Consider the following 57,011-nt stretch of genomic DNA (forward strand, 5'->3'; position numbering starts at 1 on the left):
GCGTCGTCGGTATCCGCCGCTGACCCCAACAACCGATAGCAGTACCCCGTCAGTGGCCCACGTAGTTTCTCGAGTTCCTCGTCCCAAAACCTGACATCCCGAGACCTGACGTCGGCATTCACGTCGGCATCCACTCCGGCATCGTTGCACATTGCGTGCACTCGGCAGGTTGCATCCAGCGTGTGCGACTTTCCGACGTCCCCCGGCGCTGTCCAGATCCGGTTCATGCGGCGGGCGGCGAAACCGAGGGCCAGCAGCGGTAGTCAAACCAGTCGGGTTCGCGGATACGCACCCTGCCTGTGACGCTGCAGCTGATTCGACTTCGCCGTGTCAGCGTTCACTGGATTCCTCACGCCGCACTTCAGCGGATTGGGCAGTTGGTGGGTCCTGGGTGATGGTTCTAGCCGACGTCCTTCCGGCGTGTCTTGGGGTTCGGTGCGGGCACCAGGGCGTTTGTTGGGCCGGTAGGAGGGTCCGTTCATGAACACCTGGTGACAGGTGTAGATGGGAATGGCCACCGTCCGCGCGGCCTCGGCAGCGGCCCTGTCACGAGACGAGGCCGCATAAAGGAGCCTCCACACTTCGAGGGGATTGACAGTTCTCGCACCGTCAGGTGGCGCCGATGACGAGGTGCTGTGGGCGGTTTCGACGACGTCGACGGTGACGGTGTGGAGTTCGTTGATCTTCATGACGCGGTGGATCTGAGCGAAGAGTCGTTCGCCGAGCACGATACGTCGCGAAAGTCCTTGTGGGGCTTGGAGATCCAACTCCGCGGCAACTCCCTTCTGGTGCGGATGGGCGTACGGAATAGTACTGGGCGGTCCGCTCGTACCGCGAGCGTTCAGCGAGGCGTGTCCACAGGTTCGCGAGTTCTCATACAAAGACCTCGACGCCCGATCGCTTCTCGATGACCCGCTCGAGGGCCCGCAGGTCGGCCTCCAGCTTTCGGAAAAGCCAGTAGATGGCCACGAACGCGAGCCCGGTGATCACGCACAACCACAGCAACCAATCCATGATGCGCGCACGCTCGTCCTGCCCGAGGTAGCTCAATCCGGTAACCACGGCGATCAGGGGCACCGATGCCGCGATGCCGAGGTAGACCGTGCTTCTGCGGTGCAGTGCGCGCAGGTGGGCGGCATCGCGAGCCGTCGTGCGGCCATAGCGCAAATAGATCGGGTACACGCAACGGACGATGTAGAACGCCTGCACGAAGAAGTTGTAGGAGACTGCGAAGGCGGCACACACCAGCACGAACTCCACCGAATGGACCAGCAGCCGCGGCGGAAGGTGGACCACTGTGGCAAGCATGGCCACCCATACCCCCGCGCCGATCGTCCAGAACACGAGGCCGAAAACTGCGTCGAGGTCGGCCCAGAGCAGGGTGAACGACCGGACCCGGGCCAGCATCGCCTCGTCGTAACGTCTGCCCTTGCGCAGGCCGCGGGGCACCGCGATCAGATGCCGACATATGTAGAACCAGCTCACGACGGCCAGAGGCCAGGCGATCAGGTGGAAGATGTTCGTCAACCGTAAGAGCTCCGAGCGGGTAGGACCGGACAGGAGCTCGTTGCCGAACCGCAGGGTTTGCCCGTACAGGTAGCCCGCCGCCAGGCCGTCGGCGACCAACGCGATAAGCCACAGGATCGGGACGTAGTGGGGCGAAAGCCGTGCCCGCCAACTGTTCTCCGGTGGATAGACGAGGTCACGGGCCCGGGCGTCGAGGCACAGATCGAGCTGCAGAGCCAATTCCGATCCGCTGCCGTAGCGGTGCTCGCGGTCCGGCGACAGGCAGGTGAGCAGCACCTGCCGCAGCGCCGCAGGGCAATCGGGTGGAACGTCGGACAGGTATCGCGGATCGATGGGCCGGCGGCGCAGTTCGAGCATGCGGCCCAGCGACGTCTCCGACATGCCGGCGAACTCCTCGTCGGCGAACGGGATGCGTCCGGTGAGCAGCGCCCACAGCATCACGGCCAGCGCGTAGATGTCGCTGCGCGTGTCGAGGTCGCCGGCCGTCCTCGGTAGCTCCGGATGGCACGCTTCGAGCTGCTCGGGCGACATGTAGGCCAGCGATCCGCCGAAGTACGCCAGGGGGCTGGTGCCCCGGATGTGTCGACTGAAGCTGACATTGAAGTCGGCGAGCTTGGGTATGCCATCGGCGCTCAGCAGCACGTTCGCCGGTTTGATGTCGCGATGCAACACCCCGCGTCCGGCGGCGTGCCCGAGCGCGTCGGCGAGTCGACACCCCAGCCAGGCAACCGTTTCCGGCCACGTCATCGCGGCGATCCGAGCCCGCACCGCCGAATCGGTGGCACGAACCTCGCCCTTGTCTTTCAGTACCCCGTCGACGGCATCGAGCAGCACCTGCCCACTGCGGGCATCAACCGGGGTCGACCGCAGCCGATTCAGCACATCGAGCAGCGTGCCGCCCGGCAGGTACTGCATGTAGAGCAGCTTGAGCTCACCGTCGGCGATCAGTCGCTGGTCGAATATCCGCACGATGTATTCGTGGTCCAACTGGGCGAGGGTTTCCGGCTCGGTGCCGTGGTTGTGCGAGATCTTGACCGCGACCAGCCGCTGCATCGAGCGCTGCCGCGCGAGATACACACGGGCGAACGCGCCCTCCCCGATCATCGTCAGCAGGTCGAAGTCCCCGACCCGGTCACCCGGATTGATGGCCCCGAGGGCAACCTGCGCACTCGGGCGGGCAATCATCGTGCTGCGATATTCGGTGGTGTCCAGCTGAACAGGAGGCCGACCGATCTCCGTGGGCGCGGGCTCGGTCGCCCCGGGTTCGGTCGACTCCTCCCCCGCGACCGGTTGCGGGCTGCGACGCAGGGCGTGATATTCCTCGTAGACCAGGTCCGCAGGGGGTGGGCCGCTCCGCAGTTCGGCGTACTGCTCGCAATATTCGGCGAGACGCTTGGGAAAGTGGTGCCGAACCCAGCGGTTCTCGAGGTCGACCTTGATCAGTTCCACCAGCACCGCACGCCGGTCGGCATCGGCTTCGGGCAGGTACGCCGACAGGTCGGGAGGGCACCCGGACGCCGCCCACGCCTGCGAAAACCGGGCCACGGCCGCTGCCAGCGCCGTACGGCTCAGTTCGGCCGGATCGATGATCCGATCCGCTAGGGACTCGTACACCACATCGATTCCCCGAAACGTGCATCGTGTGGCCCCTGCGCGACGTTCGACGACCACACCGAAATATCCGACACAGCCTTGGTGCCATCCACCCTCACCGGCACCTCCAAAGCCTATCGCGCAACCATCGAGCACACACCGATATACGAGGCCCTCAAACCTTCAACCGCGGGAACAACGGGGACTGCTGCAAAGTGTCTCCCGGGCCGCGGCGACCAGTTCGTCGGCCTTGTCACCGGCTGGATCATGACCGATCCCGCCCACATCGATCTCGACGGGGTTCCGGTAGTAATGACGCAGAAAGCAACGAAGTTCGGGTAGCTGCTGGTCAGCGCCGTCGTTCTGCCCTGGGCCGAGCAAGGCTGGTGAGGTCGCGCATGGGCTGCGGCGATGGTTTGGAGTAGCGGCGCAGATCCTGGAAGTGGCCGAGTCTCATCGACGTGGGGCTCGTACTTGTCCGGCCGGGGTCTTAACACCAAAGTTGGCGCGGCTCAACGTGCTCCGGCCAGGTTCGCGCCCCTGATCGCTTGTTTCAGAGGCAAACAACCGAGGAGGCGTACATGACCGAGATCATGGAAGACCCCGAACTGTTCGTGCCGTTGGCGGAGCTGGGCGGGCAAGAGCCCGTCGAAACAGACGCAGAGTTGGCTGCGGCCAGTGCAGGACGCGATTGATTCTGCGGTTGCCGGCCCGGGAGAGCCGGTGGCGTTGCCGATCTCCGGAGGACGCGTCCAGGGGTGCGGTGCCGTTCCTGGACGCGAACCGGTCGCGGGTGGCGAACCGGTGGATGTCGCCGGTGTCGGCCAGAAGCCTTGCCGTGCTGGAGGGTCCGATGCCGTATAAATCCACGAGGGTGGAGCCGTGGTCGTGGTCGCAGGCAACTCATGGGCATAGCGCATGTTCGAGCATGGCTTGGACGTTCGCTGCTGTCCGCGGCGCCTGAGTCAGCGTGATCGTCACCGCACGCTTGTCCGTGGCGCCCGAGTTCGTGTAGTAGCCGGGGATACCGCCGCTGTGACCGATGAACCGGACCCCGCAGGACAGTTCGGTCGAGCCGACGCCGAGCCCGTACCCGAGTCCCTCCTCCTCGGTGGCCGCGATCTGCGGCGTCGTCATCTCGGCCAACTCCCGGGATGGAACCACTTTGCCGTCCACCAACGCACGCCAGAAGGTATTGAGGTCGTGCCCGGTGGAAACGAGCGCGCCGGCCGACCATGGTATCGACGGCTCGATCCGTGATACGTCGGTCACTCCTCCCGGACCGTCCTGGTATCCGTGGGGATGTTCGCCGCGGATATCCCGCTCTCCCGGCCCGGGAAGGTAGGTGTCATGGAGCCCGAGCGGCCGGACGATCCGTTCCTCGAGTTCGGTGGAATAGGTTCGTCCTGTGACCTTTTCGATGAGCATTCCGAGCACGATGTAGTTGGTATTGGTATAGGAGAACTGGGTACCGGGCGCGAATTTCGCCGGCTGTCGGAGTGCGATCGCCAGTGCCTCGGTGGGGGTGAGGACGGTGTTTTCGGAGGCAGCCACCAGTTCGTCCGCACCGGGTTGGCCCGAGAATTCGGGGATTCCACTGCGGTGCTGCATGATCTGGCGAACGGTGATCACTCGTCCGTCGATGCCATCGCCGGCCAAGGCGCCCGGCAGGTAGGTATCGATCGGCGCATCCAGCTTGATTCTTCCCTCCGCGACCAACTGCATCACGATAGCGGCGGTGAAAGTCTTTGTGACGCTGCCGATCCGAACCTGACCATGGTCGGGCATCGGTTCGTTTGTCGAGCGGTCGGCTACCCCGCTGGTGAGGACGATGGAGGTGTGGGGGGTGTCTATGGTCGCAATCGCGCCTGCCACACCCCCTGCGGTCAGCGCGTCGAGATCGCTCTGCACGGCTCCGGTCTGCCGGATGGTCGAGCAGCCAAGCAGGGTGAGACTGGCGCCAACTGCCAGTCCTGTGAGGAGAATTCGACAACCCATGCTCCGAACCTATTGACGGCGAGCGTGAATGTGTATCGGGAAAGGCCCGGATCTTGCCCCTGATGCGGTCGAGTAAGCGGGCACGGTTGCCGTCGGTTCACCACCAGATGCAGGCGATCCGAGTTCGTCATCTAGGACCGAATACTGCTTGCCCACTGCGGGTTTCGTCCGGACGCAGCCACAGCTCGCAGGAACGGGTCCGTGCCGTCGAAAACCTCGACTGCTGCGGCGAACACGTCGTATGCGCGATATTCCTTGGCATTCGAGTCGATGATCTGCTGAACGGTCGCGGCGGACACCTGGTGAATGTCTCCTCGGCCGCCGGATTGTCCGGCCTGCCGTGGCATGTCGCCTACAGCGCAAGCAAGTTCTGGCTTCCAGATCCCGCAGCACTCCCTGCGGCGCGACCGGGAACACCGTGGCGCGCGCCAGTTTGTCGCCCGCGTCGACCGTCGCCTCGGCCCACCTTGAACAGCAGGTTCTCCTTGCCGGTGACCCGCTTGAACTCCTTGATCAGCTCGTTGGTGACCCGCACCTCCGCGCGGGCGTTGATCCGGTGCACCGTGGAATTGAGCAACTCGACCAAGGTGTCGGTGATCGCCCGGCTCCAACAACACAGCAATGCTGCCAGCAGGGTCAATTGCGTTTCGAGTGGATGATCGCGCAGGTGGCTCGGCGATTCCACCGCCGCGCGCCCCCGCCAGCCGGTCACGATCTTCGGCCCGACGTCGGCGAACACATCACCCGGTACGCCGACCACACGGACCGTCTCCAGCTTGGCGATCTCGGTGAGCATCGTGTTCAGGCTGACATTGCCCGGATCCGACCGGATCGCCGCCAAGACCGCTCGCCCGTCCTCAGCGTCACCGTCCGGTGTTTCCCCGCCGCTGCCGAGCGGCGCGATCAGAGCCAGCAGCCGTGTTCTGATTGGCTCCGGCAGTTTGGCACGTGCCGAACCTTTAGCGCCGGATTTCGCTCCAGTGTGGATCAAATCATGTTGTCTTGCTGTCAGGTTTCGAAGTCGTCTTCAGTCCGAAGTCCTCTTCAGTGGCGAGAACTTCACGGGTCGGTGCGGGAGGCGGTGGCTGGCGGGGTTCGGTGCTCCGACGGCTAGGTAGGCGTTCGTGCGCCCAGGATCCGGTCAAGCAGCCAGGGGAGCCCGTCCCGATAACGTCATGGCGCCCGCTCGGGCATCTGAATCCCGGTCCGGTGCGGTGAGGACGGCCAGCACCGCCTGCGGCGGGTTGATGTCGATATCGCCCGACACCGTGCCTACGTCGTCGACCCCGACCTCGGCGCGCAGATCCGCGAGCAGTGCCTCCGTCAGTAGGCCATGCAGTTGGGCGAGGCGATCGTGTGTTTTGTCTCTGACGTGCGTGTTTGCTGATTCGGGTGTCCGTGGTTGTCGGTGTCGTACCCGACGGTGTCGGATTCGTCTGATCTTGGTTCCGGGTGGGGCAGCTGGGGGGATGATTGCGCAGATGCTGTGGCATCGCTTGGGCATAGCTGGATTCCGATGGAAGAAAGGGTGTGATCATGAGCAACTCCGAAAAGCTGGACTCGGGTGCGCTCGATGCCGACACCGTCGATATCGAGCTTCGGCGGGAGCCCATCTACGTGCTGCCCGCCGGCGACCATTCTGCTGGCCTGCTCGAAACCTGCGTTGGGGTGAACCCGACGTTGTATGAGGACATCGAGTACGAGGGTGCCGCGGTGGTCTTCACCGAACGTGGGGTGTTCAACCTCAGGGATTGCCCGTTCGGTGAGGACACGGCCTCCTCCTCGGTATGTGGTGGCGACTGGATGTGCACCTTGTATTCCGAGCGTGACGGTCAAGGCGAGTCCTGGGACGTCAGCGCCACGAACAGCCCCCACTCCAACCCCTGGAGCCACAGGGTCAAATCGGTGCGAATCGAATCCGTCCGGGCGTCGGCGGACACAGGGCCGCCCCGACAGGGCCGGATGAATTCACCTTCGGGCGGTCGCGGTAGCCGCCTGCTGAGGATCCCGATCGGGCTGGCCGGGCGGCTTCGCGGCTGCGAGAGGGGGCTGCTCGGTCGGCATGAGCCACAGATCGGGTCCGTCGGCACCGGGGGTGCTCGGTGACTTCGCCTGGTGAACACGCGATCTCGGCACACACACCCGTCTCCGGCCGAGGCCAGGGCTTGGGCCGCCACGCCCTGCGACCCCGACCGAGGTTGACCGGTCGACAGACGATCCGTGTCGCGTGGTGACCGTGCGTGCCCGGCACGCACGGTCACCTGGGTCAGGGTCGGATGCCGGTGCGCGTCGGCGGGCGGGGGTGCAGGAAGGGATCGCGGGCGCGGGGGTGGCGGGGGTCGGGTGAGCGGGGGGCCGCGGGGTCGGCGGGCATGGCCGGGCCCATGATCGTCTCCCACCAGCAACGTCGCGGGCTGGGTTCGGGCCAGTACACCACCATGGTGTCCGGGTCGGTGTCCGCATGCGGTGCCGGGGCGGGGGCGATGTCAGGGTTTGCGGTGCTCATGCAGGTTTTCCGGTCTGGTGGTCGTGGGGTGTCGTAGGGCGTGGAGCAGGCCGGTGGTGGCGGCGAGCAGGGCCAGTGAGTGCAGTGCGATCGGTGTGCACGCCAGCAGGCCGAGGAGCTGGTGGGGATGGTGCAGCGGCATCGGTGGCTGATCGGGTGGGTCGGTCGGTGGGGATCGTCGTCACGGGTGCCCGGCACCTGTGAGGGCCGGACACACCGGGGTAGGGGATGACGCGGGTGGCTTCGGGTCCGCGGCGGGTGTCGGTGGCGGTGTAGATGACCGGTTGTCCGGCGGTGAGGGTTTTGTAGCCGGGCACGTCGATGACGTGGTGGTCGACGAACACGGCCGGGCCGGTGTCGGGGGTGAGGAACCCGAACCCTTTCGCGGTGTCGACCCACTCGACCCGGGCGCGCTGCCAGCGAGGCAGGACCGCGTCCGGGTGGGCGGGGTCAGTAGGCGAGGCGGTAGTCGTCATCGCGGTAGTCGTCATCGTCGTCGCGGGGTCGGGGGGTGATCCAGTTCTGGTCGATGCGGTCGGCGATATCGGCGGCGTCGAACGCGGCGCGCACACGTTCGGCCAGCGGGTGCAGTGCGGTGGTGTCGGGGCCGAGGTCGCGATCACGGTCGTCGACGAGGGCGTGTTGTTCGGCGCGGTCGAGGTCGCTGCCGGCGGGAAACAGGGTGGTCATCGCGTGTCTCCTGTCTACGAACCCCGGCACAGGCGCGCGCCGGGGGTGGGGGACGGAGGGGTGGGTGAGCCCGCAAGCAAGAGGGCTGAGCGGGCCCACCCGGCGACGGAAGAGATCGAACTACGTTGTGCAAGAAGGTGTCTCGCTGTGGGGCGGGTATCGCAGTGCCTGCTGCTGCCACGTGCGGTGGCCGGGCACCGGTTTCGCGGACCAACCGGGGTCGGCGAGGATGTGGTGCGAGGGTGCAGGCTCGGGGGTCGATACGACGCGCCCCACGCGAGAACCATTGTGTCGCATTGTCTGACAGGCATCACCTCACTTTCACAAGCCGGTGTGACTATCGGGCGCGGGCGCCTGCGCAGGGCGGGCCCCGCCCGGCCGCACGGACGGGGGTCGGCCGACGGCCCGCCCGCCCGATGACCCGCCTCCCGCACAGGCGAGCGCCACGGCGCGGCCCTGGTGCGGGGACCTCGCGCCGCCGTGGCGGCCACCGACCGGCGGCCTCACACAAGACGGCGTCGACCTCGGCGAACAATTCCTCGACGTCGGGATCCAACCCCAGCAACCCCGGCTCGAGCCACCACGCCCGCCCGGCGGATCGGCTGGTTGTTTCACCGATGTGGCACATCATCACAGGACCTCCCGTGATGGCTGGGCGGATGTCAGGCGTTGATGGCCTGGCGTTCGGGTTCTGCGCGGGTGATCTCGATCTTGCGGGGTTTGGCCTTCTCCGCGACCGGGATCGACAGGCGCAGCACGCCGTCGCGGTAGTCGGCGCGGATCGCGTCGGTGTCGATGTGATCACCCAGGAACAGCTGACGGGAGAACACCCCGCGGGTGCGTTCGGCGGCGAGCATCGACCGGTCGGGGTCGAGCTCGGGGCGTGAGGCCCGCACGGTGACCACATTGCGTTCGACGTCCAGGTCGAGAGAGTCCGGGTCGATGCCGGGCAGATCGAATTCCACGAAGAACTCGTCGCCCTCACGCCAGGCGTCCATCGGCATCACCGCCGGACGCGCTGGGGTGCCGAACACCGCCTGCGTCAATCGATCCAGGTCACGGAAGGGATCGGTCTGCATCAGCATGGTCGCCACCTCCAACTCACTCCATTCTCGATCAAAGTAAGCCAGATAACCTCTGCCATCCGGCATAGATATTATTTAGCACTCTCGACAGGAGACTGCAAGGATTTTGTGGAGGTAATCTGAGGGCGGGCCACGATGGGCGAGTACAGGGAGATAGACACGATGCTGGGACACGAACCAGGCCATCTGCCACCGGCCGGGCAGGCGGTGTATGCGATCTCAGTGGCCGCCGAACTGTCCGGCATCGGCATACAGACCCTGCGCCTCTACGAGCAGCACGGACTGATCACCCCGGTCCGCAGCGGCGGAGGTACCCGCCGCTATAGCGGCGACGACCTCGCCCGCCTGGCACGCATCACCGCCCTGACCGGGCAGGGGATCAACCTGGCCGGAATCGCGCGCATCCTCGATCTCGAAGACGCCAACACCGCCCTCACCGCCGAACGCGACCAACTGCGCGGCCACCCGATGAAACCGACAGGGCCAGAACCCGACCGGGGATGACAGCACCACGCTGCCCGCGAGGACGACAGTTCAGGCTCAGCCACGACCGGCGTACCACCCTCCGAAACCAGGTGATGGCGATGAATCACCGAATCGATCCCCTCCACGTGGTGTCCGCCTCGGCCACGACCACTCTCGGCTATACCCGCGTCTGCACCGTCGGGGGTGAGATCGATATCCTGACCGCCCCCGCATTCCGCAAGGCGCTGTTGGGCAGTCTCAAGTTCGGTGAATCGACCCTGGTCGACATGAGCGCGGTGACCTTCTTCGGCGTGGCCGGCATCCGCGCCCTGATCGCGGCTCGTGAGCTCGCCGACCGGCGCCACTGCGCGATGTGTATCGAGGGCTCCTACTGCGTCACACGCGTCCTCGAAGTGGTCGGTCTGGCAACAGAATTCGACATCCGCAAGTCAACGCCGCCGGGCTGACCCCCGCCCGCACTCTCGGGCGTGACCGGCCAGTGAGGGCCAGTGACAAGAAAAGTTACTCTGAGCGCGGCTGATCTCCAGGAACGAAGTCTGCGCGCGGGATTGTCGCCGCGGTCAGTCCGAATTCGGCCGCAGTACCGCTGCGCCGTACCAGTGGCAGATCAGCAGCGCCAGCTCGACGTCGAGCCGGTCGTCGGTGATCGGCCGCCCGCGTCGCGAAACTGCCCGCCCGACCCGGTATTTCACCGAATTGGAATGGAGATCGAGCTCCGCGGCAGCCGCCTTGTAGCTGCATCCGGTGCGCAGGAAAACCCGCAGCGTCTCGCGTAGCCGGGCATCGTTGTCGTTGTCGGCGGCCAGTTCGCCGAGTACCTCGCTCACCCATTCGCCGACCTCGGCGCGGGCGCCCAGTAGCGCCGCGGTCGTCAGCCCCGGATCGCTCGCGGCGATGATCGTCGTTTCGACGTCGGTGCGGGTGAGTGCGACCGAGCGTGCGCTCAGCGCCTGCCGATGGGACCTGCGGAACCCTGATATCCCCTGGCCCATGATGCCGATCGCCAAACGCGGTGCGTCCGGCCGCTTGCTCGCGAAATCACGGACCTTGGCCACCGCATCGGGCTGTTCGGATCGATAGGGCAGCCAGGCCCATGCGCTCGTCCGGTCGGCGGCCCCGAACAGCGGCGCGGCCTCGGCGCCGACCGCCTCGGCCAGCTCACGGGCGAAGCGTTGCAGCCGGGTCAGCTCGTCGCTGCTGGCGCTGGTATCGGGATACCAGAGGATCAGCGCCAGATGATGCCAACTCAGCGGGTAGCGGATGGATTCGGTCGCGGCATCGATATCGATCGGCTTATTCCCGGACAGCACCTCGCGCATGAGCAGCGCGCGGGCGCTGTTGCGGCTCTGCAGCCACTGCTCGCGCTCGGTCTCGTACACCGCGACGACCTGCATGGTGATCCAGTCGATGTATTCGAACGTCGCGGTGGTGATCGCCTCCGCGACTGTGACACCGTCGGCGGGCGCGATAGCGCCGGCCCGCAATTCCGCGAAGACCAACTCGGTCATCCGCCGATGCCCGACCCGATAGGCACGCACCAGGGCCTTGACCGGAACTCCGTGCTGGGCAAGGCGTCTGGCATATTCGATGGCCGCGGTGGGAGCGTTGATCCGTGCAACTGGTATGTCGTGCTGCAGCGAGTGCAGGATGGTGTCGACATTGCCTTCGACGCTGGCGCCGAGCAGTTCGATGGTGCGGGGGTCACCCCGCAATTCGGGGATCTCGTCCTCGAGAGCGCGCCGCAGGATCGCGGCGATATCGCTCACCCGCTCGTTCATGCGGGCGGCGATCTCCGCGACATAGCGGCTCACTTCGACATCACCGCCGCGACGAGAAGTCGTCACTCCCCAACGGTAGTACTGCGCCATTGCCGCGCGCGAAATCGCGGGCTTGTCCTGCGGGGACAACACCGGCGGCGAACTTCATCGATCGCATCGACCGGCTTGCGTCCCGGCTCGCTGTCGTCGTACTCAGCGATCACCGTATCGACCGGCCATTTGCGGCCAGGTCCAGACGTCAGGGCCTCTCACCGGCCGCATTCCAACATGCGGCTCCGACCTTGCCGCGATACGGACGCCTGCGGGGCAGCGGTCCGAATCAGCTAGCTGGCCTGGCGGGAGTATTCCGGCGCTGTCCATCGTGCGGGTCACGGTGAGCGGCGTGCTCGTGCCGGAACTTCGGAGACATAGCCGTCGATGATCGGAATTCCGTAGCGGCGTTGGAATTCGGTCAGCAGTTCGGCGTCTGCCGGGGCCGCGCCGCAGATGGCGAACCGCACAGATGAGGTGTTCGGCCGGATGTGGGCGGGCAGGTCCGACAGCAGTGCATACGTGGCCGGGACAGCGCAGATGCATGTGGCACGGCTGCGCTCGATCCGGTCGAAGAAAGTCTTCGGGCTTGAGGCCACGGTGGCGCGCCCACCGGCGAGCAGCGGCGACACAGTGCCGACAACGATGCTGTTGACGTGGAACAACGGCAGATGCAGCAGGCTGTGGTCGGTTGCGGTGAGTTCGAATGCCTCGATCGCCACCGAGCATATGGCGTTGAGGTTGGCGTGGTCGACCGTCACGCTGTGGGATTTGCCCGTGCCGTGGGTGCGGAACAGCAGCGCCAGTGTGTCGTTGCGGGGCCGTGCGGGTTCGGCGACATCAGGGTCAGCGGCGGTGAGATCGTCGGCGGGAATGACGACGTGGACCGCCGCGTCGGAGGTGGGCCGCTGCGCGGTGATCAGGACCTTGGCGCCGGTATCGGTCAGCTGATAGTCGGCTTCTGCGGAGGTCAGCGACGGGTCGATAGGGCTGACCGTGGCACCAACACGCCAGGTAGCGAACAGGGATACGACATAAGCGGCAGTGTTGGGCAACATGATCGCAACCACGTCGCCGCTCGAGACTCCCGCGGCGCGCAGGGTAGCGGCGGCACGCCGCACAGCGTCGAGGAATCCTGCATTGTTCAGGTCAGTGCTGTCGTCGGCGACGGCGGCCGCGTCCGGTGCAGCAGCCGCACGACGGTCCGGCAGAGTCGAGAAAGGGTTCATCAGCGGTCCTCAGAACGGGTATAGGGAATGACGACAACGGTAGAAATCACGCCGCGCCTGGACACCGTCGTGCATCAACGAAATTCGCCGCGGGCATTGTCACCCGAGGACAATGCCGACCCCACATACGCCGCCGCGGTAACCGGGATGTAACTATCGCCTCCGGCATCTCGGAATGGTCCGGCTGAGGATGGCGCAGCACTATGAGCGGCATCGGTGACAACTTTCAACTTGACATTTTGTTGGCCGACCGCCTCGCCGGTCAGAATGGCGTGCTGCTTGTCGATGCCCGCGTTTGCCGCGGCGAGAATGGCGGATGCGGTCACGTTGAACGCTTCACCGTCACGGGACTTCGAGCGGCTAGATTCCGACTGTGTTTGTGAGGGTCTCTGAACCCTCTACCTCGGCCAGGACCGTAATGGCCCGGTCGACAAGGGTCGGCGTCCTCGATGCTCAAGCTGTCGAAATCCGTCGATATGGAGGCTTATTCAGCCGCTGGGAGAATGGGTTTCCGTGATTCGTTCTCGTTCTGCGGCTGCGCGTTCCCGGAAGGGGGAATGCCGGTGATGGGCGATCATCCGGCTATCGATCCGGGCCGCTGACGGTACCGAGCCTGTGGCGCGTCACGCCGGAAGCGGCGGTCCCACCGTCGCAAAATCGTTCTGCTACAAACAGTTTCAGCAGGACAGGACCGCCGCGCGTGTACCATACCACCGGTTTCGACAGGGACGAGATCATCGAGCTGACCGCGAGGGTAGAGGAAACCGCCGCCGAGCAGGGTCAACGGATCGGGTATCCGCCGTCGCTGGGGTTGTTCACCTGCGTGTGCGTCGCACTGGTCTACCTGCGCCGCAACTACCGCCAGGTCGAACTGGCCCAGTGGTACGACACCTCCCAGTCCACGATCTCGCGGGCGATCGGCGCGGTGACCGGATGGCTGGAAACCGCGTTGCGCGAGCACGTCCCGGTCGCCGAGGACCTGCCCGCCGACGAACAGTTGCTGCTCGACGGCACGCTGGTGCCGTGCTGGTCGTGGCACGACCGCAAGGACCTCTACTCCGGCAAGCACAAGACCACCGGCATAAACCTGCAGGTCGCCGCCGACCTGTCCGGGCGACTGCGATGGGTATCGGACCCGGTGCCGGGCTCGCGTCACGACGCCCGAGCGGTCCACGATTCGGGCGTGCTCGCCGGCGGCGGAGACTGGATCGGCGACAAGGGCTACATCGGCAAGGGAATGCTCACCCCGATCCGCAAACCGCCCGGCCGGGAGCTGCTGGACTGGGAAAAGCAGTTCAACGCCACCGTCAACACCGTCCGCGCCGCCGTCGAACGGGCCATCGCGAACCTGAAAACCTGGAGGATCCTGCACACCGATTACCGCCGCCCGATTGGCACATTCGAGGCAACCATCGCCGCCGTCGTCGCGCTCGAATTCTTCAGAACCCAAGCTGAATAAGGCTCATGGTGTTCGGAAAACGATGGTCGCGGTGGCGAATTCGGGCATACCGGGCGTTCGTGTCCCGCAGAATCTTGGGTCGCTGGTAATGCCACGACCATTCGCCCCCGGGTCGACTCAGCGGCAGACGATATCAGGCAGGTCGCGCAGCGGAAACTGGGACTGACGCGCGGGAGCCGGGATATCGCGAGGCAGGACCGAGGGCGGCGCGGGCTGGTGGCGTGCGGGGTGCTTTGTGCAGGTGAACTGCATGACGTCGAGGTAGCCGCTGCGGAAGTAGTCGGCGTACCCGGTCATGCAGTTGATGTAGGCGTTGTAGGTATCGCGCCCGGCGAGTTCGATCGCCCGGTCGCGGTGCTCATGCAGAGCGGAGGCCCAGCACTGCAGTGTGGTGGTGTAGTGCGGTCCTAGTTTCCCGATTCCGGTGATGGTGAATCCGGCATCTACCGCGTACTCGGTGACCCCCTTGGGGTTGCGGCCGGTCGGTGGCGGGAGCCGGTCGACCGGGAAGATGGTCTCCGGAGCAAAGACGGAATCGGTACCCGCGAGCCGCGCCGGGTGGGCATCGGGACGATCGCGGCCGGGTGCGACGACGGTCTGCACCAACAGCACCCCGTCCTCGGGCAGAATCCGGTAGGCGAAATCGAAGAAATCGGGGTAGCGCCGCGGGTGGAGGTGTTCCAGCATGCCGATACAGACGATCCGATCCGGTCGGCGGTCGAATTCCTCCCAGCCTTGCCGCCGCACCCCGCCGTAGGGGCGCCCGCGGATCAGCCGGTCGACGAGCCGGTCCCGCACATACCGGTGCTGGTGACGGTTGCCGGTCAACCCGATCGCGTTCACCCCGTAGGTGTCCATCGCCCGCAACATCGTCGAACCCCAACCGCAGCCGACATCCAGCAAAGTCATCCCCGGCCGCAGATCACACTGAGCCAACGCGAGGTCGATCTTCGCCGACTGGGCTCGTTCCAAAGTCTCATCCGCGCGAGTCCACAGCGCGCAACTGTAGGTGCGGGTCGGGTCGAGGAACAGGGCGAAGAACTCATCGGGGAGTTCATCGCGAGACCGGACCTCACCAAGCAAGGGTTGTACATCAAGAGTCACGATCGCGGATCCTTCTCACATATGAGAGCACGACCGTTGACAGGAGGTCCGGGTAGCCCGCTGGTTCATTTCCTGCACCCGGGAGGTCGAGCACCCTGCCGAGCCTAGGCGACCTCACATACCGGACTGAATGTCTGTGAGCAGGATTTCACCTGCGTGTAATAACCCCTACTGCGGGCACAACCGGCCGGGACTGCGCAAACAGTTACCCGGTCTGGCCTGGGGTCCCCGCTCGTGATGCTCCGTGCATGTTCGGAAAACGATCGCTGGATCTCCGCTGGCGACTGGATGCTGTGCAGGAATGCGTTGTCGGGGACTACCCGTTTTCGGCATTCCCGCCGGGAACCGGGATCGGCCACTCCACGGCGAGCCGCCGATGACCGTGCCGGGCGCGGGCCGCGTCGGCGGTCAGGCCCAGTGCCGCGCCGATCCGGGCCCGCTCCGGAGCGGCGATCGGCGATGACCGCGCAGGCCACCAGATCCTCGGCCAGGCCCGAGAAGCGCGCCACGTCCGTGCTGTGCAGCCCGTCGGTGCCGAGGTGGCCGATCTCGGTGAGATCGGCGATCAGTTCTTTCACCATCTCGATCTGCACGATCATGTCCCCGGCGATGAACGCCATCGCGACCTGCGGGTTGATCGCCGCGCACCGACCGGGCCTGCCGGTGGCGGGCCCGGTCGGCAGCTTGGCGGTGCGAGGACCTCGCCCGGCTGGCACGTGTGAGCGCCCTGGCCGGGCAAGGGATCAACCTGGCCGGGATCGCGCGCATCCTCGACCTCGAAGACGCCAACACCGCGCTGCGCGAAACCAACAACGCCCTCACCGCGCAGCGCGACCAGAACCGGCCCTGCCCCCTCCAGGGTCGAGACCTCGCGCAGGCCAGGCGGGTGCCGGACCGACATGGTGCGCGGTATCGGACACACCCGCGAACACGCACCGCGCTCCCGCGCCGAGAGCCGACGCCGGGTTAGCCTGGGGCTGGGCATTCCGGCCACGAGACCACGCGGGACCGCTCGAGTGGGACTCACCCTCTTGCCGAGGTCCTGACCTCGATGCCCGGCATCGGCGTCAGGACCGGCGCCCGCATCCTGCTCGAAGTCGGCGACGGGTCGGCCTTCAAATCCTCTGGGCATCTGGCGGCCTACGCGGGCATCGCACCGGGCCTGATCAGACGTCGCGGTCCTCGGCACCGCGAGCCTTCGCCGACGCGCCGCGCTGCCAGCACCGGACCGCGCACCGGTCCTATTCCTGGACAGCGAGGCCGACGACGAATGGGTATTCCCGGACGGCACCCGCCGAACCGCCAAGCGCGCTCGCGGTGACTTCGTCGGCTACCCCTACCCGATCGAACACCAAACCTTCAGCCGAGCCGGCTGCACGATCCTGTTCGTCCACGAACCACTGTGATGAATCGAGGCAAATCTCAGGCGATGTGTGCGATATTCAGCGGCGGGAAAGGATGTCAGGAAGGGGCCGACGCTGGATATCAGGCGAGATTGAATCGAGCACGAAGGCGACAACTTCATGACGAGCTCCACCTCAGTACCTGGGTCACGGTCGAGCAATGAGCCAGCGATCGGGCAGCGGCCCGACGCGACGCTCGGTGACTTCGACTCGCCGCACGCTCCCGGCTCGGACGGTGACCACCTGCGTGAATGCGCGGAGTTCTTCGCCCAATCCGAACTGGCGCACCTGCCATCGGAACGGGTGAAGACCGCGCTACGCGAATTCCGGCGCACCGGGACCTATCCGCACACCCCGGACGAACTCCGTATCGGTGCCCGGTTGGCCTGGCGCAACCACGATCGCTGCGTCGGTCGAAAGCATTGGCGCGCACTGGAAGTCCTCGACGCACGGACCGCGCGCACCGCGTCCGATATCGCGCAGGCCTGCTGGCAGCATCTGCGCCGCAGCACCAACGGTGGCGCGGTGCGGTGCTTCATCACCGTCGGCCCGCCCGCCGATCCCGAGGGACGGGCATTCCGAATCCTCAACTCTCAGCTCATCCGCTACGCGGGGTACCGGGTCCCCGGCGGCGTCCTGGGTGACCCGGCGAATGTCGAACTCACCGATCTGGCGATGGACAGAGGCTGGCGGCCTCGCACCCGAGGCCGGTTCGATGTGCTTCCGCTGCTGATCCAGGCGCCCGATCGACAAGTGCATCTGTTCCCGGTGCCCGCGGATCTGGTTCTCGAGGTGCCGCTGACCCATCCCGAGCATGCCTGGTTCGGCGACCTCGGCCTGAAATGGCATGCCGTGCCGGCCGTATCGAACATGGATCTCCAGATCGGCGGAATCAGCTATCCGTGTGCGCCGTTCAACGGTTGGTATGTCTCCTCCGAGATCGGTCGCAATCTGGGCGATTCCGACCGTTACGACATGCTCCCGGACATCGCCCAGCGCGCGGGACTGGACTGCTCGAATGAACGAACCCTGTGGCGCGACCGAGCGCTGGTCGAGCTCAGCCGCGCGATCCTGCACAGCTACAAACAGTCTCGCGTCCACTTGGTCGACCACCACACCGTCGCCAAACAGTTCATCGACCACGTCGAGCGCGAGAAGGACGCGGGCCGCGGCTGCCCCGCCGATTGGAGCTGGATCAACCCGCCGCTGTCCGCGAGCCTGACCCCGACCTTCCACCGCTACTACGATCCCCCGGACCCGCAACTGCGACCAGCCTTCCTGCGGCGGTCAGCACCGGAGCCGACATCACCGCCTACGCTGCCCCGATGCCCCGTCGCATCGAAGGAGCCGACATCGACTGCCGACCGGTCAGAGGAAGATCCGAAGCGCTCCTGGGTGCGGAAACTGTTGGCATTACCGAACTGAACGCTGCCCGGCCCTTGATACCGTGATCAAAACGGCCGTGGTGCAGCAGTGGCCGCTACGCAGGCTCAGTCGATCGACGCCGAACTCGCTGTCGTCCGTCGGCAGGTCGACAAACTCCTGGAGCGTTTCCCTGCATTGCAGGTCGGTTCGCCGACACTGATCAGCCAGTACGACAATCCAACTTCAGTTGCCCGCAACCATACTGACGCGAATAATCGACGGATAGATTCCGTCGGTCACAACCCCTGCCCGGTGCCATCGCGAATTCTCAAGGTGCATAGCCTCGTTCGCTCCGCTCGCGCTTCTGCGGTGTGCAAGACTGCCCGAATCGGATCACCGGGCGCCGGTTGACCGCGCCGCGGAAACCCGCGTCTCCGTCATCACCCTGCCATCCCCACGCGAGTTCATGGCCTGGCAACACTGAGATCGTCCCATCCGAACGATCGCTTATCGAACCAGCGTGTCTACCCAACGAACGTCCGGCCGATCCACCGCGCAAGCGGACCCTGCCGCCGCGGACTGTGCTCGAACCGTCCACACACCCAAAGGGAGACCACGACCCCCGCCAACTCGGGAACACCCATCGGGGAAGGGGCCGAGGTCTCCCTCCGTTCGGGTTTTCACGCCTCACTCACCTGCGCCCCGGCAATCATCGGGTCACTGGGGGCGCAGTCGGGGCAGGTGCCGAAGAGGTCGATGTGGTGGTCGAGACGGCCGATCCAGCACCGCACCTAAACGCTCACCTCCTGCTGCGAGAGAATCCACGCACCGTCGCCGGTGATCTCGAGTCGCTGGTTGTGATGGCGGTCCACCGTGCTGCGGTGTGCGACGCTGACCAGCACGGTGTTGGGGGATTCGCTGCGGACCAGGTGGTAGAGGGTGTATTCGAGCCCCTCGTCGACCGCGGAGGTGGCCTCGTCGAGAAAGGCGAGTTTGGGTCGCAGCAACAGGATTCGCGCGAAGCCGATGCGCTGCTGTTCACCGGGCGAGAGGGTGGCACTCCAGTTGTCGTCCTCGTCGAGCCGATCCACCAGGTGCCCGAGATTGCCTTGATCAGTGTTTCGCGCACCGCGGCGTCGGAGACGACGTCGGGTGCTCCCGGATACATGACGACCGCTCGTAGTGTGCCCAGCGGAAGGTATGGCCGCTGGGACAGGAACAGGGTGTCGTTGCCCAGCGGTCGTCGCACCGATCCCTGGGTGTAGGGCCACAATTCGCCGATGCTGCGCAGCAGGGTCGTCTTGCCGACACCCGAATCGCCCTTGACGACCAGCGCGTCCCCGGGGCGAAAGCCGCAGTGACAGATCGTTGATCAGCGTCGTGCCGTCCGGCTTGCTGACCGACACGTCCGTCAACAGGCCCTCGAACTGTTCGCCGGTAGCGATGGACGGTAGTTCCCGGGCCTTCTCGTCGGCGTCTCGCAAACCATCGAGGCGAACCAGGGTGGCCCGCACGTAGGTGAATGCGTCGTAGGAGTTCTGCGGGCATCGACACCGCGGCTTGCAGGCGGTCGAAGGCGCTGCCCGCCTGCTGCATGTTGCCGAGTGTGGTGGCGCCGACGAGTACCTGCGGACCCATGATCAGCCGACGAACACCGCCGAGGTCTGATTCGTCAGCAGGTTCCAGCCATATAACTTGATCAGCCGATAAACCCGCTCCCACGTATTGTCGATGACCCGGTCGAAGCGATAGTCCAGCCCGCCACGCTCCTCGCAATCACCGTGATAGAACGCGACGTTCTCGGCGTTCTCACGCAATCGCACCAGCCCGAACCGATAGTCGGCGGTGCGGCGCTGGAACCAGAAGTTCAGCCAGATCAGCGGCCGCCCGATCCAGAACGCGACAGCGGTCACGAGCAGGGTGAACACGAACACCGAGAAGACCAGCGCCCGCGGTAGAGGTGCTGGCCGAAAACATTCAGCGGCAGTGACAGCTTCCACAGGATCGGCGTGAAAGACACCACTGCGAGTCCACTGCCGATCACACCGTTGCCGCTGACCCCGTACGGGCCAACATTGCCGCCGAAGGCCACCGCGAAGCTGCCGTTCACGAAATCCTGCACGTCCTGCTGGATTCGCTGGTCGGCATTGTCGATGGTGTTGTCGATGAACCGATTTCGGTAGTACGCCTTGCCCGCCATCCAGTCGTCGAGATAGCGAGTGTTCAGCCACTTCCACCAATGGATCTAGTACTGCAACGGCACTCTCGGATCAGTCGAGTGGGTGGCCGCGGCGACGGTAGTGCGATAGGCGGGCCTGGAGTTGGCGGCGGCGCCGCCAGTGGGACCAGGCCCAGATGTGATCGATGCCATGAGAGGTGGTGAGGACGAGTGCGACGAGCAAACGGCGGATCTCGGGTAGCGTCAGGGCGATCATGTCTGCGGGCTGGTCGCCGAGTCCCCCTTTGCGGCAAGGGCTTTCGAGGCGGCGAGGTAGGCCAGGGCGAGCATGGACAAAGTGATGTGGGCGTACCAGGCTCGATAGTCGCGGACCTGGTAGTGGTCGAGCCCTGCCTCGTTCTTGGCCTGCTGAAACGCTTCCTCCACATGCCATCTGGATCCGGCGGTCCAGGCCAGATCCACCAACCGGGAGGAAGCGGGCCCGTAGCAGAGGTAGTAGGCGATTTCCAGCTCGCCCTTCCGGTTCGGGGTCAGCGCGCTGCGGGCCAAAAGCCAGTGCCCGCGCCCACGAGCCCAGGTGCCGTCGATCTGCCGGTAAGCCCAGTCGTATTCTCGGGGGCCGTGCGCGCCGGCGCCGACGGACAGCCGCTGCCACGACCCGGCCGACAACTCGCCGATCAGCACATCCGCGCGCTCGACGCGGTCGGCGCGGGTGGTGACCGGGTCGTCGCGACGGGTGGCCATCACGTAGTTCACGTCGTGGTCCTCGAGCCATTGCCGCAGGTCACGGTTCTGACCGTAGGCTTCGTCGGCGGTGAACCAGGTGAACGGGACCTCGGCGGCCAGCAGCCGGTCGAGCATGACGATCACCTGCTGCGGTTTGGTCGCGAACTCGACGTCGTCACCGATACCAGCGGCGCAGCACCGGCCCCGGTCCTCGATCCAGGATTCGGGAATGTAGAGCTCCCGGTCGATCAGGGCGTGCCCCTGCGGCGACGCATAGGCGAGGAACGTCCCGATCTGACAGTTCTCGATCCTGCCCGCCGTTCCCGAGTACTGGCGTTGCACCCCAGCAGATTTCACGCCCTTCTTCAAAAACCCTGTGTCGTCCGCGACCACCACCGCGGCCGGGTCACCGAGATGCTCGACCACATAGCCACGCACATCATCACGCACCCCGTCGACATCCCAATCAGCTTTCCGCAGCAGCCGCTGCATCCCGTCCGGACCCACCTCACCAGCACGTTCGGCCTGCGTCCACCCATTCTTACGTTCCAACCCCGACATCAGACCCGACACATACTCCCGCGCCCGGCCCCGCGGCTCGGGCCGGGTGAACCGGCCCCCGATCCTGGCAATCAGCGAATCCAACTCGGCCACAACCCGATCCAACACCACACATCAGAACTACCAGCACGGACTCAGGCGAGTGCCGTTGCAGTACTAGAAGGCGTAGTCCCAGTTTCTCTGGGGGTCACCAGGCGGGCGAGCGGTTCGAGTGGAGGTTTCTGCAGCTCAGTGGCTTTGGCGGGACTGTAGCAAATCCCAACAGGTGTCGTGCTGATCATCGGGGATTCTGAGTTGCCTCGATTTGGTCTGTGCGCCGTTCGCGCGCCTCAGTTCGGCAGGGCTGGCCGATCTTCCGCATACCGCGCTGGCCGGTTCGGTCAGCGCGGTATGCGGCATGGGCGTGCATTCGAACCCGACCGCGTCCTGGTTGTTAGGGATGTTCACTGGGAGCTGTTGGGCGCGGCCCGGCATGCGTTTGTTGGTTGGTCGATGCGGTGATGCCCTCCCTACTGCGAGCCGCGGTGGATGCACAGGAGCTGATCTTCGAGACCGTTCTTGTCGCGGTAGGCGACGAGTGCTGGCCCTTGAGCGCTGAAGTGGTCAGGAAGTCTGACGTCAGGGCTCCAAGTGGTGTCATTGACGCTGGTCCACCACAGGGATCCGCTGGTGGCGCCGCGGTGCACGCAGTACAGGTCGCCTTTGAACTCGGCGAGTGCGGGTCCTTCTTTGCTGTGGTGGTTGGGCAGCTTGTTGTCGCTGCGCCACCTGGTGCCGTCGAACCGGCAATAGTAGAGGCTTGTCGTGCCGCTGCCGGTGTACACGCAATAGATCATGTCTTTGTGGACGGCCAGGGCGGGGTTGGAGCTGGTGCGCTGGTCGCCGAACGGCTGGTCGCCGTTCCAACGGTCGGTGGCCGGGTTGAAGGTGCACCAGTACAGCTTGTCGCCACCAGTTGCTTTGTAGGCGCAATACAGCTCGTTTCTGTAGACCACGAGAGCTGGCCCTCGGCTGCTTTTCTGTACGCCGAGCTTTTTGTCAGCGCTCCATTTCTGGCCGTCGAAACGCGTCCACCACAAGGTATCTTCGGTGCTGCCAGTGTGCACGCAGTACAGGTGGCCGCGGTACTCGGCCAGGGCGGGTCCGTCTTTGCTGTAGTGGTCGGGGAAGGCGGTGTCTGTGGACCAGCCGACGTCACGTTTGTCGGGGTCGTAAACGGTCCACCACAGCTTCTTGTCCCCGTCGCCGCGGTGCACGCAGTACAGCTTCTTGCCGAGCGCGGCCACCGCAGGATTCGACTTCGAACGATGATCGGTGAACCGCTCGTCCTCTTTCCAGCTGTACTGACCAGAGTCGTTGCGCCCGTAGACGGTCCACCACAGATGCGTGTCGTCCTTGGGTGCCAACGAGATCGGGATCAGCATGCCGGGTGCGATCCATGGCGACACCAGCCGACACCCAACGTTCTTGTAGGCGTCCACGATCAGTGCCCGCGCTTCGAATGTCAGCTTGAACACCTCACCGATGATGCCCGGCATTAACCTCGCGACCGCTCCGGCGATCGTCGGAGCCCAATTCTTGAAGATCGAGCATGCCTTGGCGTTCATGCGGATCTGGAACCCCCACCAGTGGGTGCTGAGTGAGATCTCGGCCCCCCGGAAATCGAGGTGGTCGGGCAGCTCGGGGTACATCGTCCCCAGCACCACCGACACCGGCTCCCCGTCCGGAGTCGCCAACTTCATCACCGTGCCCTGCGGTTCTCCACCCGGGCTCACATCATCGATAGCATCGCGAGACTCTTCAGCGCTCATGGATCCTCCGAAGATCGAAAGATGAACTACCACAACACCATTGGTGTAGCAAGTCGACAAGGAACCAGGCTACTTCAACGCTGGGACCATCATGGCCGGAACGGCGAATGTCAATGGCCATACGGACGTGGCTCTGGCGCACTTTCGAAAGTACGCCAGAGTCACTTTGTCATGGCCACGGACAGGCGAATCGACAGTTCCGCACCGTCCAGTTCGCTATCTCCCGGATCAATTGCTGCACATACCCTTTCGGGCGGGAGCGCCCAACTCTGACCATCTCGACCCAGGCGCGGAGCCGCAGAGCTACACACCCAAGAGAACCGCCGCAAAACCCCACCGGAGTGTCAGCAACGCGACATCCTGCGACGGCCTAGGTACCCCCAGAGAATCAGCCAATAGGTGACCATGCCCATCACCACATAAACGGCGGCCAGCACGGCGAACACGATCATGCTGTGCCAGAACAGGGTTTTGGCACCGGCCACCTCCGCGGCATTGTGTTCCGCGAGCGCCTGCACCCCCAGCTGCAACGAGGAATACATGTCGTTGCAGTAGTAGGTGAACAGCACGTTGATCCGCACCGAGTACACCGCGAGCAGGACCACGATCGCCAGCAACGCCCAGCCCCGCCAGCTCTGACGCCCCCGGAAGTACCCACCGGTGATCCGCCAGAACATTCGGCCCCAGGAGGTGAACCTGACCAGGCCTGCCGCGACCGTCAGAAAGATCACCGCGGTGATCACGAACCCCTTCGCGATCCACCACAGACTGTGGAAGAGCTCGTGACCCCAATCGAGTCCGGAAGCGCCGATCATGCGCGGCAGCGTAGCGACCTTCGCTGGTGTCAGCCACGGCCCGCGGGTCGCCGAGGACCCTGCCCCGGGCCTCCGGCGTCAATGCCATCTCGGTTTCATCCGGTCGCTGATGCGCAGTCGGGGCAGGTGCCGTAGAGGTCGATGTGGTGGTCGAGGTTGGTGTAGCCGTGGTGGCGGGCGATGTGTTCGGTGTGGTGTTCGAGGTCGTCGAGGGTGAATTGTTCGGCGCGGCCGCAGCTTCGGCACAGCAGGTTGTGGTGGTGGCCGCGGTGGCGGCGAATCCGGTAGAGGAATTCGCTGTCCTCGGCGCGCTGGGCTTCGATGAGTTTCTTGCTCGGTGAGCCGATGCAGGATGCGGTACACGCTGGCGAGTCCGATGCTGACCGAGGACTCGGCACGCAGCTCGGCGTGCAGCTGCTGAGCGCTGCGGAAGCGGTCGTCGCGGTCCAGCAGCGCGAGCAGCGCGCGCTGGCGTTTGGTGACGCGGCCCGCGGCGGGGTCAGCTGATCGAGAGTCCCGTGGTGGCATGTGATCGGTGGCCTCGGAAGCGGTCGAAGAGGAAAGCGGCGAGATAGCAGGACGTCGCGACGGCCATGATGGTGAAACTGGCCGGGGCGACCGGGATTTCGTAGGACAGGATGATGCCGGTCCAGACGGACAGCAGTGACAATGCCGCTGACAGCCAGAAGGCCGTCCAGGGCCGGTTGGTGAGCCGGGCCGCGGCCGCTGCGGGGGCGGCGAGCAGGCCGAGCACGACGACCGCGCCGACCAGCGGGGTGGCCTCGGCGACGGTGATTCCGACGAGGGCCAGGAACACCGCGCCCAGGATGCGCACGGGCACACCGGAAGCCCGGGCGACCGCAGGATCGATGGTGGCGAACAACAGCGGGCGCGCGATCAGCAACAGCACACCGACAGCTGCGGCGGCGACGAGGGCGGCGGTGGCGGCCGCGGTGGCGTTGATCCCGAAGATGCTACCGAACAACACGTTCACGTTGGCATTGCCGTTGCCGGTGCTGTGGTGGGTGGTGAAGTAGGTCAAGAACAGCACGCCGAGGCCGAGCATCCAGGCGAAGAACGATCCGATCGCCACATCGTCGGTACCGCCGCGGATCCCGCCCAAACCGAGCGCGCATCCGGCGGCGATGGTGGCGGCGAACAGCCCGATACGGGGGCTCAGGCCCAGAGCGAGGGCGGCCATGGCCCCGGTGTAGGCGACGTGACCGAGCGCGTCCCCGGCGAAGACCTCACCGCGTTGCACCAGGAAATAGCCTGCCAGACCGCACAATACGGCCACCGCGGTGCCCGCGAGGAAGGCGTGCACCAGGAACGGATGCGAGAACATGCCATTTAGCGCGCTCATGCGGCAACCTCCAGCGGGGCCTGTCGTTGTGCGGGCGCGTGCAACTGTGCGCGGTCGCGCCACTTCCGCCAGCCCAGGCACAGCAGGTAGCAGCCGAAAGCGAAACTGCTCACCCAGAATCCGATCGGGTACGGTGAGAAGAACGCGAATCCCATTCCCACCCAGGTGACCACGAGCGCGATCGCGACCGAGGCGGCGATCCCGTAGCCGGGGCGACCGGTGAGCTGGTGGGCGGCCGCGGCCGGAGCGACCAGCAGCGCGAACACCAGCAGGCTGCCGGTGACCTGGCTGGTGGCCGCTGCCGCGACACCCAGCAGCAGCATGAACGCCGCACCCACCAACCGCACCGGAATACGCTGCGCGGCAGCGGCTTCCGGATCGATCGAGGACCACAGCAGCGGCCTTCCGAGCAGTGTCAGCGCGAGCAGGAAAGGCACCGCCGCCGCGAGCAGCAGTATGACCTGCTCATCGGTGACACCGGCGATCGTGCCGAACAAAAGGTTGGTCAGCCCGGACAGGAACCCCTTGTACAGGCCGACGAACAACATGCCCGCCGCCAAGGCGAAGGCTTGCACGGTGCCGATCACCGCGGACTGCTCACCACCGCCGCGGGAGCGCATCGACCGGGGCAGGGCCGCGATGATGAGCGCGGCAGCCAGGCATGCGCCGAAATATCCGTAGCCGGAGGCGATTCCGAGCCATGTGGCCGCGGCCGCGCCGGGGAACCCGACCAGGGCCAGGGTGTGTCCGGCGAAGCTCTCGCGCCGCAGCACCATGATCCAGCCGATCGCGCCGGCCACGAGCGCGACGATGGTGCCCGCCCGCAGGGCATTGACCATGAACGGATACGACAGCATCCGCCGCAGGTCCTCAACCAGATTCCAGGTCGCCGTCGGATTCATCGCGGCGGCCCCGCGTCGGGCTCGGTGGGCGCGTGCCCGGCCGCGATGTCGGGTTGCCCGACCACCACCAGCCGTCCGGTGCTGTCACGCAACACCTCGATCCGGATGCCGTAGAGCGCCGAGAGCTTCTCGCCGGTGATCACCTCTTCCGGCGGCCCGCTCAGCGCCGTGCCGCGGGCGAGGTACAGCAGCCGATCCAGGTACGGCAGAATCGGATTCACATCGTGGGCGACCATCATGACCGCGACCTTCTCCTGCCGGCAGATGTCGCGGATGAGCGCGCTGATCCCGGCCTGGCTGGGCACATCGAGACTGTCGAGCGGTTCATCCAGCAACAACAGCCGCGGCCGACGGACCAGCGCCTGCGCGATCAGCAGCCGCTGCTGCTCACCGCCGGAGCACTGCCCGATCGGCCGGTGCGCGTAAGCGCTCGCACCGACCAGCTCGATCACCTCCCGCAACCGCTGCCTTGCCGCGGCATAGCGTTGGGGCGCAATGCTTCTCGACAGCAACGGGACCGGGATGCCCCAACGGGCACCGTCGAGACCCAACCGGACTATATCGAGGCCGCGAATCCGCACACTCGCATCGAACGCCCGGCGCTGAGGCAGATACCCGATCCCGGCATTGCGCCGCCCGGCCCGGCCGCCCAATACCTCGACGGTGCCCGCCGTGATGGGTGTCAGGCCCAGAATCGCCTTCAGCAGTGTGGATTTCCCGGCACCGTTGGGCCCCAGGACAGCGACGAATTGCCCGGGCTCCACATCGAGCGAGACATCGGACCAGACCTGCCTGCCGCCGACCGCCGCCGCGATCCCCCTCATTTGGACCACGGGCGCGGAAGACGGCGGAGGCAAAGACTGCGGCGGGGCTGCGATGGTGTCCATCGCGGCCCTCGCCTTCGTGCCGGTCATCTACTTGCCGGTCGCCTTGTGCAGCGCGTCTTCCAGCGCCTGCAACTGAGCCGACTGCCAATCCTGGAACGTCGCATCCGCCGGAGCCAGGGTCTCGGTGACGGTGCTGACCTCGATCCCCTGCTTCTTGGCCGCGTCGACCTGAGCCTGCACATCCGGGGTGCTGTTCTGGCTGTTGTACACGTAGACCTTGATCGCCTTGGTCGCGATCTGGTGATCGATGGCGGCCTTGTCGGCTGGTGACGGGTCGGTGCCCTCACTGATGGCCTTCAAGAACTCCGCGGGGGTGATCAGCTTGAGCCCCAGCGCATCCGAGAGCGGCGAGAAGATCGACTCGCTCGCCCCGACCTGTGTGCCCGCGTACTTGGCCTTGATGTCGGAGATCAGGCCCGTGTACTTCGCCAGCGCAGTGTTGACGAACTTGGTGCGCTGATCATCGAAGTAGGCGGCATCGGCCGGATCGGCCTTCTTGTAATCGGCGGTGATCGCGTCGACGACCTTGGTCACCGACTCCGGCGAATACCACTGATGCGGATTCCCGTCATCGGCCACGCCCAGCTGCTTACCGACGGTGAGCTCGATGCGGTCCTTGCCCGGATTGGCCGCCAGCAGCTTGTCCGCCCACGCGTCATAACCGATCCCATTGGCGATGAACACCTTCGCACCTGCCACCGTGCGCGCATCCGCGGGTGTGGCCTCGTAATCGTGCGGGTCGGTATCGGGATTGGCGATGATGCTGGTCTCGTGCACTTTGTCCCCGCCGAGCTGGGCGGCGATGCTGCCCCAGGCGTTGATGGTCGCCACCACCTCGAGCTTGCCGCTCGATCCGGACGAGTCCGACGACGTGCTACACGCCGCCACACTCCCCACCAGCGCGGCAGCGCACACCGCCACCGCCACAAAACGTTTGCTGAAAACCGGACCAGCCATCGTGCAACCCTCATCGAACTTGGAACTGAAAATCGTTGTCATTGACGATAACAGGCTGGACGACCGCATACCAGCCGAGCCAGAGACCACATGTCGAGCAACAAATGCGCACATAATCATGTGAGGATGGGTACAGCTCGAGCACGAGGAGACACTGCGATCGGAAAGGAAGACGAATCATGAGCATGTCGACACATGCGACACACACCGGCCATGACCACACACACGGGGAAGGTTGCGGACACGTAGCCGTACCCCACAACGACCACACCGACTACGTGCACGACGGCCACCTGCACCGCGCGCACGACGGGCACTACGACGAGTGCGAACCCACCGCGCACACCGCCCACGACAACCACGACCACATCCACGGCGAGGGCTGCGGGCACGCCGCGGTACCGCACGGCGACCACGTCGACTACATCCACGACGGTCATCGCCACGCCCAGCACGACGGGCACTACGACGAACACTGACCGAACCGGTCAGTCCCGGCAGTAGCACTCCCCCACTGCGACAGCGCAATTCGCTTCGGTGACGGGTGCCGGGCAGCACGTCTCTCCGCGCCGGGCGGCGAAACCTTCCTTGACCGCGACGGCCGCGATGACCAGCGCCGCCGACGGATCCGCCCACGCCCATCCGAGCGTGAGCTCGAGCAGCAGCCCGGCCAGAAGCACCGCCGACAGGTAGGTGCACAGCAGCGTCTGTTTGGAGTCGGCGACCGCGGATACCGAGCCGAGCTCTCGCCCGGCACGGCGCTGCGCGCCCGAGAGCACGGGCATGATCATCAAACTGGTTGCGGCGAGGCCGATTCCGATCACGGATGGCTGGGCCTCGCCGCCTCCGGCCAGCACTCGGATCGCGTCGATGACGATGTAGGCGGCCAGCGCGAAGAACGAGCACGCGATGACCCGCAGCGCGGCCCGCTCGCGTCGCTGCGGGTCGGATCCCGCGAACTGCCAGGCGACGGCCAGGGCTGAGGACACCTCGATGAGCGAGTCCAGACCGAACCCGATCAGCGCCGTCGAGGACACGTGCGCGCCGGCAACGAGCGCCACGCCCGCCTCGATCACGTTGTAGGAGATGGTCGCCGCCACCAGCCACCGGATGCGCCGCGTCAACACCGCGCGCCGTGCCGCCGCCCGCCGCTCCCCCGAGGGCAGCGCCGGCATTCCCAGCGCCTGGGTCATCAGCAGCACCCTTCGGTACCGGCATCCGCGCAGCACGCCGGATCCACCGCGAGCACCAGCCCGAGCAGATCGTCGAGCGCCCGTGCGATGCGCCGATCGGCCAGCTCGTAGCGCGACCTGCGCCCCTCCGGGACGGCCACCACCAGCCCGCAACCTCGCAGGCAGCCAAGGTGATTCGACAGGATCTGCCGCGAGACACCGATCCGCTCGGCCAGCTCGGACGGGTAGCTCGGGGCGGTGCGCAGGCTCAGCAGGATCTGCGTGCGCGTCGGATCGGACAGCGCATGTCCGAACCGGGCCAGCGCGTCACGGTGTAGTACGGTTTCCACAAGCCGATAGTACATCTTATTCTGTATTCAGAATATGATGTACTAATCGATCAGAGCCACCGTGGCTGCGGCCCGGCCCAATATCGACGTCCCGTCCCAATGCGCGACAAGCGCTACAGTCGCGCGGGACGCGTCGAGATCGACGGCTGTGACCGTGCCGGTGAATTCGATCTCCGCGGCTCGGCCCGTGGTGACGTGGACGGGGTTGGCGAAAACCGTGGAGTAGTCGAGTATCGCCGTGGGATGGCCGATCCAGACGGTCAGGGCGGCACCGCCGAGGCCCATGGTGAGCATGCCGTGGGTCAGGACGCCGGGAGCGCTGGTGGCGCGGGCGATGTCGTCGCTCCAGTGGATCGGGTTGAGGTCGCCGCAGACGCCCGCGTAGTTGATGAGTTCGCCCCGTGTCAGCCGGAAGGTCCGCGACGGGAAGCGATGTCCCGCAGGGGTATTGCGTGACAAACCACTCGCCGAGCGCGCGGGGAAGGACCGATTGCGGGTCGAGGTGTGGGGCGGTTCCGGCTGTGGTGTCGGAAGTTCCTGCAAGGCAATATTTTTCGCGATCGCACTGAGTCGTTGCCCTTCGGTTCCGCCGCGTCCGGCGAGAGTGGTGTGCACGGTCTGCACCGGACCGGTGCCGAGGTCGCCGATCACGGTGGTGAGCGCGATGATGTCGCCGCCGCCGACGGTTCGCCATGAGTCCACGGTGATCTCGTGGGTGAGCCGGTCGCCGGCGACGACCGGGCGGTGGCAGTGGATCTCCTGCTCGACCTGAACCAGCCGGGCTGGATCGTAGCCGGCCAATGCCGTACGCAGCAGTTCCCGCTGCGCTGCCGATATGGTCGCGGAGGCGAAGGTGATCGGTGCGATCGTCCCGGGGTAGCCGAGTGTGCCCGCTGTCGCGTCGTCCCAGTGCGCGGGGTGGAAATCCTGTACCGCGCGGGCGAATTCGCGGATCTTCTCGCGCCCGACCTCGTAATGGTCACGGGCGCGGTACACCTGCCCGAGCGCCGGCGTGCGCATCACGTCCTCGTGGGTCATGACGTCTTACGGGCGGCGAAGATGCGCTGGCCGTGCACGGCCAGGGTCTCGTGTGGCTCGGGGAGCACCGTGCGGGGTGGCAGTCCCGCGGCGCTGAGCTGTGCGCGCCATTCGGATTCGGTGAGGAAGATCCGGTTCGTTCCGGCGCGGAAGTCGTTCTCGCCCGCGCGGGTCCGGCCAGGGCGCGCGGACATGAGGAAGTGCATCGAGGTCAGTAGTTGGGAATGTTCGCGGCAGGATTCGATGAAGACCAGCTCGCCGCCGGGGTGCAGCAGGTCGTGCAGCTGCCGCAGCATTCGGGCGCAGTCGTGGGCGTTGTGCAGCACGTTCGCGGCCACGATGAGGTCGTAGGGCGGCTTGTCGGGCAGGTCGCTGTTGAGGTCGACTTCGCCGTAGCGCACCCACGGATAGGCGCCGAAGCGATCGCGGGCCGCGGTGAGGAAGAATGGCGACACGTCGGTGAAGTGGTAGTCGACGGCCCTACCGTCTAGGATCGGGAGCAGGTCGGCGGTCGTGCCGCCCACGCCCGCACCGAGTTCCAGGATCCGGACCGGCTGCCGGTCTCGCGCCAGCCGGTCGACAGCACGCGAAATGAGCTCGGCCGCCACGGTGTTCAGGTGGCGGTTGATCGGATTGTCCCGGTAGGCCGCGTCGGCGGTGAGCAGGTCGGCATCGGGGAACAGCAGTTCCTGGGCCAGGATTCGGTCCCGCAGCAGTTCGGGCAGCCGCCGGTTGGCCTCGTCGAAGAACCGTGCCAGTCGCGCGGGGAAGCCGAAGTCCGCGCACACCTGGGTGAGGGTCGCGCGTTCGGGGGTGTCACCTTCGCGCAGTTCGGTGTATCCGCGCGCGGGATCGTGACGGATCCATCGGCGGTCGGTGAGCTCGGCCAGCCAGCGGCGCACCAGCCAGCGGTGGCGCGGATGGACGCCCAGCGCCGTCGCGATCTGCTCCTCTGTGCGGGCCGTGCCCTCGGGCAGTGCCGGGAGCAGTGTCGCGGTCATGGCGCGCAGGCCGAATCGATCCAGGTCGCCACGTGCGGAAAGCAACTGCCGCGTTTGCTGATCCGTGCCATCCGGGGCCGAATGGGTCGCATTGCCGGTCGAGTCGGCCGGCGGGATGTTGTGATTGCAGCGGAAGGTGTTGTCCGGATCGTATTCGGCCTTGATCTGCCGCAGCCGCTCGTAGGTGGCGGGCGGATAGGCGCTGCGCACCCGCTCCGGGGACGCGGCGTCGTCGAGAATGCCGATGTACGGGCCGCCCGCCGAGCAGCCCTGCACGGCCGCGGTGACCTCGGCGATCCACTGCCGCGACGCACACAGGTCGGTGCCCGGCGGTCCGCCGGAGAACAACACCATATGGTAGGCGGCGTCGTGGAATCCGAATGCCGTTGCCTGCGCGGGCATTCGCCGTATCGCGCCGCCGAGTTGGTGCACCGAGATCAGCGAGTACGGGGTCGGCATGCGCGTGGCCAGATCGACCAGCGCGTCGATGGCGGTGTCGTCGAAAGCACGCAGCCACTCCGAGCCGGTCGCGGTCCCGTGGCCGTCGTGGAAGGCCTGTTCGGTATTGCGTTGCAGCTCGGGATATTCCAGCGGACGGATGAGATCCAGTTCCGGTTGGCTTATGCGGCGCAGCCGTCCCAGCACATCGTGGGCCCGCTGCTCGGGCCCCAGATAAGCCGCGGTGATCGCAGCCATGGGCGGACCTTCCGGCGCGGTGGGCGGCCAGTGCAGCAATGTCGCGCGCAACGCCAGCTCGTCGGGAGCCTCCGCGCACAGTTCCCGGAAGCGCCGGAAGACGGTGCGCGCCTGGTCGAGCCGGAACAGCAGCGTCCCGGCGTGCAGGGTAGTGATCGGGTGCAGCTCGAGTTCCAGGGCGACCACGATGCCGAAGTTGCCGCTGCCGCCGCGCAGCGCCCACAGCAGTTCGGGATGATGGTCGGGCGTGGCGTGCACCAGACGGCCGTCAGCCAGCACCACCTGTGCGGAGCGCACGTTGTCGCAGGTGAATCCGAACGATCGTTGCAGCCAGCCGGTGCCGCCGCAGACCGCGGTGCCGATCACACCGACCGTGGACACATCGGCTCCGGTGACCGCGAGACCGTGGCGATGACATTCCTTGTCGAGGTCCACCCACGTCACTCCGGCCGAGACGACCGCCCGGCGGGTGGCGGGGTCGATGGTGACGGTCCGCAGCGCTGACAGATCCAGCAGTAGTGAGCCATCGGCGGTGGCGTGGTTGGCGACCTCGTGCCCGCCGCCGCGCACGGACACCGCCAATCCGTGTCGGTGCGCGAACGCCACGGCCGCACGGATATCGGACACTCCGGTACAGCCGACGACGGCTGCGGGGTGCTGATCCACGGCAGTGTTCCAGCGCCGTCGCGCGCTGTCGTAGCCCGGGTCGCCCGGTGCGTGGACCGGTCCCCGGCAGGCGGCGCGCAGTGCGGACATCACGTCGAGATCGGATGCGGTGGTCATGGGGCGACGGACTCCTCGGCGACGACAATGGCGGGCACCGACGCGATCAGCGACTGCTCTTCGAGATGGTCGGCGAGGATTTCGGGCAGGCGCAGACGTACGAACCGGGCGAGCGGGTTGGTGCACAGCTCGGCGGCTCCGCTGTCGTCCACGGCTTCGACACCGGCGTGCTGTTCCGGTCGGCCCGCGGCGAGGACCCGCCCATCCGCGGAGTACAGGAGTACGGCCGCGTCGGGCGGTATCACCGCGGCGAGTTGCGCAGGCGTCACCGCCGCCGGATTCTCCTTGTCCAGCAGGGCATTCGGGATGGCCGCGACAAGGACCGCAGGGTCGCGCAGGGCGGTAGCCAGCGCAGCCGGCCAAGACCCGTTCGCGCTGCCTGGCAGTTGGTCCCACGCCATGTTGCGTGTCGTTGCCGGTTCGGGCGCGTCCACGGTCAGGACGACATCGTAGCGATATCGGGTGAGCTCGGTGTCCGCGCCGATGGGCTTCGCATGGCAGGCGACGCGAACCATCCGTTCGTGTTTGCCGGCCAGGCGCGCGAAGAACCGTGGATCGCACAGCAATTCCTCTTCCGCCGACAGGCGCGCAGTGGCCCGCCGCGCCAGCTCCGCCGCGGTGGCGTCGGGATGCCGAGCGGCTTCGATCCAGTGCGCGAACTCAGCAGCGCTGGCCAGATTCCGGATATCCCCGACTACGACCGCGCCGCCGGGAGCCACCAGATCGAGTGCGTCCTCGAGCACCGCCGTGAGATACGCGGCGTCGGGAAAACACTGGGTGACACTGTTGAACACGATGCGGTCCGGCGCGGCCGCACCCACCGAGCGCAGCGCCTCCACGACCGGTGCCGCGGTGAGCTGATGCGCGGCGGCGTGCACCACCCGCACCCCGGGCAGCGCCTGCGCGCGCAACCGTTCCACCGCGGGTTCGGCCGGATCGAGTCCCACATAGCCACGGGTGCGCGGATGAATACGATGCGCGAGCAACCCACTGCCACAACCGACTTCGAGCACCGTCTCGGGCCCGCCGCGCAGCACGAGCCGCACGGCGTGGTCGATCCACTCGAGCATGTGCGCACGATCGAACGGCGCACCGGTGTCGGAAGCGCGCCACCCGGACAGGTCCAGATCATCACCGTGGCGCTGCTCGGCGGCGGCGTACACGTAGGAGTAGACGTGCCGCCAATGCTCGAGATGCTCGCTCAGCAGCGGCCCGGGCACAGGCCGCACCGCGAGCGCACTGTCGGCCGGATACACCACGATCGCCTCGCGATTCGCGTCCCAGTACGCGGACCGCACCCACGGATGCGCGGCGACAAGAGAAACCAGGCGAGCGGTCACGAGCGTCGCGCCTCCGCCCCGGAAGCCGCATCCGCCGCCGAAACAGCCTTCGCGCCGGGAATAGCCTCTGTCGTCGCCGGATTCGTCCGCGTCACCCCCGGAACCGGGGCCACCATGACCGACTCCTGCCCCGCCCCATCCGGAGCGGACTCCGACCGGCCCGAATCTCGCCGCGCTGTCTGCGGAACAGGTTGTGCGGCAGCGAGTTCAGCGGAGCCGAACATGCGGTAAACCCGTTCGGGGTCGTTGGCGGCGTGGGCTCGTCCGGCGTGGGCGTCGCGCCAGCAGCGCTGGATCACGCTGTCCGGGCGCAAGGCTCGGCCGCCGGAGTTCTCGAACAGCCGGTCCACCGCGTAGACAGCGCGTTCGGTACCCCGTACTTGGTCGCGGCGCAGCCGCAGCCGTTCCGGTGGCGTGATCGGTGCGCCCGTCGCCGCGAGGTCGTAGAGGCGGCCGATGTTGTGGGTGAGCAACACCCAGGCGGCGTCGAGTTCGGCGGAGGCTTCGGCGATGCGGGTGAGGGTGGCCGGGTCCCCGCGGAAGGCGCTGCCGGTGAAGCCGCTGTCCTTGGTGGCGTCGCCGGGCAGGGCGACCCGGATTCGGTCGCGCTGCTGGTCGAGGTGGGCGTGGTAGCCGCCGCGCGCCATGCCGATGATGGCGGCGGTAATGGCGCTGGTGTGGACGCAGCCGAACGGGATCCGATACAGCGGGCCATCGTTCACCGCGTTGCCGGGGGTCTCGCATTTGCCGACCGAGCCGGAGTCCAGCACGCGGTGGTCGGGGACGAACACGTCCTCCACCACGAGGTCGTTGCTGCCGGTGCCGCGCAGGCCGACGGCCTGCCACACGTCGAGGACGGTGTAGTCCGCGGCCGGGACCAGGAAGGTGCAGGAGCCGGCCGCGGTGTCGCCGTCCATGACGCGCGCGCCCAGCAGCACCCACTGCGCGTGGTCGCAGCCGGAGGCGAATCCCCAACGGCCGCTGAGCCGGTACCCGCCTTCGACCGGGGTGGCGGTGCCGGTCAGGGCGTAGGACGAGCAGAGGCGAGCGTTCTGATCACCACCCCATACCTCGTCTTGGGCGGCGGTGTCGAACAGTGCGAGGTTCCACGGTGAGATGCCGAGCACGGCGGCGACCCAGCCGGTGGAGCCGCATGCCGCGGCCAATTCCGTGACGGCGGTGTAGAACTCGGTCGGGTGCGCCTCGTATCCCCCGTGGCGGCGGGGTTGCAGCAGCCGCAGCACACCGGTTTCGGTCAGTTCGTCGATGGACTCCACCGGAATCCGGCGCGCCTGCTCGGTTTTGGCCGCGCGGTCGCGCAGCGCGGGCAAGATCTCGCGGAGGGCGGCGAGCACGGCCGTGGTGTCGGCCGCCGACGCGACAGCTCCGCCGGGCACGGCTCCCGGGTGGTCGGTGACGGTGACATGGGTGTCGGGCATGGCGAAATTCCTTCGTCTCATGGATGTTTGGTGAACCGCAGCAGCCCGGTCGCGGGGTCGGCGGACGCCAGTGTCAGGCCGGCTGCGCGGGATTCGCGGGCGAGCCGGTCGGCGTCGGCGGGCCAGACGCGGTGCCGGGCGACGACCTCCTGGAGCAGGTGGTCGTCGCGGTAGGTGCGGTAGGTCATGTGCCAGACCAGTGATTCGGCGTCCACGGGCTCGGCTCGGCTCCAGCCCTCGTAGCGCAGCAGCCCGGCGCGGGCCTGGGTGTAGCGGCGTTCGGGTGAGACCTCGACGCGTCCGGGCCGCTGTATTTCCACGACCGCCGCTCCATCCGGGCCCAGCGCGGCGGCGAGGGCGTGCCAGACCCGGGGCCGGGTGGCGGCGTCGAAGTGGCCGATCACCCCCAGCGCCACCACCGCCGAGCAGTGCGTCGGCAGCTCGGTGTCGAGGAATCCGGTGGGCAGCACGGTGATTCGCTCCCGCAGGTCCTTGCGGACGGCCAGCCGCGACAGCAGCACCGCACGCATGGCCGGGGCCGGTTCCACCGCGATGATCCGCGCGTCGGGCACGGCGTCGGCCACCAGCATGGTGGACAGACCGGTGCCCGCACCGATATCGAGCACGGGCCCGACGATGGTATCCACGTCGGCGAGCATCGCGGTCAGCGTGGGCTCCACGCTCGCCACGTACGGCGTGGCCATCAGGTCGTAGAACTCGGCGGCGGCCGCGTACTCTTCGCTCACTCCGCTGCCCCGTTCACCCGCGCGAGCCGCTCTGAAATCTGGTGCGCGACAAGGCCGACGGCCGGTGGTCGTAGCAGCGCGTAATGGTGCGCCGCGATCGGCCGTGAGTCGATGGCGGCGGCGGTGTAGGCCGCCCACCCCAGAGCTTCCAGGTCGGCGCAGTCGTCGACGCCCATACCGACACCGGAATTGCGCGGTGAGGGCAGTTCGGCGCGGATCAGCAGAACCTCGAGTCCCGCTCCGTCGAGCGGGCCGGTGGCGTGCTCGCCCAGCGCCCGCAGGTGGCGACGGAAGATGTTCTCACGCAGGCGCTTATCCTCCGGCGCGCCCCGCTCGGCGAGACCGGCGGCGGCCAAGCGGGCCTCGGCTTCGACGCGCCGTTCCGATTCGGAGAGGGAGTCGAAATCGATGCCGCGCGAGTCGGTGCCGAGATTGATGTCGAGGAAGGCTTCCAGCGAGCCGAGATACCGCGACCAGAACGCGCCGCCGTCGACATGGTGGATACGGTCGGCGATATTCGCGTCCACCAGGACGAGCACCTCGACTGTTTCCCCGGCAGCGCGCAGCCGCCGGGCCAGTTCGTGGGCGATGATGCCGCCCATGGACCAGCCGCCGAGGCGATAAGGACCCTCGGGCTGCCGCTCGCGTACGACCCGCTCGTAGACCTCGGCCAGCCCGACGATGGTCTGCGGCCCTGCGGCCCCGGTTAATTCGGGATCCTGGATGCCGATCACGGGCCCGTCGGTGGTGAGAGCGCGGGCCAGGTCGAGGTAGCACAGCACATCACCGCCGGTCGGGTGCACCAGGAACAGTGGCCGTCCGGTACCGTCGCGCAGCGGCACCAGGCAGTCACGCGGACTCTCCGCGACGGCGTGCCCGACGGCCGCGAGGGTGGGGTCGGCGAGGAATTCCCGCGGGGTGAGCGCCAGCCCGAATTCCGCCCGCAGACGGCCGAGCATGCGGATCGCCATCACCGAATCGCCTCCGGCGCTGAAGAAATCGGTGCCACGGTCGATCTCGGCAGAATCCAGCAGCTGAGCCCACAGTTCGGCGATCGCCTTCTCGGTGTCGGTCGCGGGTGGGCCGTCGGCTGTGACCCGGACCGCTGCGTCGATGCGCCCGGCCGGTCGTTCTGCGGCCGGCAACGCGAGGGCCTGGGTCCACGCCTCGGGTCGGCGGACCAGATCGGTGACCTGGTCACAGACCGCGGTGAACAGATCGTCAAGTACGCCCGGTGGGAACAGCTCGGCGACCGCGTCGAGGTTGACCGCCACCGAATCATCCCAATCCCATTGGAACACCTGCATATCCAGCGCCACCTGGGGTGTGCGCACGCGCTGGTAGAACTCGCGCACATCCACAGTGTCCGGGGTGCCGCCCGGTGGGTGCAGGCCCAGCGTGCTGTGGAAGACGACCGGCGCTTGGGGTGCGGTGTCGCGTCGGCGACGGCTCAGCTCGCGCACCACCTCCACGCCGGTCACCTGCCCGTGGTCGAGCATGGTGGCCATGGCGGCCTGGAGGTGCTGGGCCGCGGCGGCGAACGTAGCCTCCTGCGGCAGCGCCACATCCAACAGGACGGTGCCCGCGTAGGGGCCGATGGCGTGGTCGAGATCGCGGGGCAGGTGCAAGCGGTTGAGGTAGAGCACATTCAGTAAGAACCGCCGATGCCCAGCCAACTCGGCCAGCGCCAAGGCATAGCAGGTGGCGAACGCGGTCGTGGGCGTGATGTTGTACGCCGCGCAGTGCGTGCGCAGCACCGCCATCTGCTCACCGGTGACCCGGAACTCCCTGCGCGCGAGGGTATCGGGGCGCACCTGGTCGAACGGGACCGCCAGCGGCAGCGCGGGTGCGGTGGGCAGGTCGTCGAGGCGGTCCCACCACCAGTCGCGCTGGATCTGCCATTCGGGTTCGAGGCGCTGGCGGTTGATGGTCTCCACATAGTCGCCGAAGTGGGCGGTCAGCGGCGGCAGCACGGTGTTGGGGTCATCGAGGTAGGTGAACAACTCGGTGAACATCAGCTGCACCGACCAGCCGTCGGCGACCAGCAGACTGCACACAATGTGCAGGCTGAGCTCGTCGCCGGGCAGCCGCACCGCGGTGATGCGGAACGGCCACGGGTCCATGCCCGGTCCGGCGTGCTGCATCTCGGTGCGAATGTCGGCGAGCACCCGCGCGACCTCACCCGGCGCGGAGCGCAGGTCGACCGTGATGATGGGCAGGGCCGTCAGGCGCGGATCGGCGGCCGCGAGCACCTGCTGAGTGCCGTCGGGCAGGAAGAACGCCCGCAGCATGGGCTGGCGTTCGACCTGCCGCCGCACCGCCTGCTCGACCGCGTCCGGATCGATGCCGCGCAGCCGGAAGTCGACGTAGTTGTGGGCGGAGTCGTAGCTCAGCGCGTACCCGTGCTGCTGGCCGACCCAGTACGCCTGCTGCAGCGGGGTGAGCGGGAACGGGGCGTCCGGATCAGCCTGGCGCGCCAATTCGATGGCGGGCAGCGCGGATTCGGAGCGGCGCTCGGTGATGAGCGCGATCAGGTCGGTGACGGTGATATCGCCGACCAGGTCGACCACCGGCACGGCCACACCGAACCGGCCGCGCACCAGTGTCGCCATCCGCACCGCCAGCACCGAGTCTCCGCCCAATCCGATGAAGGTCGAATCGGGTTGCACTACACCGGATTCGAGCGACAGGACCCGCTCCCAAATCTCGGTCACAACCACGGAGATGTCATCGGCGGCACCCAATCGCGGGCCGGCCTCGGGCGCGGTCCACGCGTCCGGCTCCCCGGCCAGTCGCCGCAGCCAGCTCACATACGCGGTGAAGGCTGTGTCGGCGGGCTGGGGTTCGAGGACGGTCTCGAGCACGTCCCACTGCACCTGCAAGCCCCCCGCCTGGACGAAGGCCTGGTGGTCGAGCCACACCTGCGGAGTCTGGCTGACGCCGTGGGTGATTCGGCCCGCCCACTCCAGATCCGGTTCGCCGCCGACCAGCTCGGCCACATCCAGAGCGCTGGTGAACACCACCGGCAGCAACTGCCGCTGCCCGGTGCGGCTGGACAGGTCGGCGAGCACGTCGAGCGCCGAATACTCGCGATGGTCGATGTCGTCGAAGAGCCGCTGTTGGGTGCGCGCCACCCGCTCGGCGAACGAGCCTCCGGCCGTGCGGTCCACCTCGTGGGCCAGCAGGGTGGTGAAATCACCCACCACGTCTTCGATTCCGGGTAGCACCGCCGGGCGGTCCACCAGTGTCAGCGACAGCGTGAACCGGTCGTCCCCGGACCAGGCCGCCAGCACGTCGGAGTAGGCGGTGAGCAGCACCGCCGACGGGGTGACGCCGTGTGCGGCGGCCAACTGCCGCAGGGCCTGCCAGTCGGCGGGCGCGAGCCGATCGGCGCGGCGGGCGAACCAGGGCTGCATCTGGGTTCGAGTCCGGGTCGGCAGGTGCGGCGGCGCGGGCAGCTCGGGCAATCGATGCTGCCAATAGTCGAGCGCCCGTGCGGATTCCACGCTGTCGGCGCGGCTGCCGACGTGGGCCACATAGTCGGCGAACCGAGTCCGCGCCGGTGCCTTCTCCGCGGCCGGGTTCAGGTAGTGGTCGCGCAGATCGCGGTCGAGAATCAAGAAGCTGCCCGCGTCGCAAATCAGTGCGTCGATGCCGACGAACAGCCGCGTCGTGTGCACGTCGAGCTTCGCGGCCCGCACATCGAACAGCGGCCATCGATCCGGGCGGTGCACCCGGTGCGAAAGCCTGCGCCGCAGCTCGGCGAGCGTCTCCTCGCGCTGGTCGACGGGCATCGCCGCGAGATCGTGCCGTCGGATCCGATAGTCGGGCACCTGCGCGAGCACCTGGTTGCGCCCGTCCTCGGTGATCACCGCCCGCAGCATGTCGTGCCGCCCGATCACCGCGTTCCAGGCCCGCTCATAGCGATCGGGATCCAGGTCGGTGCAGTCGTATTCGAGATAGATGTGGCAGGCGACGTCGCTCAGCCCGAACGCCCCGGACCGCCCCACCAAATAGGCATGCTGCACGCGGGTCAGCGGAAACGTCGCACTGTCGGCCTTCGATCCCGCGTTACCGAGCCGTGCGGCGTGATGTTGCCCGCGACTGGTGATTCCGGTGCGATCTGGCCCGGAGTCCGTCACAGTCGTTGCCGCACTGTCGGTGTGGAACCCGGCTACAAGCATGCCGGGATGACGAGGAGATGCCGCACCGACCACCCCGGTAGCCGGGGTGCCCGACCCCGGCGCGACCGTAGCCGAAACTGCCGGTGTCGCTGCGGCCGGAACCACGGGATCCGGCCCCGAGACCTCCATGGCCGCGCCGGGGCGCGACGCCGCCAGTCGGCTGTCCAACAGTCCCGCGAACGCGGAAACCGTGGAATGCGAGAGCAGTTCACGCATCCGCAGATCGGTACCCCGCTGGTCGTTGACCCGTTCGAGCATCCGCGTCGCGGTCATCGAGGTGCCGCCGAGCGCGAAGAAGTCAGCATCCGAGGCAATCACGTTCTCGCCCAGCAGTTCTCCCCACAGAGCCGCGACGAGGCGCTCAGAACTCGCCGCCGGGGCGGGGCTCCCCGCAGCCGAGGTATGAGCCTCCACGAGCCGTGCCGACTCGGGTGTCTTCGTCCGAGGCGGTTGCTGTTGTACCGCGATGGAGTACACGCCACCCGTACCCATTTCGGGTCGGGGCGGCCGAGTCGATGCGGCGACCTGCGATGTCGTTGGCGGCTGGACGTCCGCGGACGGGTCCCGCGTCGAGACCGTGGACGCGCCCACCGCCGCCTCGACGGCTATCGCAGCGTCGCTCGCGGTTGCCTCTGGCACGGCGGTCACGGAATTTCCCTGAACCGCAGCCGTATACGAGTCGTCCGGAGCTGGTCCCCGCGATCGCGCAGCAGTCGTGGCGGCTGTCTGGTCGAGTATGACCGCTTCCTGCCTGGTTTCGGCCGTCTCCAACACCTGTGTGACGGCCGGTGCGGCACCGCTCGTGTCGGAGATCGAGGTGCCCATCGGTGGGGTGAGCCGTGCGCCGCCGAGTTCTGCGGATGGGTCGATCCAGGTCCGGCGGCGATCGAACGCGTAGACGGGTAGACGGACACGGCGACGCCGCCGGTACAGGGCCTCGACATCGATATCCACACCGCTACACCAGAGTTCGCCGAGCGCGGTGAGCAGCGTAGAGCGATCTTCGTCGGCTCCGCGGTCCCGGGCCGCGGCGGATTCGGCAGCGTCCGGCAGGGTGGTGAGGGCTGTGACCGGTGAGGCGGACGGAACACGGCGTGCGAGCGTCGCCAGGGTGCTGCCGGGTCCGACCTGAATGACGGTGGCGGGTTCGGCGGTAGCAGCCGATATCGCGGCGCTGAAGCGGACGGGCTCGACCAGGTGCCGTGCCCAATGGTCAGCGTCCAGGGTTCGCATGGCCCGCCCGGTGAGCGTGCTGTAAAGCGGCAGAGTGCCGGGGACGATGGAGATTTCGGCCGCGGCCACGCGCAGGGGTGCAGCGGCAGCGGCCACGCTCGGCGAATGTAGGGCGGCCGCTACACGTAGTCGGCTGGTTCGGATTCCCATGGCGGTCAGGCGTATAACGAGGGCGTCGAGCGCGGGTTCCGGGCCGGAGACCACGCAGGAGTCAGCGGCGTTCACCCCGGCGAGGGCCAGATCCGGGTGGGTGGCGAGCGCGCGCAGGGTTTCCGATTCGCCGAGCTCGACGGCCAGCATGCCGCCGGGGGCGGTGGCGGCCAGGGCTCGCGAGCGCACTGCGACCAGTCGGGCGGCGTCGGGCAGGGTCAGCATGCCCGCGATGACAGCGGCGGCATATTCGCCGAGGCTGTGGCCGAGGACAGCGTCGGGTTCGACGCCGCGTGCGCGCATGGTGGTCGCCGTCGCGAGTGAGACGGCGAACAGTGCGGGTTGGCCGAGGCGGATGTCGTCGACGTCACCGGGGGCTGCGCGGCCGGTCACGATGTCGTGAATGTCGTAGTCGAGCAGGGGTTCCAGTGCTTCCGCACATTCGTCGATGACACTGGTGAACACCGGGTCGTCGCGGTAGAGCCCGGCCCCCATGCCCGGGTATTGCGCGCCTGCGCCGGGGAAGGCGAAGACGATCCGTGGGCGTTCGGGCGGCACTTCCCGCATGGTGATGACACGCGGAGCGGAGCCGCCAGCGCGCAGCAAAGCCGCGGCGCGCCAGCCGCTTTCGGCGTGTGATCCGCTGGAGGCGGTGAAGGTGTAGTCGGCGTGGGTGCCGTCGGGGACGGAGATGTCCAGCTGTGCGCGACAGCTCGATTCCGAGGCCGCCGACACCAACAGCAGCTTCGCCTCGAGGTCGGTCGCCTCGCCGGGGATGACTGCGGGCGCTTGTTCCAGTACCGCGTGGCAATTGGTGCCGCCGATGCCGAACGAGCTCACTCCGGCGATGCGAGTCCCGTTGCGTTCCGGCCACTCTCGGGAATGACCTGGCAGCTCGAACACTCCCTGATGTCTTTCCAGTTCGGGATGCGCGGCGTCGGCGTGCAGGGTGGCGGGGATACATCGGTGGTGCAGCGCCAGTGCGGTCTTGATGAGCGAGGCGATCCCGGCGGCGCTGTTGGTGTGGCCGATATTGCTCTTGACCGACCCTACTCGGATCGGATTGGGCACCATACGTTCGCCGAAAACTGCGGCGAGCGCGGTCAACTCGATCTGGTCGCCGAGCACGGTCGCGGTGCCGTGAGCCTCGATGAGGTCGACGGCGTCCGCATCGACGTCGGCGACGGCGAGGGCTTCGGCGATCACCCGTGCCTGCCCGGCCGCCGAGGGCGCGGTGAATCCGGCCTTCCCGGCTCCGTCGTGGTTGACCGCCGTGCCGCGGATTACCGCGTAGATGGGGTCGCCGTCGGCCAGTGCGTCGGCGAGCCGTCGCAGCACCACGATGCCCGCGCCTTGGCTGTGCACCATTCCGGTGCCGTCGGCGGCGAAGGAGCGGGTGTGCCCGTCGGCGGAGAAGATGGCCTCGGGCACATGCAGATAGCCGCGGCCCTGCGGCACGATCAGCGATGCGCCGCCGGCGAGGGCGGCGTCGCATTCGTCGTGCAGCAGTGACTGGACCGCCATGTGCACCGCCACCAGCGAGGTCGCGCAGGTGGCCTGCACTGCGACCGCGGGGCCGGTCAGGTTGAGCCGGTAGGAGATCTGCTGCGGGAAATAGTCGGTGAGTGTTCCCATGTCGGCCTGCAACAGGCCCAGCGGATCTTGGTGCGCGCGTTGGCGGTAGGCCGCGAGATTGGATTCCCGGTAGTCGCTGTGCGAGGCTCCGGTGAACACGCCGATCTCGCCGAGGCCGCCACCGGCGCGGTGGCCGGCGTCGCCCAGGGCGTCCCAGGCGCATTCGAGCAGCAGGCGCAACTGCGGATCGAGCAGGGCGGCGTCGTGGGCCGTCAGGCCGAAGTGGGCCGGGTCGAACTGCTCCTGTCCGGCGATGATCGCGCCGACGGGCACGTAATTGCGGTGGCGGCGAATGTCTTCGGGGACGCCGTGCGACGCCAGTTCGGCGTCGTCGAAGCGGGTCAGGCCCTCGCGGCCGGAGGCGAGCAGGTCCCAGAACGACGCCAGATCGGGTGCGCCCGGGAAGCGGCAGGCCATGCCGATGATGGCGATGGCGTTGTCGTCGACATCATCGCTGGTGTCGCCGAGAGGTTTGGCATTGTCGTCGGTCACGCCGCGATCTCCATTTCCGACTCGATGGCCACTTGTCCGCGCAGCATGGCCAGTACGGGACAGGACTGCTCGACCAGACGCCGCAGTTCCTCGTAGCGGGCGGGTGCGGCGGGGCCGCTCAGGTTCGCGCGCACCGTGATTCGGCCGGGCTGGGTGGGGTCGGTGACGCCGAAGACCGGTCCCAGGTCCAGGTCCGCGGTCACGTCCACGGTGAGCGTGTCGATGTCGATGCCCAGGCGGGCGGCGTGGAATCGGTAGGTGACGGCCTGGCAGGTGCCCAGCGCGGCGAGCGCCAGCCCGATGGGATCGGGACCGGCGTCCCCGCCTCCGGCGGCGACCGATTCGTCGACGGTGAACCGGTGGCCGCCGATGCGCACGTTCATTTCGGTGGCTGTTCCGGGCCGGTGTTCGGTGTGGGCGGTGAACCGCTGGCGGCGTTCGGTGCCGCGCAGCAGGGCGGCGCGCAGCCGGTGCACGGTGTCAGTGAGCGCCATGCGCTGTGAGCCTCGCTTTCGATCGGTGGGCGCGCCGGCGTTGTCCGCGCGCGACGGCCGCTGTGAGGTCGATAGGCGCGCCGGACGATCGGTGCGCGGGCGCGGCATCGGCTGGGTCGGTGTGCGCGGCGATCCAGGCCGCCAGGCGGCGGACGGTGCCGTGCCGAAAGATGTCGGGGACCGTCAGCGCTGGGGTCAGGCGCCGCAGGCGGCGGTGGGCGCGCACCAGGGTGAGAGAGGTCGCGCCGAGGTCGTGGAAGGGGGTAGTCGGGGTGACGGAAGGACCGAGCAGGTCGATGAAGACCTGCGCCACAACCGATTCGATGTGCTGCCGCCCTGCGGCCGGGGCGGGCGGGGCGATAGTCAATTCCGGTGCGTCCGCGGACGCGGCCACAGGCAATCCGTGTGCTCGCGCGCTATCGCGCAGCAGGGCCAGCCATTCCGCGCCGGGGGCGGGATCCGCCGCCTCGGAGTCGGCCGACTCGAGTCGCACTGTGAGTGTGAGCCCGCGCTCAGCGGCATGACGTGCTGCCTCGACCAGCCAGCCTGCGGACGCATCGTCGGCTGTGGGGTTCACCGCTTCCTCGTGGTCCGTTTCAGGCTCGATAGCGTCGATGTTGCTGCGGCGGAACGGATTCGGCAGACGTTTCTGGTCGACCTTGCCGTTGGGCGTCAACGGGATCGAGTCGAGGGTCAGCCACCTGGTCGGCACCATGTAGGGCGGCAGATGCCGCGCCGCGTGGGCGGCGAGTTCGGTGGTGTCGAGGGCGGCGTCACCGGTGACGAGGTAGGCCACCAAACGTGGCCGCTCGTCCGCGCCCGGCACCGCCGCGGCGACACCGCGCCGCACGCCGGGGAACCGTCTGATCACGGCCTCGATCTCACCCAGTTCGATACGGTGGCCGCGAATCTTGACCTGCCGGTCGGCGCGGCCGAGGAATTCGATCTCGCCGTCGGGACGCCAGCGCCCGAGATCCCCGGTGCGGTACAGCCTGCGGCCCAGGCGGGCGTTCCAGGCGAAGCGTTGCGCGGTCTGCTCCTCGTCGCCGACGTAGCCGCGTGCCAGTCCGGCCCCGCCGATGTACAACTCCCCGGGCTCACCGATCGGACAAGGTCGGCCGTTCTCGTCGAGGACCAGGAACTGCTGCTCCCGCAGCGCACGGCCGTAGGGGATGCTGGTCCACTGCGGGTCCACGTCGTCGATGGGATGGGCGATGGACCAGATCGCGGCCTCGGTCGCACCGCCCAGACTGATCACGCGGACATCGCCGATCACCGCGCGCAGCCGGTCGGGCAGCGACAGCGGAATCCAGTCGCCCGACAGCAACATCAGCCGCAGCGAGCGCAGTTTCGCCGCCGCCACCGGATCGGCTTCGGCGTACTCGACGAGCATCTCCGCCAGCGCCGGCGCGGTGTTCCACACCGTGCCCCGGTGCGCGGCAACCAGATCGCACCAGTGCCCGGGATCACGCAGCCGGTCGGCATCGGGCACGACCAGACCGCCGCCGACGCCGAGCACACCGAACAGGTCGTAGATAGAAAGATCGAAACTCAACGCCGACAACGCCAGAACCCGATCCTGCGGCCCAACGGTGAAGCGGTCGTTGATGTCATCGAGGGTGGTCCGTGCGGCGCTGTGCTCGATGGCCACACCCTTCGGCTCACCGGTCGACCCGGAGGTGAAGATCACGTACGCGAGATCGTCGGCGGCATTGTCGGGCACCTCGCCCGCAGCGGGGGCGCGGTCGGTGTCCGACCCGGCATCGAGGTGATGCGCGGTGACCGTGCCGGGCAGGCGCGCGGCAGTGGTCGTGGAGGTCACCGCGTGGGCGATCTCGGCGCGTCGGCACACCGATGCGATCCGCGATTCCGGCCAGTCCGGTTCGATCGGCACGAAAGCCGCTCCGGCCCAGAGGATTCCGTAGGCAGCGACAACCTGATCGGCTGACTTCGGCAGTACGACGGCCACGCGATCCTTCGGACCGATGCCCGCGGCGGTGAGCCGGGCGGCCAGCGCCCGCGCTCGCCGCTGCAGCTCACCGTGGGTCAGCATGCCCGAGGAAGCGAAGACGGCAGGAGCGTCCGGCTGCGATTGCGCCGACAGGCGCGGTGGGTCGATGAGCAGTACACCGGGGCCTCGGCTGGCGGCGGGCAGTTCGGCAATCGCCTCGAAATGCGGGTTCCAGCTCAATTCCGGGCTGTCCCAGGCGGGGTCGCCGTCGGCGAGGGTGCGCAGCAGCCGCATGTGCGCGCCGAGCATCTGGGCCACGAATCCGGCCGGGAACGCCTGCTCGACGGCATCCCAGGCCAGGCGCAGGCCGCCGTCCTCGTCCCAGACGATATGGTCCAGCGCCACCTGCGGGGTCTGCGAGACGCCGAAGACCTCGACGCCCAGCCATGCCGCCGCGCCTGCCCTGGCCTGGCCGAGCCCGACACCGCTGGTAAAGACGATCGGATAGCGCGGAGTCAGGTCACCAGCCTGGGCGCGCTGGACTTCCACCCCGCTATAGGACCGGTGCTCGAGATCGGCCCAGAAGCGAGTGTTGACCCGGGTCGCGAACTCGGTGAATCCGCGCCACGCCAGCGGATCCAGGGCGGGCAGTTCGACCAATGCCGTGGTGCTGAAATCGCCGAGGACCCCGTCTGCTTCGGTGTCGGGCCGGTCGAAGAGGGTGGCATTGAGGCAGAACGGGTCGGTCGCGCCCCAACGCGACAACGTCACCGCGAACGCCGCCAGCAGGACCGCGGTCGGACTGAGGCCGCGCGCTGCGGCCCGCCCGGTCAGCGCCGACCACTCGGCCGGGGTGAGCCGGTCCTGATGGCGGTGGAACCTAGCCGCCGGAATCTGTTCCGGAGCAAGCGCATACGGCAGTCGCGGGCCGGGCGGCAGGTTCGCCGCGCGGGTTTGCCAGTAAGCCCGGTCGGCCTCGCGGCGCTCGCTCTCGGCCGTGCGCCGCTCGCGCAGGATGCGCAGGAACGACGACGATGGCGCGGGCAGATCAGCAGCGGGATCGACGACGAACCGGCCCCATTCCCGCATGAGCTGGATCCAGCTGGCCATATCCAGCACGATGATGTCGAAGCCCATGAACAGCCGCAGCCCACCATCGGGCAGCAATGCGGCGTGAATGTCGAACAGCGGCCAGGTCGCGGCGTCGAGGACCTGATGCGATTTCCGTTCCCGCAACTCGGCCAGCACGGACTCGGCGTCGGGACGCTCGCACAGGTCGGTGATGCCGATCGAATACCGCCGTCCGGGTGGATGCACCCGCTGGCGGCCCTCGTCTGTGATCGTGGCGCGCAGCATGTCGTGCCGGTCGACCACCCGATTCCACGCCGCCTCCAGCGTCCGCACTTCCGCCAGTGGGTCGGAGTGCGTGAACAGCTCTGCCGCACGGTCGAATTCGAAGTAGTAGTAGGTGGAGACCCCACCCAACGGCATACCCGGCTCACGCCCGACCCAGTACGACGCCTGGATCGGTGTCAGCTCCCCCTCCAGCACTGGCGGCTCGGCGGGCGCACCCGTCTGCGGTTCGGATTCCGCTGTCCCGCTGCGTCTCTCGACCTCCATGAGCAGCGTCTCCAGGGTCGCGCCGACGAAGGACTCCATGGGCACCCGTACGCCGGTTCGCTCGGCCAGCCGCAAATGCAGGCGCACGGCGAGGAAGGAATCCAGGCCCAGCTCCTGTAATCGGCGGTCTGCTATCAATTCGCCCGGCGTAATGCCGAGAACCGTTCCGACACAACGCCGGACCTCTTGTGCTGTTGTCGCCATCTCCAGCCCTTGCTCGGCAGTACCAACACGCCTACAGTAAACGATATTGACAACGATTTTCAATAAGTCGCTCGGCGGTAGCTTCCGCGACCGAGCGCGAGAGGAGCATTGTCCGATGAGCGACCAGGCGCGGACCGCCGCCCGATCCGCGGTCCCGCACCGCCGCACGCTCGACCTCGACAGCTACCGGCTGCTGGGCCGATCCGGGCTGCGTGTATCCCCAATGGCACTGGGCACCATGACCTTCGGCAACAACTGGGGCTGGGGCACCGACAAGCCGGAGGCGCGGCGCATCTTCGACGCCTACGTCTCGCGCGGCGGGAACTTCATCGACACCGCCAACCAGTACGCGGGCGGCACCGCCGAGGAATGGCTCGGCGAGTTCGCCGCCACCGACCGCGAATCACTGGTGCTGGCAACGAAATACACGATGCTGCGACGTCCTGCCGACCCGAACTCCGGCGGCAATCACCGCAAGAGCATGGTGGCCTCGGTCGAGTCGAGCCTGCGCCGACTGCGCACCGACTACCTGGACCTGCTGCATCTGCACATGTGGGACGGTCTGACGCCGGTGGACGAAATCCTGCGTGCCATGGACGATCTCGTGCGCGCGGGCAAGGTGCTGTACCTGGGAATCTCCAATACCCCGGCCTGGCAGATCGCCCGCATGCAAACCATCGCCGACCTGCGCGGCTGGTCGCCGCTCATCGCGCTGCAGCTGGAATACCATCTCGCCGAACGCAGCACCGAACACGACATGCTCCCCATGGCCGACACGCTTGGGCTCGGCGTCATCGGCTGGTCGCCGCTCGCGGGCGGCGTGCTCACCGGCAAGTACACCCGTTCCGATCTGCCCGAAATCGGCCGCACGCCGACTCTCGGCAGTTCCCGTAGGCATCTGATCCACGCCAACGGCTCACTGACCGATCGCTCCTTGACTATTGCCGACACCGTGCGTGAAATCGCGGAACAACTCGGCTGCACCCCCGCCCAGGTCGCCCTGGCATGGATCCTCCATCAACCCGGCGTCATCACCCCCACTCTCGGAGCCCGCACCCACGCGCAGCTCACCGACAACCTCGCGGCCCTGAGTCTCGCCCTCGACGAGGACCACCTACGTCGACTCGACGGAGTCTCCGCCACCCCACCGGGCTATCCCCACAATGTCCTGGCCCGCCCCATGGCCCGCCACAGCATGTTCGGTGACATGCGGATACAGCACTGCACCAGCGCCTGACCCGCCCCTCTGAAATCCCCTCCGACAGGAAGCGCATTCCGATGTCCCTCACCGACACCTTCACCGACCGCATGCTGCGCCGCCCCCGCGGCCGCCTCGCACGCCTCATGTGGAAGGACATGAAGGCCCACCACGGCATCTTCGGCGATACCCTCGCCACCCTCGCCCTCTCCCCCGACGACCGGCTGCTCGAAATCGGCTGCGGCGGCGGAACCTTCGCCGCCCGAGCCCTCACCACCGGCTGCCGCGTCACCGCCGTCGATCACAGCGCCGACATGGTGGCGCTCACCGAGGCCGCCAACCCCGAAGCCCTGCGCGAGGGCCGCCTGCAAGTCCTCGAAGCCGACGCCGCGGCCTTACCGCTGCCCGACGGGCATTTCAGCTGCGCCACAACAATGAACACACTCTTCTTCACCGACGCCGCGACAGTGCTCGCCGAGTTGCGGCGAGTCCTGGAACCAGGCGGGCGGCTCGTCATCCACACCGTCGCACCCCACCCGCCGAACAAGACCATGCCCGGCCCGGTCGCACGCCGCCTGCGGTTCCACACCGACGACGAGCTGCGCGCGCTGCTCGAGTCCGCCGGATTCCAGGAGGTTCGAGTCAGTCGCATCGACGGCGTCTTCCAACTCGCCAGCGCAGTCCGCGTCGCAGGTTCCTCCACCATCACCAGCAGCGAAGCGGCGAAACACGTTCGAGACGACTCACACGCCTAGCATCCAACCGCCTACCGCGGTTTTCCCGCTGTCGGCGATGACGACGCCGGAACAGGAAAGCCAGCCGGGCTTCGGAGGCCGGATCTCAGGCGCGGTAGTGGTTGAGCTTGTAACCCCCGAACCGCTGACGGAACACCAAGCTCACCACCCGCAGCACGGTACGGCGGGCCACCGGCACCCTGTCGCGCAAGCGTGCCGGGATCCGGGACAGATCGCCTGATTCCAGCAGTCGCAGCCCGATCCCCCAGCCCTCGACCTCCGCCGGATCATCACAGGCCCAACGCATCCGGGCCGTCACCTGCTTCATGGCGTCGTGACCATCCTGGTGATCGATCATCCAGCGGCCCGCGGTGTCCATCGCCAGATCGGCACCCGGGAAGTTCTCGGCAATGAGGGTCACAGCGCACCGCACCTGCGGCTGTTCGAGGTAGACGAGCACACCCTCGGAGATGAAAAAGTACGGCGCCGGAAGGGTTTTCACCACCGCGACCCAGGACTCGTCGAGCACCGAGGCCGCGACCATGCGCCGCCGCTCCGATTCGACGAAGAACTGCGCGCGCACGGCCATGGCGTCGGGCAGGTCCAGGTCCACCCAGTGCACGCGGCCATTGTCGACCCGCTCGAAACGGGTGTTGAGACCCGCGCCGATCTCGACAACAGTGCCGCCGGGATGCCGCTCCAGGAAATCCTGCACCCACGCATCGATGATGCTGGTGCGCAACACCGTTCCCGACAGACTGCGCCCGCCGTCGAACCGGGCGAAGTCGTAGTCGATGGCCTCGACCATCTCCACAGCCTTCCGATCCCGCAGGATCGGTCTCGGCTTGACGGTCTCCACCGCCCGCCCGTAGAGCGGAATGAGCAATGTCTCCTGGACTTCGCCCAACTGTGTGGCATCGATGGCCATGACCACCCCTTATTGGAAGGCATTTTCAGTAATTTCAATAAGGATAGCCTCAGTCCAACGCTGACGCATCGAACTGCTCGCCGGTGATCTGCCGGGACATCTCCGGTCCGTCCCGTCAGGATGTGGGGGTGTTGGCGCAGAGCACTCTGAACTCGATGCGTGCCCGCGTGTCCTCGACCTATGTTCTTGCCGCGCTCGTCGTTCTCGGCGTGGCGCTGAATGGGCCGCTGGTGCGCGCGGTGGGGTCGTCGGCGCGGTTGCAGACCGCGGTCACCATCTTCTCCGGCGTGTTCGTCCAAGCGGTGCCGTTTCTGGCGCTGGGGGTGACGGTCAGCGGGGTGATCGCGGCCTTCGTATCCCCGGCCCTGTTGCGAAAGGTGCTGCCGCGCGACGAGATCGCCGCCATCGGCGTCGCCGGGATCGCGGGCATGGCCCTGCCCGGGTGCGAATGCGGCGTCGTGCCGGTCGCACGCCGGCTGACCGAGCAGGGCGCGCCGGGATCGGTCGCGCTGGCATTCATGCTGTCCGCGCCCGCCATCAACCCGGTGGTGCTGATCGCGACCGCGGTGGCGTTCCCCGGCGAGCCGGGAATGGTGGTGGCGCGCTTCACCGGTTCGCTCGCCACCGCCTGCACCGTGGGGCTCCTGTGGTCACGGATCGGACGCCCGGCATGGCTGCTGCCACGCACCGCGCGCCACGAGCAGCGCGTGACCGGGCGCAGCCGGTGGGAGGTCTTCACCGAGACCGCACGGCACGATCTGTTGCAGGCCAGTGCCTTTCTGGTGCTCGGCGCGGCCGCAGCCGCCGCACTGCACGTGTTGGTGCCGCCGTCCTGGTACGCGCACCTGTCCGGGAAAATGGCGGCGGCCATCCTGGTCATGGCGGTGCTGGCGATCGTGCTCGCACTGTGCTCGGAGGCCGACGCCTTCGTCGCGTCGAGCATGTCCGCGCTGCCGCTGCTGCCCCGGCTGGTGTTCCTGGTGGTCGGCCCGGCCGTCGATGTGAAACTCTTCGCCATGCAGGCGGGCGCGTTCGGGCGGCAGTTCGCGATTCGCTTCGCGCCGTTGACCTTCGCGGTGGCGCTGGTATGCGGGAGCATTACCGGATTCGTCTGCCTGGGAGGGGCGCGATGAAGCGGGAAACCCAGAACCTGCTGTTGCTGCTCATCGGTATCGCGGTCCTGTGGATCACGCTCGACGGCACCTACCTGCGCTACGTCAAACCCGGCCTGCATCCGTATCTGCTGATCAGCAGCATCGGATTCATCGCGCTCGGGGTGGTCGCGATCGCCCGGGACATCCAACACGGCAACTCCATTCGACGTTCGCTGCGCGCCCTGCCGTACCCCAGTTCGATGACCTTCCAAGAGGTGGGGCCGGCCGCCTCACCCTTCAATGGTCGTAGGCGGTCAGTGATCGGTGGGTCGATGCGCCGGTGTGGTCGTTGTGCCAGATCGCGGCGGTCAGCGCCAGGATGCGTTGCAGCACACGGACGATGACCCCGGCCAGGGTGCGCCCGCCGTGACGTTCCAGGTCGAGTTGGGCTTTGGAGGTCTGGTTGATCGACTCGATGGTTTGGCGTAACGGCCTGAACAGGGCGGCACCCGCGCGTGCGGGTTCGCCCTTGCGTGCCGGGCGCAGTAGCCGCAGCCCGGCCGCGGCGAGTTCGGTTTCGAACCCGGCACCGAAGTAGTTCTTGTCGCCGATCAGGGTCTGCCCCGGCCGGTCGGTCACCAGGGCCGGGTCCGCGGCCAGGATGCCCAGCAGGGTCTCGCGTTCGTCGGCTTTCGCGCCGGTCAGCGCGAATCCGATCGGCAGGCCGCCCAGGGTGGCGACCAGATGTAGCCGCAACCCCCAGAAATAGCGCGAATGCGAAGCGCAGTACCCGTATTCGGCCCACCCCGCCAGGTCGGATCGTTTCACGGTCTCGCGGGAGCATCCGCATCCGACCGGGGTGGAGTCCACGACCCACACGTCATCGGTTCACAGGCTCGTGTCGGTGGCCAGGGCACGGGTCACCACGAGGATCATGGTGGCGGCGTGGCGCAGCCGCTTGTTGTAGCCGGGCTGTTGGGGCAGGTAGCGGAACAGGTGCCGCAGATCTTGCGGGCATACCGGAGCCAGCGGGCCTCGGAGGTGTAACCGAGCAGCGCCTGCATCACTGCCAAGGTCACCAACTCGGCGTCGGTCAGCCGGGGAGCGAACCCGACCACTGGGCGTGGCGGTGCCAGGTCCGGGCGAAGCCTCAACAGATCGTCGGTGCTGACGTAGAGTGCGGTGGCGGGGGTGTCGAGATCATTGCTCACAACCTTGACCTACGGCACTCTCGCCCAATTCTCGCCGCAATCAGCGGAATTCATTGTCCAGCAAGATCTTTCACCACCTTACAGCGGCAGGCGTCCACCGGTCGTGTCATCGCCGCGAGTGTGGCGCGCGGCTACGCCGCGCACCACACCCCTTGGAATCAATCATCTAGTCCACGAACGACCACAGTAGCCGCCCGGGAAACTGGCCAATTCTCCTTGTCGCACTGCTGATTCGAACGAGCTCGAACTCGTGGGCACCCTGACTCGATGCTGCGACTCCGTTCAGAAAGGTGAAGGTCGCCGGGTGAGCTGCCTGGGGCCAGCCCGCGAACGCGACTGATGTGAGCACCGCATGGCAACGCAGGGCGACTTCGCGAATTCCGCTGCGCGACCCCCAATTCCCGTCGGCGGCGGAACAGGTCAAAGGTCGCTTACGAGCAGGACGGTATCCTGAAGGTCGCGAGGGACTGACCGGGCAACAAGCCTGTCAGGAGCCTTCTTATGTCCAGACAACCTCGTATTCAACGAGATGCCATTGACTCGGGTATTGAACAAGCGTTGCGACTACTACTGGTCGAGCCAACGATATCGATACCTGACGCGGCCAGACTCCTCGGGATCGGACGTTCCACAGTCTATGCCGCCGTCAAATCGGGTGAGCTACCCGCTATTCGGGTCGGCCACCGAGTGCGCATCCCGTCCAGATGGATTCGCGAGGCGCTACGTGTCGATGACGAGCCGGACATCAGCACACGGTAGAGCTTCCTCGACTGGCCGACGCTGCAATCCGGCAACCGCCGCCGCGGTCTTGTACCACGCAGTGCAGATCCTGCGTCTAGACGCCGGGAAGATCTCACTTCCTCTCGGTCGAACGGAAATCCCGCAGCCTCATATCTGTCCCCAGGAACGGACTGCGAGGCGAAACGCGGGTGCGTGATCTTGCGTGTTCGGTGCACCCGCACTTCTACCCCTTTTGCACATCGTCGATGCCTCTGTGCTCCGAAATGCCTGCACCCAAACGCAATTCGCCGACTCCGGCTCTTAATTCGCATGGTAGCCATGCCTGAGTCGTCACCGCCCACCGACCCCGCAATCAACCCGCACAGAGGAGGCCCAGTATGGCCGGCACCCAACCGCCGACCAGAAGAAAACGCCGGGCCGAGCCGATCAACAAGCACATCGCGAAGAACGGCACGGTGACCTACCGGTTCCAGGTCGACATCGGAACAAAACCTGACGGTACTCGCAACCGACAGCAGTCCACCTATCGAACCTTGGCCGAGGCACGGCTCGAATATCGTCGGATCACAACAGAAGTCGCACGTGGAACCTACGCCACGCTCACCGAGATCACCGTCGACGAAGCGTGTGACCAGTGGCTGGCCGATCGCCGCAGGATCCGGCGGAACTCACTGGAGCGCTGCCGCCAAGACCTGAAGGCGGTGCGCCGCCGCCTGGGCACCAAGAAGCTGGCGCAACTCACTAAGAAGGACGGGGATGCTCTCGTGGAGTGGATGCTGACCGAGGGAAGGCGCTCCCCCAGGCAGCCTCGGCCCGACAGCCTGGCGTCGCGGGTCGCAGCGGTGATCGCGCGCCACCCGGAAGGCATCTCGACCGCGGAACTCAAGGCCGAGTTCGGCCGGGACGTCCATCACTGCCTAGCTGGCCTGGTCCGGGCGGGCCGGGTGACCCGCCCTCGACGGGCTGTCTACGTCCTGGCTCCACCGCCGGTCACCGCTGTGGCGCCTCGGGGCGTCAAGCCGGTCACGGTCCGCTCGACGCTGACCACCTTCAGCATGGTGGTCCAGTCCTATGTCGATCAGGGTGCATTGCCGCGCAACGTCATTGCGCTGGTGGACCGGCCGCCTGACGACATCACCGACAACGATGACGACGAAACGAACGCGAAGTCCTGGACCATGGGCGAGGTCGAAGTCTTCCGGGCCGCGATCGCCGGCGAGCGCCTGGCCGCGTGCTGGCTGATGTCGTGTTACGGGATGCGCCGCTCGGAAGTGCTGGGCGTGCGGTGGCACCGGTTCGATGCCACCGCGCTGCGGGTGCGCCGGGGGCGGGTCGCCATCGGCAGAGAGACCGAGGAGAACCTCCCCAAGTCTCGCCGCAGCCGTCGTGATCTTCCGCCGCCAGCGGATCTAGAGGCCGCGCTGCGCGTGTTGAAGACCCGGCAGAAAGCGGAGTGCCTGGCAATGGGTGAATCCTGGTCCGACGATCGGCTGATCGCGGTGCACGAGAACGGGAACCCGGTACGGCCCGACTGGTATTCCGCCGAGTTTCAGCGAATTCGCAAGCGCACCGGATTGCGCCGAATCCCGTTGAAGGGGCTGCGGAACACGTCGGTGTCGCTGATGCTCGCCTCGGGTGTCCCGGTGCACATCGTCGCGGCGTGGCACGGCCACGATCCGGCCATGTCGCTGAGCATCTACTCCGACGCGCATCCTCGCGATTTGAAGGCGGCCGGAGCCGCTCTCTTCGGACCAAAAGGTGGAAGCAGACCACGGCCAATTGGCAAGCTCTAGGCAAGCGGGAGCGCCCGCGCTCGCCCCTGAAGCCGCGAAATCGCTCCCGACCAGGCACGATCGACTGGAAGAAGTTCATCGACTACTACATCACCGGCGTGCTCTATCCCCGCAGCGCCCTGGAGGAGGTGCGGGTGCTCGTGGTGATCTGTGTCGTCGTGTCGTGGGTGGGTCTGTATCTGCTCTCGCGGCACCGGACCGCTACGCAGCGGTCTTGATCGCGCGAATCGGTGTGGTCAGGGCGGCCGTCAGGGCGAGTGCCGTCGCGATCAGCAGGGCCGGCAGCGATTTCGTCGCGTCGGCCGGGGACCAGTTCACGGCCGCGATGGC

General features: G+C 67.1%; 50 protein-coding genes and 8 pseudogenes (1 of these 58 running past the window's edge). 17 read left to right on the forward strand and 41 right to left on the reverse strand.

Features of this window, described 5'->3' with window-relative positions:
• Window positions 1–873: 873 nt before the first annotated feature.
• Window positions 874–3,141: a serine/threonine-protein kinase gene (locus ABZ909_RS32505; RefSeq protein WP_357007327.1), complete on the reverse strand. Its 2,268-nt coding sequence runs from the start codon at window positions 3,139–3,141 to the stop codon at window positions 874–876.
• 81 nt (window positions 3,142–3,222) lie between these two features.
• On the opposite strand from ABZ909_RS32505, the gene ABZ909_RS32510 reads away from it, so the two are divergent.
• Window positions 3,223–3,462 carry a hypothetical protein gene (locus ABZ909_RS32510; RefSeq protein ID WP_357007330.1) on the forward strand — a complete coding sequence of 80 codons (240 nt, stop codon included), beginning with the start codon at window positions 3,223–3,225 and terminating at the stop codon, window positions 3,460–3,462.
• 396 nt (window positions 3,463–3,858) lie between these two features.
• On the opposite strand, the pseudogene ABZ909_RS32515 reads toward ABZ909_RS32510, so the two are convergent.
• From ABZ909_RS32515 to ABZ909_RS32525, 3 genes and pseudogenes are all read right to left on the reverse strand, one after another.
• A pseudogene (locus ABZ909_RS32515) lies at window positions 3,859–3,990 on the reverse strand (transposase); the annotation flags it as partial.
• Window positions 3,991–4,023: 33 nt separating this feature from the next.
• On the reverse strand, window positions 4,024–5,031 hold the full coding sequence (locus tag ABZ909_RS32520) for a serine hydrolase domain-containing protein (RefSeq protein WP_357007333.1): 1,008 nt from the start codon (window positions 5,029–5,031) through the stop codon (window positions 4,024–4,026).
• 218 nt (window positions 5,032–5,249) lie between these two features.
• A complete protein-coding gene (locus ABZ909_RS32525; protein WP_357007631.1) occupies window positions 5,250–5,417 on the reverse strand; it encodes a hypothetical protein in 168 nt (55 codons plus the stop codon).
• Between ABZ909_RS32525 and ABZ909_RS32530 the strand changes: the two are divergent.
• Window positions 5,403–5,489, forward strand: a pseudogene (locus tag ABZ909_RS32530) (SDR family NAD(P)-dependent oxidoreductase); the annotation flags it as partial. The gene ABZ909_RS32525 and the pseudogene ABZ909_RS32530 overlap by 15 nt on opposite strands.
• On the opposite strand, the gene ABZ909_RS32535 reads toward ABZ909_RS32530, so the two are convergent.
• Complete coding sequence (locus tag ABZ909_RS32535) at window positions 5,471–6,109, reverse strand: hypothetical protein (protein WP_357007633.1); 639 nt, start codon at window positions 6,107–6,109, stop codon at window positions 5,471–5,473. The pseudogene ABZ909_RS32530 and the gene ABZ909_RS32535 overlap by 19 nt on opposite strands.
• A gap of 545 nt (window positions 6,110–6,654) precedes the next feature.
• Here ABZ909_RS32535 and ABZ909_RS32540 point away from each other — a divergent pair.
• Window positions 6,655–7,224 carry a beta/gamma crystallin-related protein gene (locus ABZ909_RS32540; RefSeq protein WP_357007336.1) on the forward strand — a complete coding sequence of 190 codons (570 nt, stop codon included), beginning with the start codon at window positions 6,655–6,657 and terminating at the stop codon, window positions 7,222–7,224.
• A gap of 160 nt (window positions 7,225–7,384) precedes the next feature.
• On the opposite strand, the gene ABZ909_RS32545 is transcribed toward ABZ909_RS32540, so the two are convergent.
• The 5 genes and pseudogenes from ABZ909_RS32545 to ABZ909_RS32565 form a co-directional block, all read right to left on the reverse strand.
• Entirely contained in the window at window positions 7,385–7,624 is a 240-nt protein-coding gene (locus tag ABZ909_RS32545; protein ID WP_357007339.1) for a hypothetical protein, read from the reverse strand.
• Window positions 7,605–7,766: a hypothetical protein gene (locus ABZ909_RS32550; protein WP_357007635.1), complete on the reverse strand. Its 162-nt coding sequence runs from the start codon at window positions 7,764–7,766 to the stop codon at window positions 7,605–7,607. Before ABZ909_RS32550 ends, ABZ909_RS32545 begins: the two co-directional genes overlap by 20 nt.
• A 97-nt stretch (window positions 7,767–7,863) precedes the next feature.
• Window positions 7,864–8,115: pseudogene (locus tag ABZ909_RS32555) on the reverse strand (cold shock domain-containing protein); the annotation flags it as partial.
• Window positions 8,075–8,314, reverse strand: coding sequence for a hypothetical protein (locus ABZ909_RS32560; RefSeq protein ID WP_357007342.1), 240 nt, complete (start codon window positions 8,312–8,314; stop codon window positions 8,075–8,077). The gene ABZ909_RS32560 and the pseudogene ABZ909_RS32555, both read right to left, overlap by 41 nt.
• A gap of 662 nt (window positions 8,315–8,976) precedes the next feature.
• Window positions 8,977–9,414, reverse strand: coding sequence for an HSP20 family small heat-shock protein (locus tag ABZ909_RS32565; RefSeq protein WP_357007345.1), 438 nt, complete (start codon window positions 9,412–9,414; stop codon window positions 8,977–8,979).
• 147 nt (window positions 9,415–9,561) lie between these two features.
• Between ABZ909_RS32565 and ABZ909_RS32570 the strand changes: the two genes are divergently transcribed.
• Both ABZ909_RS32570 and ABZ909_RS32575 read left to right on the forward strand, forming a co-directional pair.
• Window positions 9,562–9,903 carry a MerR family transcriptional regulator gene (locus ABZ909_RS32570; protein ID WP_357007347.1) on the forward strand — a complete coding sequence of 114 codons (342 nt, stop codon included), beginning with the start codon at window positions 9,562–9,564 and terminating at the stop codon, window positions 9,901–9,903.
• Window positions 9,904–9,983: 80 nt separating this feature from the next.
• The gene (locus ABZ909_RS32575) at window positions 9,984–10,331 is read left to right on the forward strand and encodes an STAS domain-containing protein (RefSeq protein WP_357007349.1); all 348 of its coding nucleotides are present in this window, start codon (window positions 9,984–9,986) and stop codon (window positions 10,329–10,331) included.
• 114 nt (window positions 10,332–10,445) lie between these two features.
• Here the strand turns inward: ABZ909_RS32575 and ABZ909_RS32580 are convergent, their stop codons facing one another.
• The 3 genes from ABZ909_RS32580 to ABZ909_RS32590 form a co-directional block, all read right to left on the reverse strand.
• Window positions 10,446–11,663 carry a helix-turn-helix domain-containing protein gene (locus tag ABZ909_RS32580; RefSeq protein ID WP_357007610.1) on the reverse strand — a complete coding sequence of 406 codons (1,218 nt, stop codon included), beginning with the start codon at window positions 11,661–11,663 and terminating at the stop codon, window positions 10,446–10,448.
• Window positions 11,664–12,031: 368 nt separating this feature from the next.
• Window positions 12,032–12,922 carry an AMP-binding protein gene (locus ABZ909_RS32585; protein ID WP_357007351.1) on the reverse strand — a complete coding sequence of 297 codons (891 nt, stop codon included), beginning with the start codon at window positions 12,920–12,922 and terminating at the stop codon, window positions 12,032–12,034.
• Window positions 12,923–12,996: 74 nt separating this feature from the next.
• Complete coding sequence (locus ABZ909_RS32590; protein WP_357007353.1) at window positions 12,997–13,248, reverse strand: hypothetical protein; 252 nt, start codon at window positions 13,246–13,248, stop codon at window positions 12,997–12,999.
• Window positions 13,249–13,371: 123 nt separating this feature from the next.
• Between ABZ909_RS32590 and ABZ909_RS32595 the strand changes: the two genes are divergently transcribed.
• Both ABZ909_RS32595 and ABZ909_RS32600 read left to right on the forward strand, forming a co-directional pair.
• Window positions 13,372–13,524 carry a hypothetical protein gene (locus ABZ909_RS32595; protein ID WP_357007355.1) on the forward strand — a complete coding sequence of 51 codons (153 nt, stop codon included), beginning with the start codon at window positions 13,372–13,374 and terminating at the stop codon, window positions 13,522–13,524.
• 98 nt (window positions 13,525–13,622) lie between these two features.
• Complete coding sequence (locus ABZ909_RS32600; protein ID WP_357007358.1) at window positions 13,623–14,381, forward strand: transposase family protein; 759 nt, start codon at window positions 13,623–13,625, stop codon at window positions 14,379–14,381.
• A 117-nt stretch (window positions 14,382–14,498) separates the two neighbouring features.
• Here the strand turns inward: ABZ909_RS32600 and ABZ909_RS32605 are convergent, their stop codons facing one another.
• Together ABZ909_RS32605 and ABZ909_RS32610 are read right to left on the reverse strand one after the other, a co-directional pair.
• Window positions 14,499–15,485, reverse strand: a complete 987-nt coding sequence (locus ABZ909_RS32605; RefSeq protein ID WP_357007361.1) for a class I SAM-dependent methyltransferase — start codon at window positions 15,483–15,485, stop codon at window positions 14,499–14,501.
• A gap of 104 nt (window positions 15,486–15,589) precedes the next feature.
• Window positions 15,590–16,105 (reverse strand): hypothetical protein, encoded by a 516-nt coding sequence (locus ABZ909_RS32610; RefSeq protein ID WP_357007364.1) that lies wholly within the window; start codon window positions 16,103–16,105, stop codon window positions 15,590–15,592.
• Between the two features lie 74 nt (window positions 16,106–16,179).
• On the opposite strand from ABZ909_RS32610, the pseudogene ABZ909_RS32615 reads away from it, so the two are divergent.
• From ABZ909_RS32615 to ABZ909_RS32625, 3 genes and pseudogenes are all read left to right on the forward strand, one after another.
• Window positions 16,180–16,455: pseudogene (locus tag ABZ909_RS32615) on the forward strand (hypothetical protein); the annotation flags it as partial.
• Window positions 16,456–16,509: 54 nt separating this feature from the next.
• Window positions 16,510–16,665: pseudogene (locus tag ABZ909_RS32620) on the forward strand (transposase); the annotation flags it as partial.
• A gap of 343 nt (window positions 16,666–17,008) precedes the next feature.
• Window positions 17,009–18,313: a nitric oxide synthase oxygenase gene (locus ABZ909_RS32625; RefSeq protein ID WP_357007367.1), complete on the forward strand. Its 1,305-nt coding sequence runs from the start codon at window positions 17,009–17,011 to the stop codon at window positions 18,311–18,313.
• 731 nt (window positions 18,314–19,044) lie between these two features.
• On the opposite strand, the gene ABZ909_RS32630 is transcribed toward ABZ909_RS32625, so the two are convergent.
• The 13 genes and pseudogenes from ABZ909_RS32630 to ABZ909_RS32690 form a co-directional block, all read right to left on the reverse strand.
• The gene (locus tag ABZ909_RS32630) at window positions 19,045–19,344 is read right to left on the reverse strand and encodes an ATP-binding cassette domain-containing protein (protein WP_357007369.1); all 300 of its coding nucleotides are present in this window, start codon (window positions 19,342–19,344) and stop codon (window positions 19,045–19,047) included.
• Between the two features lie 549 nt (window positions 19,345–19,893).
• The gene (locus ABZ909_RS32635) at window positions 19,894–20,187 is read right to left on the reverse strand and encodes a hypothetical protein (protein WP_357007371.1); all 294 of its coding nucleotides are present in this window, start codon (window positions 20,185–20,187) and stop codon (window positions 19,894–19,896) included.
• Window positions 20,163–20,498, reverse strand: a complete 336-nt coding sequence (locus ABZ909_RS32640) for a hypothetical protein (RefSeq protein WP_357007612.1) — start codon at window positions 20,496–20,498, stop codon at window positions 20,163–20,165. The genes ABZ909_RS32635 and ABZ909_RS32640 overlap by 25 nt, the downstream gene beginning before the upstream one ends.
• A 25-nt stretch (window positions 20,499–20,523) precedes the next feature.
• The gene (locus ABZ909_RS32645; protein WP_357007374.1) at window positions 20,524–20,688 is read right to left on the reverse strand and encodes a hypothetical protein; all 165 of its coding nucleotides are present in this window, start codon (window positions 20,686–20,688) and stop codon (window positions 20,524–20,526) included.
• 17 nt (window positions 20,689–20,705) lie between these two features.
• A pseudogene (locus ABZ909_RS32650) lies at window positions 20,706–21,830 on the reverse strand (IS701 family transposase); the annotation flags it as partial.
• A gap of 398 nt (window positions 21,831–22,228) precedes the next feature.
• A complete protein-coding gene (locus ABZ909_RS32655) occupies window positions 22,229–23,530 on the reverse strand; it encodes a hypothetical protein (RefSeq protein WP_357007377.1) in 1,302 nt (433 codons plus the stop codon).
• Between the two features lie 344 nt (window positions 23,531–23,874).
• Window positions 23,875–24,345 carry a hypothetical protein gene (locus tag ABZ909_RS32660; protein WP_357007380.1) on the reverse strand — a complete coding sequence of 157 codons (471 nt, stop codon included), beginning with the start codon at window positions 24,343–24,345 and terminating at the stop codon, window positions 23,875–23,877.
• A 95-nt stretch (window positions 24,346–24,440) separates the two neighbouring features.
• Window positions 24,441–24,743, reverse strand: coding sequence for a transcriptional repressor (locus ABZ909_RS32665; RefSeq protein ID WP_357007383.1), 303 nt, complete (start codon window positions 24,741–24,743; stop codon window positions 24,441–24,443).
• Window positions 24,733–24,873, reverse strand: a pseudogene (locus ABZ909_RS32670) (transcriptional repressor); the annotation flags it as partial. The pseudogene ABZ909_RS32670 and the gene ABZ909_RS32665, both read right to left, overlap by 11 nt.
• Entirely contained in the window at window positions 24,845–25,708 is an 864-nt protein-coding gene (locus ABZ909_RS32675; RefSeq protein WP_357007386.1) for a metal ABC transporter permease, read from the reverse strand. The pseudogene ABZ909_RS32670 and the gene ABZ909_RS32675, both read right to left, overlap by 29 nt.
• A complete protein-coding gene (locus ABZ909_RS32680; RefSeq protein WP_357007389.1) occupies window positions 25,705–26,610 on the reverse strand; it encodes a metal ABC transporter permease in 906 nt (301 codons plus the stop codon). Before ABZ909_RS32680 ends, ABZ909_RS32675 begins: the two co-directional genes overlap by 4 nt.
• Window positions 26,607–27,434, reverse strand: a complete 828-nt coding sequence (locus ABZ909_RS32685; RefSeq protein ID WP_357007392.1) for an ATP-binding cassette domain-containing protein — start codon at window positions 27,432–27,434, stop codon at window positions 26,607–26,609. The genes ABZ909_RS32680 and ABZ909_RS32685 overlap by 4 nt, the downstream gene beginning before the upstream one ends.
• 90 nt (window positions 27,435–27,524) lie before the next feature.
• Window positions 27,525–28,454, reverse strand: a complete 930-nt coding sequence (locus ABZ909_RS32690; RefSeq protein ID WP_357007395.1) for a zinc ABC transporter substrate-binding protein — start codon at window positions 28,452–28,454, stop codon at window positions 27,525–27,527.
• Window positions 28,455–28,633: 179 nt separating this feature from the next.
• On the opposite strand from ABZ909_RS32690, the gene ABZ909_RS32695 reads away from it, so the two are divergent.
• Entirely contained in the window at window positions 28,634–28,933 is a 300-nt protein-coding gene (locus tag ABZ909_RS32695) for a hypothetical protein (RefSeq protein WP_357007398.1), read from the forward strand.
• Window positions 28,934–28,942: 9 nt separating this feature from the next.
• Here the strand turns inward: ABZ909_RS32695 and ABZ909_RS32700 are convergent, their stop codons facing one another.
• Genes ABZ909_RS32700 through ABZ909_RS32745 form a run of 10 tightly spaced genes read right to left on the reverse strand, consistent with a single transcriptional unit; the run spans window position 28,943 to window position 49,045 of the window.
• Complete coding sequence (locus ABZ909_RS32700) at window positions 28,943–29,647, reverse strand: cation transporter (RefSeq protein WP_357007401.1); 705 nt, start codon at window positions 29,645–29,647, stop codon at window positions 28,943–28,945.
• Window positions 29,647–29,976, reverse strand: a complete 330-nt coding sequence (locus ABZ909_RS32705) for a metalloregulator ArsR/SmtB family transcription factor (protein ID WP_357007404.1) — start codon at window positions 29,974–29,976, stop codon at window positions 29,647–29,649. Before ABZ909_RS32705 ends, ABZ909_RS32700 begins: the two co-directional genes overlap by 1 nt.
• A gap of 42 nt (window positions 29,977–30,018) precedes the next feature.
• Complete coding sequence (locus ABZ909_RS32710) at window positions 30,019–31,014, reverse strand: fused (3R)-hydroxyacyl-ACP dehydratase subunits HadA/HadB (protein WP_357007407.1); 996 nt, start codon at window positions 31,012–31,014, stop codon at window positions 30,019–30,021.
• On the reverse strand, window positions 31,011–33,494 hold the full coding sequence (locus ABZ909_RS32715) for an FAD-binding protein (RefSeq protein WP_357007410.1): 2,484 nt from the start codon (window positions 33,492–33,494) through the stop codon (window positions 31,011–31,013). The genes ABZ909_RS32710 and ABZ909_RS32715 overlap by 4 nt, the downstream gene beginning before the upstream one ends.
• On the reverse strand, window positions 33,491–34,834 hold the full coding sequence (locus ABZ909_RS32720; RefSeq protein WP_357007413.1) for a class I SAM-dependent methyltransferase: 1,344 nt from the start codon (window positions 34,832–34,834) through the stop codon (window positions 33,491–33,493). Before ABZ909_RS32720 ends, ABZ909_RS32715 begins: the two co-directional genes overlap by 4 nt.
• Window positions 34,831–36,273, reverse strand: a complete 1,443-nt coding sequence (hsaA, locus tag ABZ909_RS32725; protein ID WP_357007416.1) for a 3-hydroxy-9,10-secoandrosta-1,3,5(10)-triene-9,17-dione monooxygenase oxygenase subunit — start codon at window positions 36,271–36,273, stop codon at window positions 34,831–34,833. Before hsaA ends, ABZ909_RS32720 begins: the two co-directional genes overlap by 4 nt.
• Before the next feature lie 17 nt (window positions 36,274–36,290).
• Window positions 36,291–37,019, reverse strand: a complete 729-nt coding sequence (locus ABZ909_RS32730) for a class I SAM-dependent methyltransferase (RefSeq protein ID WP_357007418.1) — start codon at window positions 37,017–37,019, stop codon at window positions 36,291–36,293.
• A complete protein-coding gene (locus ABZ909_RS32735) occupies window positions 37,016–44,713 on the reverse strand; it encodes an acyltransferase domain-containing protein (RefSeq protein ID WP_357007420.1) in 7,698 nt (2,565 codons plus the stop codon). The genes ABZ909_RS32730 and ABZ909_RS32735 overlap by 4 nt, the downstream gene beginning before the upstream one ends.
• A complete protein-coding gene (locus tag ABZ909_RS32740; protein WP_357007423.1) occupies window positions 44,710–45,207 on the reverse strand; it encodes an OsmC family protein in 498 nt (165 codons plus the stop codon). Before ABZ909_RS32740 ends, ABZ909_RS32735 begins: the two co-directional genes overlap by 4 nt.
• Window positions 45,194–49,045, reverse strand: coding sequence for an amino acid adenylation domain-containing protein (locus ABZ909_RS32745; protein ID WP_357007426.1), 3,852 nt, complete (start codon window positions 49,043–49,045; stop codon window positions 45,194–45,196). Before ABZ909_RS32745 ends, ABZ909_RS32740 begins: the two co-directional genes overlap by 14 nt.
• 52 nt (window positions 49,046–49,097) lie before the next feature.
• Here ABZ909_RS32745 and ABZ909_RS32750 point away from each other — a divergent pair, with 52 nt between their 5' ends.
• Window positions 49,098–50,219: an aldo/keto reductase gene (locus ABZ909_RS32750; RefSeq protein WP_357007429.1), complete on the forward strand. Its 1,122-nt coding sequence runs from the start codon at window positions 49,098–49,100 to the stop codon at window positions 50,217–50,219.
• 41 nt (window positions 50,220–50,260) lie between these two features.
• A complete protein-coding gene (locus ABZ909_RS32755) occupies window positions 50,261–50,935 on the forward strand; it encodes a methyltransferase domain-containing protein (RefSeq protein ID WP_357007431.1) in 675 nt (224 codons plus the stop codon).
• 85 nt (window positions 50,936–51,020) lie between these two features.
• Here the strand turns inward: ABZ909_RS32755 and ABZ909_RS32760 are convergent, their stop codons facing one another.
• The gene (locus ABZ909_RS32760; protein ID WP_357007434.1) at window positions 51,021–51,842 is read right to left on the reverse strand and encodes a class I SAM-dependent methyltransferase; all 822 of its coding nucleotides are present in this window, start codon (window positions 51,840–51,842) and stop codon (window positions 51,021–51,023) included.
• Between the two features lie 155 nt (window positions 51,843–51,997).
• Here ABZ909_RS32760 and ABZ909_RS32765 point away from each other — a divergent pair, with 155 nt between their 5' ends.
• Entirely contained in the window at window positions 51,998–52,975 is a 978-nt protein-coding gene (locus ABZ909_RS32765; protein WP_357007436.1) for a permease, read from the forward strand.
• A 258-nt stretch (window positions 52,976–53,233) separates the two neighbouring features.
• On the opposite strand, the pseudogene ABZ909_RS32770 reads toward ABZ909_RS32765, so the two are convergent.
• A pseudogene (locus ABZ909_RS32770) lies at window positions 53,234–54,147 on the reverse strand (IS982 family transposase).
• A 501-nt stretch (window positions 54,148–54,648) separates the two neighbouring features.
• Between ABZ909_RS32770 and ABZ909_RS32775 the strand changes: the two are divergent.
• The 3 genes from ABZ909_RS32775 to ABZ909_RS32785 all read left to right on the forward strand — a co-directional run bounded on the left by ABZ909_RS32775 (window position 54,649) and on the right by ABZ909_RS32785 (window position 56,899).
• The gene (locus tag ABZ909_RS32775; RefSeq protein ID WP_357007438.1) at window positions 54,649–54,906 is read left to right on the forward strand and encodes a helix-turn-helix domain-containing protein; all 258 of its coding nucleotides are present in this window, start codon (window positions 54,649–54,651) and stop codon (window positions 54,904–54,906) included.
• 437 nt (window positions 54,907–55,343) lie between these two features.
• Window positions 55,344–56,681, forward strand: a complete 1,338-nt coding sequence (locus tag ABZ909_RS32780; protein WP_357007440.1) for a tyrosine-type recombinase/integrase — start codon at window positions 55,344–55,346, stop codon at window positions 56,679–56,681.
• Window positions 56,682–56,707: 26 nt separating this feature from the next.
• Window positions 56,708–56,899 carry a DUF2784 family protein gene (locus ABZ909_RS32785; RefSeq protein ID WP_357007614.1) on the forward strand — a complete coding sequence of 64 codons (192 nt, stop codon included), beginning with the start codon at window positions 56,708–56,710 and terminating at the stop codon, window positions 56,897–56,899.
• On the opposite strand, the gene ABZ909_RS32790 is transcribed toward ABZ909_RS32785, so the two are convergent.
• Window positions 56,883–57,011 carry the final stretch of a hypothetical protein gene (locus ABZ909_RS32790; RefSeq protein ID WP_357007441.1) on the reverse strand. The gene runs 624 nt beyond the window's last position, so 129 of the gene's 753 nt are visible here — the last part of the coding sequence; its start codon lies off the right edge, out of view — the gene reads right to left on this strand; the stop codon is at window positions 56,883–56,885. The two genes, ABZ909_RS32785 and ABZ909_RS32790, sit on opposite strands and share 17 nt — an antisense overlap.

It is taken from the genome of Nocardia sp. NPDC046763 (assembly GCF_040645495.1).
Classification (GTDB): domain Bacteria; phylum Actinomycetota; class Actinomycetes; order Mycobacteriales; family Mycobacteriaceae; genus Nocardia.

Bases quoted from the DNA above. Each gene is read 5' to 3' on its own strand.
- ABZ909_RS32660 (WP_357007380.1), bottom strand. From the start codon at position 24,345: ATGATCGGCGCTTCCGGACTCGATTGGGGTCACGAGCTCTTCCACAGT.
- hsaA (WP_357007416.1), bottom strand. From the start codon at position 36,273: ATGCCCGACACCCATGTCACCGTCACCGACCACCCGGGAGCCGTGCCC.
- ABZ909_RS32550 (WP_357007635.1), bottom strand. From the start codon at position 7,766: ATGCCGCTGCACCATCCCCACCAGCTCCTCGGCCTGCTGGCGTGCACA.
- ABZ909_RS32690 (WP_357007395.1), bottom strand. From the start codon at position 28,454: ATGGCTGGTCCGGTTTTCAGCAAACGTTTTGTGGCGGTGGCGGTGTGC.
- ABZ909_RS32685 (WP_357007392.1), bottom strand. From the start codon at position 27,434: ATGAGGGGGATCGCGGCGGCGGTCGGCGGCAGGCAGGTCTGGTCCGAT.
- ABZ909_RS32760 (WP_357007434.1), bottom strand. From the start codon at position 51,842: ATGGCCATCGATGCCACACAGTTGGGCGAAGTCCAGGAGACATTGCTC.
- ABZ909_RS32715 (WP_357007410.1), bottom strand. From the start codon at position 33,494: ATGACCACCGCATCCGATCTCGACGTGATGTCCGCACTGCGCGCCGCC.
- ABZ909_RS32580 (WP_357007610.1), bottom strand. From the start codon at position 11,663: ATGAACGAGCGGGTGAGCGATATCGCCGCGATCCTGCGGCGCGCTCTC.
- ABZ909_RS32765 (WP_357007436.1), top strand. From the start codon at position 51,998: ATGCGTGCCCGCGTGTCCTCGACCTATGTTCTTGCCGCGCTCGTCGTT.
- ABZ909_RS32655 (WP_357007377.1), bottom strand. From the start codon at position 23,530: ATGAGCGCTGAAGAGTCTCGCGATGCTATCGATGATGTGAGCCCGGGT.
- ABZ909_RS32700 (WP_357007401.1), bottom strand. From the start codon at position 29,647: ATGACCCAGGCGCTGGGAATGCCGGCGCTGCCCTCGGGGGAGCGGCGG.
- ABZ909_RS32775 (WP_357007438.1), top strand. From the start codon at position 54,649: ATGTCCAGACAACCTCGTATTCAACGAGATGCCATTGACTCGGGTATT.
- ABZ909_RS32710 (WP_357007407.1), bottom strand. From the start codon at position 31,014: ATGACCCACGAGGACGTGATGCGCACGCCGGCGCTCGGGCAGGTGTAC.
- ABZ909_RS32755 (WP_357007431.1), top strand. From the start codon at position 50,261: ATGTCCCTCACCGACACCTTCACCGACCGCATGCTGCGCCGCCCCCGC.
- ABZ909_RS32585 (WP_357007351.1), bottom strand. From the start codon at position 12,922: ATGAACCCTTTCTCGACTCTGCCGGACCGTCGTGCGGCTGCTGCACCG.
- ABZ909_RS32610 (WP_357007364.1), bottom strand. From the start codon at position 16,105: ATGGCGTTCATCGCCGGGGACATGATCGTGCAGATCGAGATGGTGAAA.
- ABZ909_RS32540 (WP_357007336.1), top strand. From the start codon at position 6,655: ATGAGCAACTCCGAAAAGCTGGACTCGGGTGCGCTCGATGCCGACACC.
- ABZ909_RS32675 (WP_357007386.1), bottom strand. From the start codon at position 25,708: ATGAGCGCGCTAAATGGCATGTTCTCGCATCCGTTCCTGGTGCACGCC.
- ABZ909_RS32595 (WP_357007355.1), top strand. From the start codon at position 13,372: ATGCTCAAGCTGTCGAAATCCGTCGATATGGAGGCTTATTCAGCCGCT.
- ABZ909_RS32545 (WP_357007339.1), bottom strand. From the start codon at position 7,624: ATGAGCACCGCAAACCCTGACATCGCCCCCGCCCCGGCACCGCATGCG.
- ABZ909_RS32645 (WP_357007374.1), bottom strand. From the start codon at position 20,688: ATGATCGCCCTGACGCTACCCGAGATCCGCCGTTTGCTCGTCGCACTC.
- ABZ909_RS32560 (WP_357007342.1), bottom strand. From the start codon at position 8,314: ATGACCACCCTGTTTCCCGCCGGCAGCGACCTCGACCGCGCCGAACAA.
- ABZ909_RS32625 (WP_357007367.1), top strand. From the start codon at position 17,009: ATGACGAGCTCCACCTCAGTACCTGGGTCACGGTCGAGCAATGAGCCA.
- ABZ909_RS32575 (WP_357007349.1), top strand. From the start codon at position 9,984: ATGAATCACCGAATCGATCCCCTCCACGTGGTGTCCGCCTCGGCCACG.
- ABZ909_RS32695 (WP_357007398.1), top strand. From the start codon at position 28,634: ATGAGCATGTCGACACATGCGACACACACCGGCCATGACCACACACAC.
- ABZ909_RS32740 (WP_357007423.1), bottom strand. From the start codon at position 45,207: ATGGCGCTCACTGACACCGTGCACCGGCTGCGCGCCGCCCTGCTGCGC.
- ABZ909_RS32570 (WP_357007347.1), top strand. From the start codon at position 9,562: ATGCTGGGACACGAACCAGGCCATCTGCCACCGGCCGGGCAGGCGGTG.
- ABZ909_RS32680 (WP_357007389.1), bottom strand. From the start codon at position 26,610: ATGAATCCGACGGCGACCTGGAATCTGGTTGAGGACCTGCGGCGGATG.
- ABZ909_RS32750 (WP_357007429.1), top strand. From the start codon at position 49,098: ATGAGCGACCAGGCGCGGACCGCCGCCCGATCCGCGGTCCCGCACCGC.